The following is a 45752-nucleotide window of genomic DNA, read 5'->3' as shown; positions in this document are numbered from 1 at the left end:
CACAAAGCCCACGTGGTGCAGGCCTGCCACAAACAGTGGGCAGCGGCAGGCCTGAGCCTGTTGTTTTTGCCCCCTTACAGTCCCGAACTCAACCACATCGAATTGCTCTGGCACCGCTGCAAGCATTACTGGATAAGGCCACAAGACTATGCCACCGACCAAACACTGCTCCAACGACTCGAAGACGTCTTAACCAACGTCGGCAAACAATACACGATTACTTTTGCATGACTACTTAACCCCTGACAATTGGTTTACCGCTGCAACGAAGCGGGCGAGATGCTTCGCTCTGCTCTGCATGACGTGCATGTATTCATCCCAACCTATTCTTTCTCCACCGGAAACTCAAACTCGCCTTCCAGCGTGAAGCGCCGGGCGCCGCGGCCGACCTCGCACACCTGGCAGCGGTAGGTGCCGCGCAGCCAGTGTCGCTCGGCATTGACACCCGTAATCACCACCTGGCCGGGGTTGTCGGCGCACGATTTGGAGTAGGCCGATATGGCGCCGTAGCGGTAGGAGGCGTCGCGGTTGCGGCCACTCAGAATTTCCTGGAATTTATAGGCGCCTACTTTAATCGGAAACCGGTCGATGATGATGTTGAGCCCCTGCCCGTCGGGGTCGTCGGCGCGCACGATGTTGAGGCGCAACGCCCGGTCTTCACTGAGAAAAAAGCGCGAGCTAAGCGTATCGGCGGGTACATTTTTGCCGTCGATGCGCAGCGTGAGGTGCCGGACGGGCGTGGCCGCCGGTGCGGGAGGCATAGCGGGTGCGGCTCCCAGCAACGGCAGCAGCAACAGGGGAAGAAGGCGTTTCATGGCAGCGGGCAAAACAAGAATCAGCCCAGAAACTACGCAAAAACTGGTTGCGTCGCATTGTTGCTGATGCTGGCCAAGCGGGCAACTGTAACGCGAAGCTATGCTTCGCGCTTGCGAGAACAGCACGTAGCGGTAGGCCAGTTTTGTCCATTTAGCACGCTCGGTCGCGAAGCAGAGCTTCGCGTTACAGCGGCACGCCGAACTTCTGGCCCAGGCTTTCCAGGTCGCGGAGCACCGGCTCCAGCAGCGGAATGCCCTCTAGCAGGCGTACGGCGGCGGTTTCGCGCTCCGGGTCGCCGGGGATGAGCACGCGCTGGCCCTCCGTGGCGCGGGCGGCGCGGAAGGTGGCAATCCAGTTATCCATATCGGCCTTGAACTCGGCGGCGGGGCGGAAGGCATCGACCCGCATGGTCCCGAAAAAGTGGCCCAGGCCCTGCCCCACGGGGTTGGCGGCCGGCTGCAGAAAGGCCACGAACGGCGGCACCCAGGGCCCGTAGTTGGCCCCGCTCAGCACGGCCGAAAATATATCGACCACCGCGCCCAGCCCGTAGCCTTTGTGCGAGCCGGTAGCCCCGCCCAGCGGCAGCAGGGCGCCACCGTTTTTCACGGCGTTGGGGTCGGTCGAGCCCGTGCCGGCCGCGTCCTGGGCCCAGCCTTCGGGGATGGGTTGCTGCTTGCGTTGGGCAATTTCGAGCTTGCCGTTGGCAGCGGTGGTGGTGGCCATGTCGAGCACGAAATCGGGCTGCTCGGCGGCGGGCACGGCCACGGCAATCGGGTTGGTGCCCAGCAGCCGTTCCAGCGAGTGGGTGGGCGCCACCAGGGGCGAGGCGTTGGTCATGGCCACCCCAATCATGTCGTGGGCCAGCGGTAGCATGGCGTGGTAGCCGGCAATACCGAAGTGGTTGGAGTTTTTTACTGACACCCAGCCCGTGCCTACTTGCCGGGCCTTGTCCATGGCTACGCGCATAGCCTTGGGGCCCACCACCAGCCCCAGGCCCCCGTCGCCATCGACTACGGCCGTGCTGGGCGTTTCGTACGTGACGCCCACCCGGGGCGTGGCGTTGATGCGGCCGGCTTCCCAGAGGCGCACGTAGCCAATCAGTCGGGCCACGCCGTGCGAATCAACGCCCCGCAAATCGGCCGAAAGCAGCGTTTCGGTGGCCAGCGTGGCGTCTTCCTCGGGGCAGCCCATGGCGCGGAATACGGACTCGGCAAAGGTGAAAAGCTGGGCGTAGGGAAGCGTGGTGGTCATGGATAGGAAGGGGAATGGCAACAAAAGAACAACCAATGAAGAGGCTGTAGCGCGAGATGGCAGAACAGCTGTAGTGCGAAGCTTCTGCTTCGCGTATCGTTACTGACTGCCAACGATTCCGTTCAACTACAGCATTTCGGCCAAAAGCCCTTCTTTCAGCGCATAAGCCGAGGTGCGGATGCGGGTCAGGCCGGTCAACTGCAGCACGTAGTCAATCAGCACTGAAGCCACGACCAGCATATCGGCGCGCATGGGTAGAATGCCGGGAAGGGCCTTTCGTTGTTCGTGGTTGAGGCTGAGCAGCTGGTTGTAGCTGTGCCGGAAGCTGCCCAGAGCCAGTTCGGTGCTCGGTGGCAGCTCGGCCTCGGTGCGCAGCTGGCCCAACTGCATATCGGCTAAGCTGTCGAAGCTGCCCGAAGCGCCAATCAGGCTAACCGGCGGAAACTCGGCCAGGGCGGCGGCCAGCGGGGCCAGAGTTTCGGCCAGATACTGCTGCTCGGCCACAATGGCTTCGGCGGGCATGATGCCGCTGGGCTCCGGGAAAAACTTGTCGAGTAGGCGCTGGGCGCCTATTTCGAAGCTGCGCTTCCAGAAAATGGTGGTGTCGTTGGCCAGGATGAATTCCACCGAGCCGCCGCCAATATCCATGATGAGGTGGCACTCGGGCCCCAGCGGTACGGCCTGCCGGACGCCCGCGCAAATCAGCTCGGCCTCCCGGTCGCCGCCAATAACTTCCACCCGAATACCCGTCTGCTCGAAAATATCCTTGACCAGCGCGGGGCCGTTTTCGGTGACGCGCATGGCGCTGGTGGCCGTGGCACGCACGTCGTTCACCTGATGCAACTCAATTTCCTCGCGAAAACCCAGCAGCGCGTGCAGGGCCCGCTCGTAGGCCGGCTCGGCAATGCGGCCCGCGCTGATGCCGCCTTCGCCCAGCCGCACGCCTACTTTGGTGCGCAACAGCGTGCGCGGCGCCGTCCGGCCGTCGTCAGCCAGCTCCACAATCAGCAGGTGAAACGTGTTGGTGCCCATGTCGATAAGGGCCAGGCGGCGGTGCAGCATAATCGTTATTTTTTTGGTAGGCTAACAGTTCGTCATTCAGAGCGGAGCGAAGAATCTCGCATGCTGACGTTGGATTATTCGTTGCAACGTCAGCACCCGAGATTCTTCGCTCCGCTCTGAATGACGTGCGGTTTATTCCACTGAAACCAATCAGGTGGCGAACCGGCAGAAGGTGCCCAGCGGGAGCTTGCGGGCCCCGGCGTCGTGCAGGTAAATCTCCCCGATTTCCCGCTTGTCGCGCATCGTGGGGAAGATTTCACTGACCAGGTTGTCGAGAATCAGGGCCGAGAAACCGAGCGAATACAGGTTGACGAGAAAGAAATGGTCTTCGGGGTCGAGCAGCTGCTGGCAGAGCTTGAGCATTTCGTTGAGCTCATCTTCGAGCTGCCACTTTTCGCCGTTGGGCCCGCGGCCGTAGGCGGGCGGGTCGAGGATGAGGCCCTGGTACTTGCTGCCGCGCTTCACCTCGCGCTTCACGTACTTCATGGCGTCTTCCACCAGCCAGCGCACCCCATCGAGGCCCGAGGCTTCCATGTTGTCGCGGGCCCAGAAGTTGACCTGCTTCACCGAATCGAGGTGCGTTACGTCGGCGCCGGCGGCGCGGGCGGCCAGCGTAGCGGCGCCAGTGTAGGCAAACAGGTTGAGCACCCGCGGCTGGGCCGCCTTGCGCCGGCGCGTTTCGTTGTAGATAAACTGCCAATTAGGGTCCTGCTCCGGGAACAGGCCCACGTGCTTGAACGACGACATGCCCAGCCGGAACCGCAGCTTCAGGCCATCGGGCCGCTCGTAGCCTATGTGCCACTGCTCGGGCGTGCCGGGCTTTATTTTCCACTGGCCGCGCTCCTGGCTGCCCTTTTCGCGGGTGAAAATGGCGTTGGCGCGCTGCCACTCCGAGGCCGGCAGGTGCGGGTCCCAGATGGCCTGCGGCTCGGGCCGGGCCAGAATGTGCTGGCCGAAACGCTCCAGCTTCTCGAAGTTGCCCGCGTCGAGCAGCTCGTAATCGGCCCAGGGGCTCGTGGTAAGGAAAGTATACATGCTGAGGCAAAGGTAGGGGGTTAGGAATTTGGGTGATGGGGTGGATGCAGGTACAACCCGTTTGTCATCCTGAGCGGAGCGAAGGACCTTCTTACGGCAGCACAACGTAACAACGATTGGTGCTACCGTAAGAAGGTCCTTCGCTCCGCTCAGGATGACAAACGGGTTGCACAATCCTACCTTTGGCCTATGGAAACCACGCTGCACTTCTATAAATACCAGGGCACCGGCAACGACTTCGTAATGGTCGATGACCGCACCAGCCAGTTCGATGCCACCGACCATGAGTTGGTGCGCCGGCTTTGTGACCGGCGCCGCGGTATTGGGGCCGATGGACTGATTCTGCTGCGCCAGCACCCGGAGTACGATTTCGAGATGGTGTACTTTAATGCCGATGGCTATCTGGGCTCGATGTGCGGCAACGGCGGCCGCTGCACGGTGGCCTTCGCCCGGCAGCTGGGCGTCATCGAAACCGATACCCACTTCTTGGCCATCGACGGCCCCCACGAGGCCCGCGTGGCGGCCGATGGTACCGTACACCTGCGCATGCAGGACGTGCGCGGCCAGCAGGAAATCGACGAGTACGGCGTGTTCCTCGACACCGGCTCGCCCCACCTTGTGTGCTTTCAGCCGGCCGGCAGCCTAAGCGGGCTGGATGTGGTAACCGCAGGCCGAACCCTGCGCAACGGCGACTTATTCCGCGAAAAAGGCACCAACGTCAACTTCGTGGAGGTGCCCGCCACGCCCGACCAGCCCTGGCCGGTGCGCACCTACGAGCGCGGCGTAGAAGACGAAACCCAGAGCTGCGGCACCGGCGTAACGGCCGTAGCGCTAGCCGCCTCACGCCACGGCGCGGCCAGCCCCGTGCAACTCCGCACGCCCGGCGGCGAGCTGCAGGTAGCCTTCGAAACCCAACCCAACGGCTCATTTACCAACATCTACCTCAGCGGCCCCGCCACCTACATCGTTCTTTGCAACTTTAGGTACATCTATTCTAGCGCTTGGTAGCTGGCGCTCAGAATGACGTTCGTTTCCACGTACTACCTACCATGCGCTATTTGCTATGCCCGAAACCGAGTTTCTTACCGTTCACGCTGTCAGCCTCGAAGAGCACGGCCAGCCGGTACTCAGCGGCATCAGCTTCAATCAGGCGGCCGGCCGTAAGCTGGCGCTGGCGGGCGAATCGGGGGCGGGGAAGAGCACGTTGTTGCAGGTAATTGCCGGGCTGGTGCAGCCCACGGCGGGGGAGGTGCGCTTCGCCGGTCGCCGCGTACGTGGTCCCCAGGAGGTGCTGGTGCCGGGGCATCCGGGCATTGTGTATCTGTCGCAGAAACCCAGCTTGCCCAAGTCGTTGCGCGTTGAGCAGGTGCTGCGCTACGCCAGCAAGCGCCCTGCCCCCGAGGCCCGGGCCGTGTATGAAGTTTGCCGCATTACGGGCCTCATGGCCCGGCGCACCGACCAGCTTTCGGGCGGCGAGCAGCAGCGGGTGGCGCTGGCGCGGCTGCTGCTCTCGGCGCCGCGCCTGCTGCTGCTCGACGAGCCCTTCTCCAACCTCGACCGCACCCACAAGCAGCAGCTTCAGCAGGTCATTCGCGAGGTGGGGGAGGAGCTAAGCATCACCTGTCTGCTCGTTTCGCACGATCCGCTCGACACGCTGCCCTGGGCCGATGAGTTGCTGGTGCTGGAGCGCGGGCAGCTGGTGCAGCAGGGCCCGCCCGAGCAGGTGTACCGCCAGCCCGTGAGCGAATACGCCGCCGCCCTGCTGGGCGACTACAACCGCCTCGAAGGCCCCGACCTGCGCGCCCTGCTGGCCGCGCCGCGCCGCCGCCTGCCCGGCCCGGTACTGCTCGTGCGCCCCGAGCACCTGCAACTGGCCCCCGCCGGCAGCCCCGGTGTGGCCGGCACCGTGCGCGCCGTGCGGTTTATGGGCAGCTACTACGAAGCCGAAATCCAGCTGCCTGCCACGCTGCTGTGCGTGCGCCTGCCCGCCGCTACGGTGGTGGCCGGCGAGGCGGTGGCGGTACAGCTGGCGAACGGTACTTTTGGCAGGTAGAAAAGAACGTCATTCAGAGTACAACAAAGAATCTCGTTTGGGGTCGTTGAATTACTTTGGCAACATCAGCACGCGAGGTCCTTCGCTTCACTCTGAATGACGTTCATCCCCGATCCATACAATGCTGCAATCCGACCTCATCCGCCTGCGCCCTTTGGAAGCCGACGACCTCGATTTCCTTTACCAGCTGGAAAACGACCCGGCCGTGTGGGGCGTGTCGGATACGCTGGCGCCCGTGTCGCGGCACGTGCTGCGGCAGTACTTGAATAGCGCAGCGGCCGATTTTTTTGAGGTCCGGCAATTGCGGCTGGTGCTTGAAGAGGTGGCCAGTGGGGCGGCGGTGGGTACGCTGGATTTGTTTGGTTTCGAGCCCCTGCACCAGCGGGCGGGCGTGGGCATTACGGTGCTGGCCAGCCACCGACGCCGCGGCTACGCCCGGGCCGCGTTGGCGCTGGTGCTGCCCTACGCCCGGCAGGTACTGCGCCTGCACCAGCTGCACTGCACCATCGGGGCCGATAATGAGGCCAGCTTGGCGCTATTTGCAGCGGCAGGATTCTCGCGGGTGGGCGTGTGGCGCGAGTGGCTGCGCACCACCGAAAGCTGGCAGGATGCCGTGCAAATGCAGTGTTTGCTATAGCGGGCAACGCGCTGCCAAAACGCGGTGTTCCAGGCGCCGCGCTTAACCGGCTTCCTCACGTATAAGTTTGCACGATGGGTGGGGGCTACAGGTGGCTTTCAGCAGGCAATGAAAATAGTGGCAGCTCGACAATATCCTTTTAAAAAGGCGGGCGTATAGGCGAAGTAGGCTGGGAAGAAAGGCTTGTGTAGCTCCCCGGCCTGCCTCATTCTTTTATACAGCTTTCTATGCCATCTGCCCCGCTGGCGGAGGCGCCTGCGCGCTCCGTTGCCGCCAACTCCGTTGGTCAAACTACACCCTATACTTTGCCCGATGTGGTGTGTTTTGCACACTTACACTGGGATTTCGTGTGGCAGCGGCCTCAGCATCTGATGTCGCGTTTTGCTAAGCAGGGCCGCGTATTTTATGTAGAGGATGCCTTCTACCACGATAACGATGAGGTGCAGCCTCACCTCGAAATAAAAGAGCGCCCCCAAGGCCTGAAAGTAGTGGTGTCCCACCTGCCCGACCGCCTGCGCCATGATGCCCCGGCGGCCGATGCGGCCCAGCAGCAACTATTGCAGGGGTATTTTCAGGAGCAGAACCTCACCAACTACCTGTTCTGGTACTATACGCCCATGGCCCTCGGCAAATCGGGTGGCTTTGCGCCGGCCCTCACGGTGTACGACTGCATGGATGAGCTGGCCAACTTCAAGTTTGCGCCGCCCGAGCTGCGCGAGCGGGAGCAGGAACTGTTCGGTAAGGCCGACCTCGTGTTTACCGGCGGCCACACGCTCTACGAAGCTAAGCGCCAGCAACACCCCGATGCGCACCCCTTCCCCAGCAGCATCGACAAAGACCACTTTGGCCAGGCCCGCCAGCCGCTGCCCGAGCCCGCCGATCAGGTTGGCATTGCGCACCCGCGCATCGGCTTTTTTGGCGTGGTAGATGAGCGGCTGGACATTGAGCTGCTGGGCCAGTTGGCCGAAGCGCACTCCGAGTGGCAGTTCGTCATCATCGGGCCGGTTGTCAAAATCGACCCGGCCACGCTGCCGCAGTCGGCCAACATCCACTACCTCGGCGGCAAGGATTATCAGGAGCTACCTACCTACCTGGCGGGCTGGGATGTGGCGACGCTGCTGTTTGCCGACAACGAGAGTACCAAGTTCATTTCGCCCACCAAAACCCCCGAGTACCTGGCCGCCGGCCGCCCGGTCGTCAGCACGCCCATCCGCGACGTGGTGCGGCCCTACGGCGAGCTGAACCTAGTGCAGATTGCCGCTACCGCCGAAGAGTTCGGCCAAGCCATTGAAATGGCCCTCACCCAAGCCCAGGATACTGACTGGCGCCAACGTACCGACAACTACTTAGCCACCATCAGCTGGGACCAGACCTGGCAGCAGATGGTTGACCTGATGCAGCAGAAGCTTGGGAAAAAGTGGCTGGCAACCCGAGAGTTACAGGAATAGTTTCATTGAAATAGCCAATTATTTTGGCTGAATTTACTAAAAATAGCATCAAAACACTGGTTGCTTTGTTCAAGTAAACAGAGCCCGCTTCTGCGGTAACGAATGCCCCGTACGCACGCCTGTCGGTTAAGCGGGAGGCTATCCAATCCATTTTCCAAACACCGATTTATGTTCGATTATCTGATAGTAGGGGCCGGGTTTGCCGGCAGCGTGCTGGCCGAGCGGCTGGCTACCCGCTCCAACAAAAAAGTATTGGTCGTGGACAAGCGCAACCACATTGCCGGCAATGCCTACGACCACTACAATGAGGAGGGCATTCTGGTACACAAATACGGCCCGCACATCTTCCACACCAACTCCAAAGACGTATTCGAGTACTTGTCGAACTTCACCGACTGGCGCCCCTACGAGCATCGGGTGCTGGCGTCCGTGGACGGTCAAATGGTGCCGATGCCCATCAACCTCGATACTATCAACAAGCTTTATGGCCTGAAGCTGAATAGCTTTGAGGTGGAAGAGTTTTTCGAGTCGGTGGCCGAGAAAGTACCTGTCATTAAAACGTCGGAAGATGTGGTGGTGAGCAAGGTGGGCCGGGAGCTGTACGAGAAGTTCTTCCGCAACTATACCCGCAAGCAGTGGGGCATGGACCCATCCGAACTCGATAAGTCGGTGACCAGCCGCGTGCCCACCCGCACCAACCGCGACGACCGTTACTTCACCGATACTTACCAGGCCATGCCTCTGCACGGCTACACGCGCATGTTCGAGCGCCTGCTCGACCACCCGAACATCAAGGTGATGCTGAACACCGACTACCACGATATCATCGATTTTATTCCTTTCAAGGAGATGATTTTCACGGGTCCGGTCGATGAGTTCTTCGATTTCAAGTACGGTAAGCTGCCCTACCGTTCACTCGAATTCAAGCATGAAACGCTGAACACTGAGAACTACCTGGCCGCGCCGGTCGTCAACTATCCCAACGACAACCTCTACACGCGCATCACCGAGTTCAAGGCCCTTACCGGCCAGCAACACCCCAAAACGGCCATTGTGTACGAGTACCCCAAGGCCGAGGGCGACCCATACTACCCCGTGCCGCGCCTCGAAAACGCCGAGCTGTATAACCAGTATAAGAAACTGGCCGACAACACTCCCAACGTGCATTTTGTAGGCCGCCTGGCCACGTATAAATACTACAACATGGACCAGGTAGTAGCCCAGGCCCTCACGTTGTATAAGAAGCTCACCGAAAAGTCCGACGAGAAGCCGCGTACGCCCGCTATTGCCGGCTCTACCGAGCTAGTCGACAAGCTGGTTTCGCGCGACCCGGCCAAGCCTTAACCGGCAGTAGCGGTCAGCCGGAAGACGGTGGCCCGAACGCAACAAAGGACCTNNAGGTCCTTTGTTGCGTTCGGGCTACTGTTTTCCGGCTGACAGGTATCTACCCTGACAAGCCGGCTGACCCAACCGAATGTGCACAATGTTTGAGGATGGGCCACTTGTCGTTTCGGAACCGGAGCGGCGTGGCGGCTTGAAAATAGCCGGGTGATTCCCGAAAAACGCCGTAAATTTGAACTGCGCCCCGGCGTTTCAATTAAGGTAACCGCAACATGCTTGATTTTTTAGGGAAGACCGTCGCCAAATTATTCGGGTCGAAAGCCGACAAGGACCTGAAGGAGATTGTCCCGTACGTGGCGCTTATTAACGCCGAATATGCCAAACTGGCACCCATCAGCGACGACGAGCTCCGCGCCCGCACCGACGAGGTCCGCGCCCGCATCAATGCCCACCTGAAATCGACCGATGACCAGATTGCAGCCCTGCACGAGCGGGTAAATGCCGACGGCCTCGACGCGGTGCAGAAGGAAGAGCTGTTCGACCAGATTGATACGCTCGAAAAGCAGCGCAACAAGGAGCTGGAAGTGGTGCTCATGGAAGTGCTGCCCGTCTCGTTCGCCATCACCAAGGAAACCGCCCGCCGCTACGCCCAAAACGGCCAGCTGACGGTAACGGCCACCGACTACGACCGGGAGTACGCCAGCCGCAAGGGCAACGTAACGATTGTAGGCGACCAGGCCATCTGGAGCAACAAATGGCTGGCGGCCGGCGCCGAAATCGTCTGGGACATGGTGCACTACGATGTGCAGCTAATTGGCGGCGTCGTGCTGCACCAGGGCAAGATTTCGGAAATGGCCACTGGCGAAGGCAAAACACTGGTTTCGACCCTGCCTTCGTTCCTGAATGCGCTGGCCAAGCGCGGCGTGCACCTAGTAACGGTGAACGATTACCTGGCCAAGCGCGACTCGGAGTGGAATGCGCCGCTGTTCGAGTTCCACGGCATTACGGTGGACTGCATCGACAAGCACCAGCCCAACACCGACGCTCGCCGCAAGGCCTACCTGGCCGACATCACCTACGGCACCAACAACGAGTTCGGCTTCGACTACCTGCGCGACAACATGGCCCGCGACCCGCAGGAGCTGGTGCAGCGCAAGCACCACTACGCCATGATTGACGAAGTGGACTCGGTGCTGATTGACGATGCCCGGACCCCGCTTATCATCTCCGGCCCCATTCCGCGCGGCGACGTGCACGAGTTTCACCAGCTCAAGCCCCGGATTCAGAAAGTAGTGGAAGCCCAGAAGAAACTGGTGCAGAACTATCTGGTGGAGGCCCGCAAAGCCATTAAAGAAGGTGACTTCGGCCCCAAGGAAGGTGAGGGTGGCCTAGCTCTGTTCCGTGCCTACCGGGGTCTGCCCAAGAGCAAGCCGCTCATCAAGTTCCTGAGCGAAACCGGCATGCGCGCCGCCCTGCAGAAGGTGGAGAACTTCTACTTGCAGGACAACTCGCGCCAGATGCCCCAGGCCGATTCGCCGCTGTATTTCACCATTGATGAGAAGAACAACCAGATTGAGCTGACCGAAAAAGGCCTCGACCTGATTACCGGCGAAGGCGAAGATCCGCGCCTGTTCATCATGCCCGACATTGGCTCGGAGCTGGCCGACATTGAGAAAAACGCGACGCTGAGCGGTGAAGAAAAGCTGCATGCCAAGGAGCAGCTCATGGACCGTTTTCAGCAGCAGTCGGAGCGCGTACACACCATCAGCCAGCTGCTGAAGGCCTACACGCTGTTCGAGCGCGACGACCAGTACATCCTCACCGAGGATGGCAAGGTGAAGATTGTGGATGAGCAGACCGGCCGCGTAATGGAAGGCCGCCGCTACTCCGACGGCCTGCACCAGGCCCTGGAGGCCAAGGAAAACGTGCGCGTCGAGGAGCTGACCCAGACCTATGCTACCGTAACGCTCCAGAACTTCTTCCGCATGTACCACAAGCTGGGCGGCATGACGGGTACGGCCGAAACCGAGGCCGGCGAGTTCTGGGAAATCTATAAGCTCGATGTAGTCGTGATTCCGACCAACCGCGGCATTGCCCGCAAGGACGAGCACGACAAGGTGTACAAAACGGTGCGCGAGAAATACAACGCCGTAGCCGACGAAATCCAGGAGCTGGTGCAGGCCGGCCGGCCGGTGCTGGTAGGTACCACCAGCGTCGAAATTTCGGAGCTGGTGAGCCGGATGCTCAAGTTCAAAGGCATCCCGCACCAGGTGCTCAACGCCAAGCAAAACCAGCGTGAGGCCGAAATTGTGGCCGGCGCCGGCTACCCCGGCACCGTGACCATTGCCACCAACATGGCTGGCCGCGGTACCGATATCAAGCTGCGCGAAACCTCCAAGGAGTCGGGCGGTCTGGCCATCATCGGCACCGAGCGCCACGAGTCGCGCCGCGTCGACCGGCAGCTGCGGGGCCGCGCCGGCCGCCAGGGCGACCCGGGCTCCAGCCAGTTCTTCGTGAGCCTAGAAGACAACCTGATGCGTTTGTTCGGCTCCGACCGCATTGCCAAGCTCATGGACCGTATGGGTCTGGAGGAAGGCGAAGTAATTCAGCACTCGATGATTACGTCTTCGATTGAGCGGGCGCAGAAGAAGGTGGAGGAAAACAACTTCGGCATTCGGAAGCGCCTGCTGGAGTACGACGACGTGATGAACGCCCAGCGCGAAGTGGTGTACAAGCGCCGCCGCAACGCCCTGCATGGCGAACGGCTGGAGCTGGACATCTGGAACATGATTTACGACGTCTGCGAAGACATCGTGGTGGGCCACAAAGGCAGCAACGACTTCGAAGACTTCAAGCTGGCCATCATCCGCATCTTCGGTTACGACACGCACCTGACGGCCCAGCAGCTGACGGGCATGACGGCCGGACAGCTCACCCAGCAGCTCTACGACGAGGCGCTGGGTTACTACCACAGCAAAAACGAGTTCATTGGCAGCAACGCCATGCCGCTCATCAACGACCTGCTGAGCCAGAACGCGCCCTACGAAAACATTGCCGTACCGTTCACTGACGGCCGCAAGCAGATTCAGGCCGTGGCCAACCTGCGCCGCGCCCAGGCCACCCAGGGCCAGGAGGTGATTCGGGGCATGGAAAAAGTGGTGGTGCTGTCGGTTATCGACGAAGCCTGGACCAAGCACCTGCGTGCCATGGACGACCTCAAGCAGGTGGTACAGAACGCCGTGTACGAGCAGAAGGACCCGCTGCTGGTGTACAAGTTCGAGTCGTTCGAGCTGTTCAAGCAGATGATCAGCAAGGTGAACGAGGACACCATCCAGTTCCTGTTCCGCGCCGATGTGCCGATGCAGGCCGGCCAGAGCGGCGAAGAGGAGTACGAGTACTTCACCGAAGACGAACTGCCCGTTGCCCCGCCCCAGCCCAAGCTCACGATGGAGAAGGAAACTTCCTCCGTTTCGCTGGGTGCCGGCCCCGAGGACCTGGAGCAGGACGGCGCCATGCCGCAGGTGCTGGAAAAGCAGCAGCCCGTGAAGTCGCAGAAAGTGGCCAACCGCAACGAAAAGGTAAGCGTGCAATACATGGACGGCCGCATCGTGCGCGACGTGAAGTTCAAGCAGGTAGAAGACGACCTGCTGAACGACCGGGCCGTTTTGATTGACTAATTGGGCACCATAAAAGCACTGTCATTGCGAGGAGGCACGACGCAGCAATCCGTCCGTGTACAATGACAAGTCCACTTAAGCAGCAAGCCCCTGACGCCAGCACGGACGTCAGGGGCTTTTCGCTACAGGAAGGGCTTAATTTTGCCCCACAGATTGCTTCACGCTGCTCGCAATGACAGTTTCCCCCACCAAGCCAGCCCTCAACCAATGAACCTCGCGCCCTACATCGACCACACGCTGCTGAAGCCCGACGCCACGCCCGAGCAGATTGCGCGGCTTTGCACCGAGGCCGCCACGCACCACTTTGCCAGCGTGTGCGTGCCGCCCTGTTATGTGCGCCAGGCCGCCGACGCGCTGCAGGGTTCGGGCGTGGCCGTGTGCACGGTTATCGGGTTTCCGCTGGGCTATTCGCTGGCCAAGGTGAAGTTCTTCGAGGGCCATCTGGCCCTGAACGATGGGGCCACCGAGCTGGATATGGTACTCAACATCGGGGCCTTGAAGGCGGGTCGGCATGAGGAAGTGGAGGACGAAATCGGGCAGCTGGCCGAGCTGTGCCGGTTGCGCGGGGCGCTGCTCAAGGTTATCATCGAAACGGCATTGCTTACCGAAGCTGAAATTGTTGAGGCCTGCCGGCTGTGCGCCGAGGCCGGAGCCAACTTCGTGAAAACCAGCACCGGATTTGCCAGTCGCGGTGCCTCGGTGGCCGATATAGAACTGATGCGCGCCTCGCTGCCCACCCATATCCGCCTGAAAGCCTCCGGCGGCATCCGCACCCGCGAAGCTGCCCTGGCCCTGGTAGCCGCGGGCGCCGACCGTCTGGGCGCTTCCGATGGCGTAGCTTTACTGGCCCAAACTACCCCTGAAACTGCTGCTCATGATTCCGACCACAACTCTTCCGCTGCTTCGTAACGTGCTGCTGTTGTGTGGCCTGCTGTCGTTGGGTGCCTGCGCTGCCTCTGGGCCCGCTGCTCCTGTAGCCGATACAACCCGCCGGGCCCCACAGGTGCCGCCCGAAGATCTGAGCCGTTTCCGGCCGGTATTTCCGGCCCCTAAGGCAACTGCTGCGGCAACCGCGCCGCGGGCACGGCCGGTGCCGCCTACCAACCAGGTAAACTCCCAGATTGAGCAACGCCTGCGCGATTTGGCGTACACCAACCGCAATGTGAAGTATGCCCAGGGCTACCGGGTGCTGGCGTATGTGGGATTGGAGAAGGATAAAGCCATGAGCATCCGCCGGGCCATCATCAGCCGCTACCCCGAGGAAACCGACTACCTGACCTATAAGAACCCCATTTTCCGCCTGCAGATAGGCGACTACCTCACCCGTCTGGAAGCCGCGCAGGCTCTGTTGCGCCTACGCCCTCTGGCCCCCCGCGCCGAGCTGGAATCCATGCAGGTAAATATTGCGAAGTAGCTGTTAGCCTTCGTGCAAAGAATGGGTTGTTTGAGTTAAAGTAATCATCAGCTGTTAGCTAATAGCTATCAGCTAACAGCTTAAAAAATGGATCTTCTCTCCCGTGTAAAGCAACTGGCGGCCGAGGCGGCAGCCGATACTGTGGCGCTGCGCCAGCACCTGCACATGCACCCCGAGCTGTCGTTTGAGGAGCACGAAACAGTGGCGTTTGTAACAGAGCAGCTGCAGAAGCTGGGGCTGCAAACGCAGGCCATTGCCGGTACGGGCGTAGTGGCGGTTATCGAAGGGCGCAACCCTTCTGGCAGCCGCACCGTGGCGCTGCGGGCCGATATGGACGCGCTGCCCATTGCCGAGCAGAACGAGGTGCCCTACAAGTCGCGGAAGCCCGGCGTAATGCATGCCTGCGGCCACGACGTGCACACAGCTTCGCTACTGGGCGCGGCCCGGATTCTGGTGGCCCTGAAAGACGAGTTTGAAGGCAGTGTAAAGCTCATGTTTCAGCCCGGCGAAGAGCGGCTGCCCGGTGGTGCGTCGCTGATGATTGCCGAAGGCGTGCTGGAAAATCCGAAACCGGCCAGTGTGCTGGGCCAGCACGTTTTCCCGATGCTGCCGGCCGGCAAAGTGGGCCTGCGCCCCGGCCGCTACATGGCCAGCACCGACGAGCTGTACCTGACCGTACGCGGCAAGGGCGGCCACGGCGCCATGCCCGAACAGAACGTAGACCCAGTGCTGGTAGCCGCTCATATCATTGTGGCAGCTCAGCAGATTGTGAGTCGCCGCGCCAACCCCAAGCTGCCCTCGGTGCTGAGCTTCGGCAAAGTGCTGGCCCAGGGCGCCACCAACGTTATTCCCAACGAGGTGTACATGGAAGGCACGTTCCGGACGCTGAACGAGGAATGGCGCAACGAGGCCCACGCGCACCTGCGCCGCCTTTGCGAAGGGCTGGCCGAGAGCATGGGTGCCAGCTGCGAGCTGGAAATCCGCCGCGGCTACCCTTATCTCGAAAACGAACCTGCCCTCACGGCCCGCACCCAGCAGGCCGCCCAGGAATACCTGGGCCCCGAAAACGTGGTGGAGCTCGACCAGTGGATGGCCGCCGAAGACTTCGCCTACTTCAGCCAGGCCGCCAGCGCCTGCTTCTACCGCCTCGGCACGGCCGCCGCCGACGGCAGCGGCCGGCTCACCTCCTCCGTCCACACGCCCACCTTCGACGTCGACCCGCACGCCCTGGAAGTGGGCCCCGGCCTGCTGGCCTGGCTGACGCTGCGCGAGCTGGCGGAGAAATAACCGGTTACATTTTTTGTGGGCTGAAGGTGTTTCGGCTTTTTCCCATACTATTGAGGCACCGGCTTTAGGCTGTCATCTAGCTTCTTCTTACCTGTACCTATGCGCTTTTCTCTGCTTGCCGCCGGTGCGGCCACCTCGCTGCTGGCACTGGCCACTAAGCCTGCTGCCGCTCAGAGCCGTTATACCAGCAACTGGGCCGTGCTGCCCGAGGTACAGGCCGAACTGGCACTTAGTGGCAACGACTACGTTTTTGCGGGCTTCAACCTATTAAGTCAAGTAAGAAACGGAGGCAGCACCTTTGCCGGGGGGCAACTCCGGTTGGGCTATGAGCACTTCTGGAACAAGCAGTGGAGTTGGGGAACCACGTTACGTATCGGGAGCGATGCGGGTGGAAGCTACGGTGATTTCCTGGGGCTGCCTGGAAATCTTGTGCCGGGTGCCCTGCTGCGGCACACTGGTATGCTGGGTAAATTCGGCTTTACGCAACGACTGGCGGCAGAATACGCTATTGTCACCAATGACTCTTACGGCAACAGCAGCAGTAACAACCGCGCCCACGCCCGCCTGCGCCTGGGCCTCGACCGCGAGTTTGCCGTGGGTTCTACCGTGAAGCTACGGCCGCGCGTTGCCTGCGAGGCCCTGGCTTACCTGCGTTTCCAGCGCGATGAGGACGAGTTGCAGGAACGGTTCGTGGATTTCGGCAACCTGCGTGGGGAGGTAGGCGTGCGCCTTTCGCCCCGTTTCGACTTTACGCCCTGGGTGGCCTGGCAAACCCAGTACATTAACGCCCTACAGCAGTTCGACCAGAATGGCAATCCTGTATCGGGCGGCAAAGTCAACCTGCTGACGCCTACCGTTGGCCTCGACCTGCGCGTAACGCTGGGCAAACATGCCCTCAACGCTGACCGCCTGCCGCTGTCTACCCAGCATTAGCAGCCCGCAGTGTCAATATGGCATTTGCAATAACTTGTTTCGGGTTGCCTGGGTGCGGTTTAATTGATTGAAAAGGAGCGGGTGAATTAAATGTAATGTCAATGTGGCATTGATGCTTGATTGGTACAGATTTTATAAAGTAGAGGTGTCGCTGGTTGATAAACCGGCTGTTCAATTTCAACCTTACTTTTTGTACAACTATGGCAACGCTGCTGTATAATAACCGTCCGGCCCGGCCGTCTTTCCATTCGGCGCTCAATGAAATGCTGCGCGATACGCTGCCGGCCCAGAATCAGCCCACCACCTCGTTCAACCCCGCCGCCGATGTGCTCGAAGGCCCCGAGGGCTTCCAGGTGCAGCTCGTGCTGCCCGGCGTAGCGAAAGAGGATGTGAAAATCGACTTTCAGGAGGGCCGGCTCACTGTAAGTGGCGAGCGGAAGGCCCCGGAAGCCACCGAAGAAGCCCCAAAATTCCGCCGCGTCGAGTCGGGCTACGGCACGTTCTCGCGCACCTTCCGCCTGCCCGAGACTGTGGATGTAACGGCCATCAGCGCCGAACTCACCAACGGAATCCTGCACCTGACGCTACCCTTCGACAGTAAAAAGGTAAGCAAGCGGCAAATCGAAATTCGCTAGCCGCTACCTTAAAAAGGGCGCTCCGGCAGAGCGCCCTTTTTTGTTGCAGGCAGCCGGCTAATTCGCTCAGCGGGTGCTACTCGTTCAAAACAATCTACCAACGGGCTGTTTTATTCCTTGAACACTGGTGCAACCGGACACCATTCGCCCGGCATCTGACGTTAGACAAGCACCAGACAGCTCGGCTATGTATTGGCCAGTTCGTCTTTTCATTGTAAATTCAATTTTCGCTATCTACCCCCTAACTTTTCAATACCCATGCAAGCAAAACAACTGATGCTCGGCCTGCTGGGCTCCGCCATTCTGGGCGGAGGCGTGGCCGTGGGCGGCTATAAAATGCTGGAGCCCGAGCGCGACAACTCGCCCCAGGCCCTGGCTGCCGACCCCAACGTGCGCTATACCAGCGCCCTGAAAAGCAGTACTTACTCTATCCCCGACGGGCTGAATTTCACGGCCGCCGCCGCTACGGTAACGCCGGCCGTTGTTCACGTGATGACGGAGTACTCACCACAGGCCGGCCAGAATGATGCTGCTATGCGCATGGACCCCTTCCTGCGCCAGTTCTTCGGCGACGACTTCGACCAGTACCGCGGCCGGGGCCGGCAGCAGCAGCCTCAGCAGGGCTCGGGCTCAGGCGTTATCATTGCCGCCAACGGCTACATTGTTACCAACAACCACGTTATCGACAAAGCCAGCAAAATTGAGGTGGTGATGGACGATAAGCGCAAGTTCGAGGCCGAGCTGGTGGGCAAAGACCCCAACACCGACCTGGCCCTGCTCAAGGTGAAGGCCGACAACCTGCCTTTTATCCGCTACGGCAACTCCGACGATGTGAAAGTAGGCGAGTGGGTGCTGGCCGTGGGCAACCCCTTCAACCTGAACTCGACGGTGACGGCCGGCATTATTTCAGCTAAGGGGCGTAATATCAATATCCTGCGCCGCGAGGATGGTATGGGCATCGAGTCGTTTCTGCAGACTGATGCTGTAGTAAATCCCGGAAACTCAGGCGGCGCTTTGGTCAACCTCAACGGCGACCTGATTGGCATTAACTCGGCCATTGCCTCGCAAACCGGCTCGTTTGTGGGCTACTCGTTTGCTGTGCCCAGTTCCATCGTGAGCAAGGTGATTGACGATCTGCTCAAATACAAAGTGGTGCAGCGTGCCCTGTTGGGCGTGCAGATCCGGGAAATTGATGCCACACTGGCCGCCGAAAAGAAGCTCAACACGCTTAGCGGCGTGTACGTAATGGGCGCGGGCAAAGAGAGCAGTGCTGCCGAAGCCGGTTTGCGCGAAGGCGACGTTATCACGTCTATCAACGGCGCAAAAGTGAATACGTCTTCGCAGTTGCAGGAGCAGGTAGCCCGTTACCGCCCCGGCGACAAAATCAAGGTGGCCTACCTGCGCGATGGTAACAGCCGTACCGCTACCGCCACGCTGCGCAACTCCACGGGCACCACCGATGTGGTGCGCGAGTCAAGCGGTGCCATCAAGTACGAGGGGGCCAGCCTGAGCCCGGTAACGCGCCAGGAGCAGGGCAAGCTGGGTATTGAGGGTGGCGCTAAAATCAGCAACATCCGCAACTCCAACTTCCGCGAAACCGGTATTGCCGACGGCTTCATCATCACCCGCATCGACAAGAACCGCGTCGAGAAGCCCCAGGATGTGCAGCGCCTGCTCGAAGCCGCCAAAGAAACTGACGGCGCGCTGGTAGAAGGCGTGTACCCCGACGGGCGCAAGGCTTACTACCCGATAGGGCAGGGCCAGTAAATCCTAAGCAACTGCTGATATCAAAGGCCTTCGCTACGAATGTAGCGGAGGCTTTTTGCTGCCTGTGGTATCAGCCTGAACGTAGTACCTTTGGTTACCAGCCACCTGCCCTATGGAAAACGCCATCAACACCCTGCGCATTCAGAATTTCAAGTCCATCAAAGACGTGACAATGAACCCGCGCCGAGTCAACCTGATTATCGGGATGCCTAACGTAGGGAAGTCGAATATTCTGGAGGCAATGAGCTTGTTGGGGGGAAGGTTTCCACAATCAAATTTTGCAAGTCGGCCAGATGAGTCAGGTAGGCATTACGGAGGTATTGTACGTTATCATGAAGTACGTCAACTGTTTCATGATAATATGACTAATAACCCCATTGTTATTCAAACAGATAATGATATTTGTGTAATGGGTAGAGACTATTCAACTGGCAATGGATTCAGGTATGTCCTTGCTGAATTAGATACTTGGAATAGGATGAGGAGTGAATATACTAACAAATATTCTGCTATGCCAGAAGATAAACCTGAAAATAGAATGTTGAATTTTTTTATCGAATGGAAAGATTCAAACGTAAAACCATTTCCTCAATATATTCATTCTCAAATATTGCCTGTAGGCCAAAAAAGTGATGGAGTAAGTTCGCAAGGTAATGGCCCGTATGCAGGAAATAGATACGTGAGGCCATATATTTTTAAACAGCCTAAATCAGTGATGAATGAGAATTACATGCCGTACCTTTTGCCACCCTATGGTGATAATCTGGTTCAAATAGTAGAAGCATATCCTTCGTTGAGGAAAGAAGTATCACAGTTGTTCAGTAAGTATGGGTTGAAGCTTTTAATACGAATTGATGAAAGAAGAATGGAAGTTATAAAAGACCTCGATGGAGTTATATACTCGTATCCCTATTCAAGTATTGCTGATACATTACAGAGGATGATATTTTATATGTCCGTTATAGAAAGCAACAATGAAGCGGTAATTTTACTTGAAGAGCCAGAGGCACATTCATTTCCTGTATATGTTTCTGACTTAGGTAGAAGAATTGCTGAAAGTCGGGATAACCAATTTTTTATTGCTACATATAGCCCATACTTGGTAACGGAAATAATGGAACAGATGCTTCCGGAAGAAGGGCAGGAAGGTGAATTGGTGATTTTCCTGGCTTATTACGAAGAATATCAGACCAAAGTAAAGCAACTTAGCGACGAAGAAATTCGGGAGATTCGCAACGATAGTATTGACGTGTTTTATAATTTGAGCCGCTTTACGCCAGGTAGTAATTCGTATGCCTGAATCTATTCTGTTTCTACCTGAATGCCACGTCGATACTGCTCTGATGCGGGCATTGCTATACGACCGTCAAAAGCTCATCACCCACATTAAAGGCGCGCCCAAAGTAGGCGACGCGCTGCACCAGCAGGCCGAGCGGTATGGCAGTTCGCGGGTGGTCATCGCGATGGTAGATAACGACAAGCACCTGTTCTCGATTCCCAAACTTAAGCCTTTCGACCAGGTGGTGTTGCGGTGTGAAGAGCCGGGTTGCCTGTTTGTGGTATACCGTCACCGGAAGCTGGCGAGCCAGTATCTGATTGTGCTCGACCCCGCCTGCGACGGGTGGCTATATGGTAATCTGCGGGCTGCGGGCCTCCAGCCCCAGGCATATCAGTTGCCGGAGTTGCTGAACGATTTTCTGGGATTTACCAAGAGCATTAGAGCTGAAGAGCAACCGGAAATTGTGAGCCTATTGAAAGCGTTACGAACCAGTGCGCCACCGGCCTACGCCCGGTTGGCGGCCTTCGTAACGGAACGGTTGGGGGAGGCCGGGCAGGCGGGCTGGTAAAACGCCCCTAATCTAAATTGTTAGCTTTGTAAGAGGCTGCTCCGGCTGCCCGTTACTTCTGAAATTCTCATCCCACCCCTATTTCCTTTCCCATGAAGCAAGCACTAGAAGAAGCAGTTGCCACCGGCACCGACGTTCAGGACCACGACCACCACGGCATCCGGCAGGTGCTGCGCGCGCTGGGCGTACAGGCCCACAACGCCGCCTGGAGCACCGGCCTGCAGTGGGGCGGCACCGACAACCAGAACACGCGCACCATCCACTCGCCCGCCGACGGTAAGGTAATAGGCACCGTAGCCATGGCTACCGCCGAAGATTACGAGCAGGTAGTAACAAAAGCCCAGGAGGCCTTTAAAACCTGGCGGCTGGTGCCGGCTCCCAAGCGTGGCGAAATCGTGCGCCAGATTGGCAACAAGCTCCGCGACCACAAGGATGATCTGGGCAAGCTGGTGAGCTACGAGATGGGCAAAATCCTGCAGGAAGGCCTCGGCGAAGTGCAGGAAATGATTGACATTTGCGACTTTGCCGTGGGCCTCTCGCGCCAACTGCACGGCCTGACCATGCACTCGGAGCGGCCCGCCCACCGCATGTACGAGCAGTACCACCCGCTGGGCGTGGTGGGCATCATCTCGGCCTTCAACTTCCCGGTGGCCGTGTGGAGCTGGAACGCCATGCTGGCCGCCGTTTGTGGCGACACCTGCATCTGGAAGCCCTCCGAGAAAACTCCGCTTACCGGCGTGGCTATTCAGCATATCATCAAGAGCGTGCTCGAAGAAAACGAGCTGCCCGAGGGCATTTTCAACCTGATTATTGGCGACGCTGAAATCGGGGCCAAAATGGCCGCCGATGAGCGCGTACCGTTGGTGTCGGCCACCGGCAGCACCCGCATGGGCAAGAAAGTAGGGGAGGCCGTGGGTGCCCGCTTGGGCAAGTCGCTGCTGGAGTTGGGCGGCAACAACGCCATCATCCTCACCGAGCACGCCGACCTGAGCATTGCCCTGCCGGGCATCGTGTTCGGGGCCGTGGGTACCTGCGGGCAGCGCTGCACCAGCACGCGCCGCCTCATCATCCACGATTCGATTTACGACGACGTGAAGGCGCGCCTGCTCAAAATTTACCCCAACCTGCCCATCGGCCACCCACTCCAGGAGGGCACGCTGGTCGGCCCGCTGATTGACAAGGATTCGGTAGTTGGCTTCCAGAAAGCCTTGAAGGCCGTGCAAAGTGAAGGTGGCACGCTGCTCATCGGTGGCGAAGTGCTCGAAGGCGAAGGTTACGAAACCGGCACCTATGTAACGCCCGCCATTGTGGAGGCGAAGAACGAGTACGCCACGGTACAGGACGAGACCTTCGCGCCTATTTTGTACCTGATTAAGTACAGCGGCGAGGTAACCAACGCCATCGACCTGCAGAACGGCGTGCGCCAGGGTTTGTCGTCGAGCATCTTCACGCTGAATATGCGCGAGGCTGAGGCCTTCCTCAGCCAGGCCGGCTCCGACTGCGGCATTGCCAACGTGAACATCGGCACGAGCGGCGCCGAAATTGGCGGCGCGTTCGGGGGCGAGAAAGAAACCGGCGGCGGCCGCGAATCCGGCTCCGACGCCTGGAAGGTGTACATGCGCCGCCAGACCAACACCATCAACTACAGCACCACGTTGCCGCTGGCCCAGGGCATAAAGTTCGACGTGTAACTGCTGCTTTGGTCTTACGCAAACGGCCCGCTCGGTTTTACCGGGCGGGCCGTTTGGCGTTTAATGGTCCAGGAATCCGGCCGAGGCTAGTCGAGCATTTTGATGTCTCCGTGCCCTTTACTGACCAAGTTGGTGCCGGTGTAGAAAACGTAGTACATGCGGTAAGTTTCCCCTTTTTTAAGGGAACTGAAGTCAAATATGTACTCACTGACATTGCCTGAAACGCGTACGTCCTTTACAAAATTCATCACCACCTTGTACTTCCGGTCTACTACAACCCAAGCGAATTGAGTGGCGCTGCCAGTCTGCCCGATGCGAAAGGCAGCTTGAGTTGCTACTGGGTTAGGATACAAAGCAATGTTGCGGACTCCGCCTTGCTGGGTACCGTTCAGGTCGAGGTCCAGGCTTTTGAACAAGTCCAACTCCGGCTTTTTCCAGGTGGCGTCAGAGCCCCAGTCCGACTTATCGACATGGCCGGTGGAACGACCCTGATTGTCAACTTCGGTGATGCCGCCGTCGTCACCGAAGTTGACTTTTTCGCAGGCAGAAAGCAGGGTGGCGCTGAGGAACAGCACGGGCAAAGAGTAAAAGCGCTTCATAGAACAGAATGGACGATAAGGTCTAAAACCATTCGAAGGTAGTGCTTCGGGATGTTGCACGATAACCTGAGTTCAACAAATGAGGCAGTGTCCGACAACTGCTGTTGGTTAGTGAACAATCCGGAATCGGCTGCTGTCTTACTTACTGAGTGCAACTACCGGCCGGGCTGTTGGTCTTTGTGCTACTTAACTGCCGGCGCGTGTCGGTTCGCCCGGAAAGTGGGATATTTACTTTCCCACTCTTTTGTTTCGTTACTGCTGCCACCTCCTATGGAAGCTTTTGCTTACACCGACATCAACGCGCCGCTGGTCGAGCGGTGCCGCTTGGGCGACCGGCGCGCCCAGGCCGAAATCTACAAGCGCTACGCCAAGGCCATGTTCAACGCTTCGTTGCGCATCACCGGCGACTATGCCGAGGCCGAAGATGTGCTGCAGGAAGCGTTTCTGAGCGCGTTTCGGGAGCTGCACAGCTATAAAGGCGACTCGTCGTTTGGCTCCTGGCTGAAGCGTATCGTCATCAATAAAAGCATCAACTGCCTGCGCAACCGGCGCCTGAGTTTGGTGCCGCTGGGCGAGCAGCACGATGCCGCCGCCGAAGCCACCGACTACGGTCCCGAGCCGGAAATAACCAGCTGGCGGGCCGATGTAGTGCGCCGCTGCGTACAGGACCTGCCCGACGGCTACCGCGTAGTGCTCACGCTCTACCTGCTCGAAGGCTACGACCACGCCGAAATTGCCGGTATTCTCAACATCAGCGAATCCACTTCTAAATCACAATACAGCCGGGCCCGTAAGAAGCTCCTCGAACTGGCCCGGCAACACGGACTTTGATAAGCGGAGAAGGGAATTGCTTACTGAAAAGTTGCAAACTGGCCGGTAGCTTCTCCCGATTTTGGTTCGTTGACGGCTACGCAACTAGGCGGCGCGTCTGCGGCACATTGCCCGCCTCTTCATGGATTACTTTATCGCCCACACGCTCAAACATCCAGCACATACAACATCGTGCGGCGCTGGCTCACCCCTCGCCCGACCAGCCGCCCGATTCCGCCACTCAATTCGCCATGCATATCAATAACCCCGGACTGGAAACCTTCGTGGACCAAAATCGCGCTGATTTCGACGCGTTTGAGCCGCGCCTGGACCTATGGGACTCCATTGCCCAGGACCTGGACGCGGCTTCTGCCGCCCCCGAGCCGCAACCTGAAACGGCACCTGCCCGGGTGCTGGCTCTGTTTCCGCATCAAGCTGTTCCTGCCGCAGTAACACCTGCTGCCACGGCTACGGCTACGGCTACGGCTGCTGCTGTGCGCTCGGCCCGGCCCTACGGTATTGCTGCCGCCGTAGCTACCCTGCTCCTGTTGGGTACCTGGGCCTGGCAGCAGCCCCAGGCCAGCCGCTGGACGCGTACGGCCGCTACGGCGGCGCTGCCCGCCGGACCCGAGGCCGAGTTGCCGCCCTATACCGTGCCCCAGCTGTCCTCACCAGCTTCGGTAGGCCCCGAGCAGCGCCTGGCCAGCGCCGTGCAGCGTATGGAAACGTACTATGCCACTCAGCTAACCGAGCGCCAGCAGGAGTTGCGCCTGACCGATGAGGAGTTTGGCGCGGAGGCCCCGCAGGCCGACTGGCAGCAGGAGCTGGGGGCCCTCGATATGGCTTACCAGCAGTTGAAGACAGAGCTTTACCAGAACCCCGAACCCGAAATGGTGCTGGAGGCCATGAACCGCAACATGCAGATCCGGCTCGATTTGTTGGGTCAGCAGCTGCGCACCCGCGAGCAGATGCGCGAGTACCACTCTCAACCCTACATGGTGGCTGATAGCCGCCGTTTACCCTAACGGATGCATTGGTTTCGGATGATTAACGACAGGGCCAGCCAGTTTGGGCTGGCGCTGACGGCATTGCTGAGTCTGGCCCTGAGCACTGCTCAGGCGCAGGTACTGGCTCCGTCCGGCTCCGCCGACGTCCATTTCTGCGAGCCGGCCGCCGCCGCCCTGGCTGGCCAGTCGGGCGCGTTGGTACCGCGCGCGAGCACCGCCCAGGGCTCCGACCAGGGGCCCGCGCAGACCGACGGTGCTGCCGTGCCAGCCGTTGAGAAAGTCCGGACGCTGAGCCGCACGTTTCCGACCAGTCCTACCAAGCTCTACACCCTCGACACCCGCTACGGCCGGGTGGAGGTAAATGTGTGGAACCGACCCGAAATTCGCACCGATGTCACCATCATCACCCGGGCCGAAACCGATGAGAAGGCGCAGGAGCTACAGGCCATGATTGAGGTGGAACTGTTGGCCCGCGACCCCAAAACGGGCGGCATTTCGGCCCGCTCCCGCTTTGGCGAGCTGCCCCGCGGGTGCCGCAGTCAGGTGAAGCTCTATGAGGTGAACTACACCGTGTGGGTGCCCGCCAACAACCCGCTGGCCCTGCACAATGCCTTCGGCGAGATTAGCCTGACCGGCGACCTGACCGGGGCTACAGAGCTGGCCGTGGAGTACGGCCGCCTACGTACAGCCCGCCTCGAAGGACCGCGCAACAGCCTCAAGCTAACCAACGCCCGTGCTGCCGTAGCCTTCGCCCGCCGGGCCGTCATCGATGCCTCGTACGCCAAAGTGCGCCTCACCGAAGGCGGCAGCGTGGAACTGCGCAGCAACTACTCCGATATTGATGTTGGGCTGGTAAGCGACCTGACCATGCACAGCAAATACGGCGACGTAGCCCTGGGCACCGTCCAGAACCTGCGCGGTACCTCGGGCTACTCGCGCTTCAGCGTCGATAAGCTCAACAGTGCGCTCAATATGAAGGTACAGTACAGCCCCAGCTTCGAGGTGCGCAACACCGGCCCCAACTTCCGTCAGATTACCTTAGATGGCGGCTACAGCACCATTCTGCTCAACTTCCCCGACGGCGCCGCCTTTGGATTCGATGTAAATACCGAGCATGGCCAGTTGCTGGTCGATAAGCGCCTGGTAAAAGTAGCCTCGGCCGAATCCGGCCCCACTACCACCGACACGCAGGGCACGTTTGGTACCGCTTCGGCCCGCAGTGCCAGCAACGTGAATATCAAGGTTCGTTACGGCAACGTCAGCTTCAACAGGTGAGCTGGGGAACAGGCAGTGACACTAAGCGACAGCCTTCGCAGGCGACAGCCAGACCAAGGATGACGAATCTGCTGATTACGTTTTCCTCCATGCCCCGTCTGCTGCTCGCGGCGCTGCTGCTGATAACTGCTCCGGCCGCTGCCCAAACCATTCCTGCTATGCCTGCTACCGATGCCGCCATTGCCTCGCCTTTGCGCACGTATGCCTTGCGGCTGAAGCCGGGGCAGGATTTGCGGCGCGAGCTGCTGGCCTTCGCGCAGGCCCATAATCTGCGGGCGGCCTGCATCCTCACCGGCGTAGGTAGCCTGACAACTGCCACGCTCCGGCTGGCCAATCAGGAGGGACCCACGGTGTACCAGGGCCATTTCGAAATCGTGTCGCTGGTTGGTACGCTCTCCGTCAATGGCAGCCACTTGCACCTCTCAGTGGCCGACTCTACGGGCCGCACGCTGGGCGGACACCTGCTCGATGGCAACAGCATCTATACCACCGCCGAATTGGTAATCGGCGAACTGCCGGCCCTGGATTTCCGGCGCGAAACCGACCCCACCTTTGGCTACCAGGAACTGGTGGTGCGGCCCGCCACGGCGGCTCCGGCCGGAGCGCCCGGCCAGCAGCCAGCCCCAGTCAAAAAACGCCGAAAGTAGCTTCTCCAGCTGCCAGAAGCCGCAGCTACTTGGAGGATAGTTGTTTGCCAGCCGCTGTGCGAGCGGGTGGTTATGGCCCATTTACTCGGCATGACGAGCAAATTGCGTTTCTTGTGGAAAACCCGCCCGCTATGCCCAGCCAACCCGCTTCCGTTGCCGCGCCCGATACTGCCCGCCTCGAAAAATTCCGCCGCGACATCAGCAACCCGCTCAAGCTGAAGCTGTTTATGCTGCGCAAGCTGCCAATGGCCTACCTGGCCGGCCTGCGCGTGGCGGAAGTTCGGCCGGAGCAATGCACCATCACGGTGCCCTACAAGTATCTGACCCAGAATCCGTTTCGGAGCATCTACTTCGCCTGCCTGAGCATGGCGGCCGAAATGGCCAGCGGCCTGCTGGCCATGATGCACGTGCAGAGCGGCGCGCCAGTCTCCATGCTGGTAGTGGGCCTGGAGGCCGATTTTACGAAGAAAGCAGTGGGTCTTATCCGCTTCACCTGCCCCGATGGGGCGGCCATCGGCCGGGCCATTGCCGAAAGCCGCGCCACCGGCGAGGGCCGCACCGTGCTGGCCACCAGCACCGGCACCGACGAAGCCGGCGACACGGTAGCGACCTTCCGGATTACGTGGTCGTTTCGGGCGAAGCGGTGATTTTTTTGGCTTAAAAAAGAACGTCATTCAGAGCGTAGCGAGGAATCTCGCGTGAATTGTTGAACAACAACCGTTGTAACGACTCACGCGAGATTCTTCGCTGCGCTCTGAATGACGTTCCCCGCCAAAATCTACTCATCAAGCGTACTGTCCTTGGTAATGACGTCCATCAGGCCATCCTCGCTCACTACAATGGCCAGGCAGGGGTAGGGGCTGCTTTCGACGTAGCGGATGGCCGAGTTGTAGCGGGCGCCGCGGGTGCTGGTGCCGCGGCCGGTGGCCTTGCCATCCAGAATCACGCCGATGGAGTAGCAGTACGCGTCCGGGTCGAGCAGCACGGCCCCATCGATGGCTGTGACGAGGCGGGTGATGAGTGGGGTGAGCGGGACGGGCTCGATGAGGGTGCATTGCAGCTTGAGGCGGTCGGCTTCGGCCAGGGCCTCGGTGGTGATGACGAGTAGCGTGCCGTGTTTCTGGCGGCTGGCTTCGAGCACCACGTCCCAGAGCTTTTCCACTTTAGCCGAGTCGGTGAGCTGGAACGTGCGGCGTAGGTCGCGGCGGAATTTGGTGCGGTTGAGGCGGGCGCGGGGCAGGCTGGGGTGGCCATAGTGGGCGCGCATGAGCACCTGCCCGCCGTGCTGAAATTCCCAGGCGTAGTGGTTGACGAAGCTGATAACGAACAAATCCTCGCGGGCGGCATCGTACTGGCCGATTTGCCGGCCCAGCGCGTACACGTTCTCGCCGTCGGCCAGCAGGCTCACGTCAGACGTCGTCATTTCGAGCAGCTTGCGCACGGCCCGGTAATCGGTGAGCGGAGTGGGGCAGGTGAGGGCGAATACTTCGGCCAAGTTGGGGTGGCCGCGGCGGGCCAGCAGCAGCTTGCCCACGCCCTCGGCCCCCTCATAACGCAACGACGAGATAGTGTTGCAGGTGGCGAACAGCTTGGTGGCCGCGGGGTTCATGCCCATATCCTGGGCCGGCGTATCCATAAATAGCTTGCCCGCCGAGCGGATAATCTCGTCGGTGTCGCGGGGGCGGATGAGCAGGCCGGAGCCAGGTTCCGGCTCGGTCAGCGACTTAATGCAGTCTTCGTTGAAGCGCAGAATGGCCGCCTGAATAAGCGAGTGTGGCAGCTGGCGCCCGTCGGTATAAAAACGGTTGGGCTGCAACGATGGGTAGCTGTTGTACACCTTGCGGTTGAGCCGCAGCACGGGCATTACCGCAAATGAGCCAATCTGGGCGGGCCAGCCGGCAAACGACAGCCGCTTGTCGGCGGCGTCGAGCTCGTCGAGCACCTCCTGCACGGCCAGGCGCACGCCCCGGCCAAACTGCTTGCGGCGCTGCATGTCCTCACTCTCCACGTCGGGGTCGGTGGTAAATTCCCAGTTGTGGGCCAGTTGCAGGGCCTGGCCCCGCTCCAGCACCCGCGCAAAATGGTGGGCCGATACTGCCGAATCGGCGGGCTCGAACTCGGCCGCTGCGTACAGGTCGTTGTGGCTTCGGCCGGCCGCCGTCAGGGGCAGCGCCAGCAGATACACGTACGGGTCGAGGTCTTCGTCGAGGGCATCGAACAGGCCGTTGGCTACCGTTTGGGCCGCCTGCCGGAACCGCGCCTGGTAGGGCCAGATGGGGTGGCTGGTGGGCAGGGGCAGAGGCGTGCCGAAGGCAACAGGCGGGGCAGAAAGCAGCGGCAACGGAGACAGCATGGGGAGTGGATAACTAGTTGTCGGTTGTCAGTTGCCAGTTGCTAGTGGTTGAACAGCCTAGCAACTGGCAACTGACAACCGACAACTCAAGAACGGTTGGGCTTATAAAGAGAATACAACCGGCAATACCATCTTTTGCTTTATCGGCTGGCCCTTGTACAGAGCCGGCTCCCACTTGGGGGCCGCCTTCAGCAGCCGAACGGCCTCCTCGTCGAGCCCCGAGCCCAGGCGTTTGATGGGCTTGATGTCGGTGAGCGAACCGTCCTTTTCAATGATAAATTCCATCAGCACCTTGCCATCAATTTTGCGCTGCAGCGCCAAAGGTGGGTATTTCTGGTTGGTCTGAATCCATTCGAAAAACGCCTCGGTGCCACCCACCGGCCGCGCCGGTCGGTCGGCCGTTACCACTTGGGTGCCGCCGCCGTCGGCCGCGCCGGCCGGAGCCGGGGTAGTAGCCGCCGCGCCTGCTTCGCCCGGAATCTGGAACGTAACGGGCACCGTCTGGCGCTGGCGCACGATACCGCCGCGGTGCCGGGCAGGCGTCCAGCGGGGGGCAGCTTTAATGAGGCGCACGGCCTCGGCGTCGAGCAGGGCGTTGCCGGGTTGGGTAACAGCAACCTCGCCAAGCGAGCCGGTTTTTTCTACCACAAACGTAACCGTAACGGTGCCCTGAGCACCGGCCTGCAGCGCGGCAGTGGGGTACTGCTGGTTGTCGGCCAGGTACTGCGCAAAGGCCGCAACGCCGCCGGCGGGCAGCGCGGGTTTTTCCACGGCGTCGTAAATGGCGTTAGCGGCCGGCGCTTTGGGGTACTTGAGCTTCTGCTGCGCGAAAGCAGGGGCCAGGGCAGCGGCGCTCAGTAGGGCGCTCAGTAAAACTTGACGAAAAGGCTGTTTCATAGAAGTAAAGCGGGGCGAGATGCGGCCGGCCCGGCACAACAACCGTACCCGCCGCCCTTCAAGTTCGGAATTTAGACGAGAAGGAGCCTCAGAAGAGGAGTAGGGCCGGTAGAGCGGGAGGAGCTGCGTACGAGTATGCCTCCTTTCGCACCGTTCGGGATGAGAGTATCTTTGTCGCCGCCCCCACCTTCCAAGCACCCCGCCAACGTGTCCGATTACCGCCCGCTACCTGCCAACCCCACCACCCTTTTTCAAGAGAACCTGACCCGCCATACGGCGCAGGAAACCCATTTTGCCGGCCGGCACCGGGCCGTGGCGCTGGTACGGCTGGCCGTGTTTGGGGCGGCGCTGGCAGGCTTATGGATGCTGCTGAGCGCGGGCCAGACGGCGGCCGCGCTGGGGCTGGGATTTGGTGCCTACCTGGTGTTTATCGGGCTGGTGCGCTGGCACGATGCCGTGGGCTACCGCCGCGAGCATCATCGGCTGCTGGCCCGGCTCAATCAGGACGAGCTGGCCCGGCTGGCCGGCGAGCTGGCCGGTTTCGACCCCGGCCGCCGCTACCTCGATGCCCAGCACCCCTACGCTGCCGACCTCGACGTGTTTGGCGACCACTCGTTGTTTCAGCTGCTCAACCGCAGCACCTCGCGGTTGGGGCAGGACTGGCTGGCGGGCTGGCTGCTGACTCCGGCGCCACCCGAAACCGTACGGGAGCGGCAGCAGGCCGCCGCCGAGCTGGCCCCCGAAGTGGGCTGGCAGCAGGAGTGGCAGGCTCGCGCCCGCCACTATCCGCGCCAGGAAACCGACCCGCGCCAGTTTGCCGGCTGGCTGCGCGAGCCCGACTTTTTTGTGGGCCGTGGCTGGGTGCTGCCGCTGCTGGGGCTGGTGCCGCTGCTTAGCCTGGCGGGCGTGGGGCTGATGCTCGGTGGCTACGGCATGCAGTGGCTGTTGCTGTTGTTGCCGGCCGTGGTACTCAATGGCGCTTTCGGGCAGGTGCGGGCCCGCTACTACGCGCACGCCACCACCATGCGCGACGCGCTGCGTGCCGCCCACGACCAGCTGGCCCATTTCGAGGCCGGCACCTGGCAGAGCCCGGCGCTGCAGCGGCTGCACCGCACCCTGCACGACACCGGCAACACCGCCGCCGCCCGGCTGCTGAAACGCCTGAGCAACATTGCCGGTTGGTTTTCGGCCCGCCAGAACCCGGCCGTAGCCGGTGGGTTGAACACGCTGCTGCTTTGGGACTTATGGGGCATCTGGCAGCTGGAGCGCTGGAAGCGGCGGATTAGTGGGGGCCTGGAGCCGCTGCTCGAAGCGGCTGCCGAGCTGGATGCGCTGGTGAGCCTGGCCGCCTTCCGGGCTGCTAACCCTGCCTTCGCTACCCCCGACCTCTCGGCCCCGGCCCTGACGGTGGAGGCCACCGCGCTGGGCCACCCGCTGCTGTTCGGCGGCGAAGGCGTGCGCAACGACTTCAGCACGGCCGGTACCGGTCAGACGGTGATTGTAACGGGCTCGAATATGGCGGGCAAAAGCACGTTTTTGCGCACCGTGGGCCTGAATCTGGTGCTGGCCCAGGCCGGTGCGGTGGTAGCGGCCGGCGCGTTCCGCTGCGGCCCCGCGCAGGTGTTCACCGCCATGCGCAGCCACGACAATCTGGCCGAAAGCACCTCCTCGTTCTACGCCGAGCTCAAGCGCCTGCGCCTGCTGCTGGATATGACGGAAGGGCAGGAGTTGAAAACGAAAAGGGAAGAAGTAAGAACTGACAACGGGGTGGTGTCGGTGGCTGCGGATACTGGCGAACCTACTGCTGTTACTGCTACTGCATCAGCCAACGACCTGCCAACGGCCAACGCACAACGGTCAACCGAACTTCCCGTTTTCTACCTGCTCGATGAAATTCTGAAGGGAACCAACTCGGCCGACCGGCACCGGGGCGCGCGGGCGCTGGTGTTCCAGCTGCGCGAGCGGGCTGCCAGCGGCCTCATCAGCACCCACGACCTGGAGCTGGCCGCCCTCGAAACCGACCTGCCTGCGCACGTGCGCAACGTCAGCTTCAACTCCTACCTCAACCCCAACGGCACCCTGCGCTTCGACTACCACCTCACGCCCGGCATGTGCCGCTCCTTCAACGCCAGCCAGCTCATGCGCCTAATGGGCATTGAGGTGGGGGAGGACTGACGGAAAGGAAACCTAAGGACAGCGCGGTAGTCTAACTGGCTTAAGGTGCAGAACGGGTGCTGACATGCTGTAGGGGCGAAGCTAAGCCCCGCCCCTACAGCGTGCCGACAGACCTGCTCCGTAACTTGGGTTAACTACCCAGCTGCCGCTGGAAATGCAGCTGCAGCAGATGATCAACTTTTTCCTTTGTGAGGGGCTTGCTGACTAAACCGGCAATCGAGAGTTCGTCGAGGCGGCCCAGATCGTGGGCGTCCATGGTAGTCGTGAGCATCACGATGATGGTGGCACCCCGCTGGTCGGTGGGTAGCTGCTGGTAAGCCTCCAGAAACTGAATGCCGCTCATGCCGGGCATGTTTACATCAAGCAAAATGAGGTCGGGCGCATCGGGGGCGTTATGGGCCAACAGGCTCAGCGCGTCGGTGCCGCTTTCGGCCACGAGCACGCGCTCGGTTACATCCAGCTTTTTAAGTAGCAGCTCGTTGAGAAAGTTGTTGGTCTGGTCATCATCAATCAGCAGAACACTTGGTAGTTTTTGCATACAGTTAGTAATGGGTTTCGTGCTGCTGACTAAAGGTGGATTGTTACGGCTAGTTGTCTGTTCTGTCGGGCGCCGTAGCCCAACGAACGGGTAGAGAAGCTACTCGGTGGCGGGTAAAAACACGGTAAAGGTGGTGCCTACGCCCAGCTCGCTACGCACCTCAATACTGCCGCCGGCATTCTCCACTATCTTATTTATCATGTACAGGCCCACACCCGAGCCCGGTACGTGGTTGTGCAGCCGGCGGAACAGCTGGAACAGTTCCCGGCACTGCGCTTCACTCAGCCCCAAACCATTGTCGTGTACTTCCAGCACCACGTGTTGGCCCACGTGTCGGCAGTGCAGCCGTACATGCGGCGGGCGCTGGGGCGTGCGGTACTTAATGGCATTGCTAAGCAGGTTATACACTACAGAGCGCAGGTTTTTGGCCGAAAACTTGACGGTGGGACAGCCGTCGAGCTCCGTTTCCAGCGTGGCACCGGCGGCTTCCAGCTCGGGGGCCATATCGAGGCGCACGGCTTCTACCAGCGAAGGCAGGTCTACGGCTTCGGGCGGCTGGTTGGTGGTGTTCTGCTGGAGCCGCGACACATCGGTGAGGTGGAGGAGTGTTTGCTGGAAACGGGCTACGGCGTCCTCCATCATGGCCAGCAGCTGCGGTACGTGCTCGTACTTATAGGCTTCTGGCGGCAGGTGTTCGCGCAGGGCCAGCAGCAGCCCCTCTACGTTGGTAATGGGCGATTTAAGGTCGTGCGAGGCAGAATACACGAACGTATCGAGGTCGGCGTTGGTGCGGCTGAGGCGGTGGTTGGTATCGGCCAGCTGCTGGTTGGTAGCCTGCATTTCCTCATTGATGGCGGCCAGCTGGTCATTCAGCTGCTGCACCTGCTGGCGGGCCAGTACCTGGTCGGTTACCTCCGTTCCGATGGCCACCAGGCCGTTGAAGGTGCCGGTTGCATCGCGCAGGGCCTGGAAAGCAAAATTGAAGTACCCCAGGGGCGGCAGACCAGTATGAGCGCGGTCGAGTTGGACGGGCTGCTCATCTATAAAAAAAGTTTCGCCGGTTTGCATTACCCCCGCCAGAATCTCCTCGAATCCCTGGCCCGCAGTGGCGGGTACGGCCTCGAAGTAGGGCCGGCCCAGTACCTGAGCCGGGCTGCGGCCCCACAGTTCGCAAATGGCCCGGTTGGCCAGCTGCACTTCTAGCTGAGGGCCCTGCAGAATGGTGATAGGCACCGGCACCTGCTCAAAAATGGTTTGTAGCTCGCGCTGGCGGGTTTCGCGCTCCGTCCGGGCCAGCACCCGCTCGGTTACATCCATGGCAAACACCTGCACGCCCCGCACCTGCTGCTGCGCGTCGAGCAGGGGCTGAGCCGTAATATCGAAGTAGCGGCTCCGGCCGGGTTCGTGGACCAGTTCGGCGGGCGTTTCGCGGGTAATAAGCGGCTGGCCGGTGTTGTACACCCCATCTGCCATAGCTGCCAGGCCCTGCAATACTGCTTCGGGGATGCATTCGGCCCAGGGCCGGCCCAGTACTGCCCGCCCGCCCGCCAGGGTTTGGTAGTGCTCGTTGAAGAAGGTAAAGCGGTGGTCGGGGCCACTGAACGTGACGATGATGGCCGGCACCTGACCCAGAATCTGGCTCAATAGTTCCTGCTGCAGCCGGGCCTGGCCGCGCTGGTGCTCGGCCTCGGCCAGCGCCTGCTGCACCTCGGCAGTGCGCTGCTGCACCCGGCCCTCCAGCTCGGTATTGAGCTGTTGCAGTTGCTCATTTAGCTCCTGTACCTGCCGGCGTGCCAACACCTGTTCGGTCACGTCTACGGCAATATCCACCACGCCTATCACCTCGTTGGTAGGGCCGTAAAGAGGCTGAAAAGCAAAGTTGAAGTAGCGTGTCTCTACCCGACCATTGGGCTGGCGTAGTTGGGCCGGCATTTCTTCCCCGATGTAGGGCTGCTTGGTGCGGGCTACTTCGCGCACCAGGTCGTCGAAGCCCTGCCCTACCAGTTCGGGCACGGCTTCTAGCAATGGCCGCCCTAACACCTCTCCTTTAGGATAACTCCAGATAGCGCATATCAGGTCGTTGGCGGCAGTTACCGTGCATTCGTCGCCCTGAAACAAGCCAATAGCCACGGTGGCCTGCGTGATGATGGCCTGCAGCAGGTTGCGCTCGGTTTCGGCGGCGGCGCGGGCCTGCTGCTCGGCCTGCTGGCTGCGGCGTAACGCTTCCTGCATGGCCGTGCGCGGGGTGTCATTATCGTCGGCAATGCTCACAACCAGCAGCGGCCCCTGGGCCCGGGCCACCACCCGAAAGTAGCCGTCGATGCCGTCGTACTGGTAGTTGAAGTGCTCCTGCCGGCTGACACCTGACTCAAACGTGTCGCGGTAGAAGGCAAAAACACCCGTAGCGAAGCCCGCGTGCGGGTAAATGCTAAGCAGGGTGTGGGCCGGATGCTCGGGCTGCCCGAGCAGGCGCTGGGCGGCCGGATTGAGGTATTCCAGCTCAAAATCGATGATGCTGCCTCCCGCCTCGTAAATCGGGCGCAGCAGCATCACGCCCGTCTGCGATACTTCCAGCAGCGTATTCAACAATGCATCAGGAGCCGGAGCATCCGCTGGTAGTATCGGCCGCATCTCATCTCGCATAAGTTGGGCTGAAAATCAAACTAAACAAAAGTGGGGCAACGAAGATACCGGCCCGCCACCAGATTACAACCGCCACCGGGGCAGAATATGAGCCGGGCGTTGCAACTTGCACCCAAACGGCCGCGCCGTAGCCCGCTGCCTGCTTTCCAACCCCTGTCTGCCGCCGCGCATGTCCGCTCACTACGTCCGCCAGCTGCGCTACTTTTTTTCGAGCCAGGAGTTCTCCGATGGCCTGCGCACCACGCTGGCCATACTGGTGCCGGGTCTGGTGCTGGGGCTGCTCGGGCGGCTCGAAACCGGGGTGGCCATGTCGGTGGGGGCGTTGTGCGTGAGCCTGACCGATACGCCCGGCCCGCCGCTGCACAAACGCAATGGCGGGCTGGCGGCGGTAGCCCTCACGGGCCTGATGGCCCTACTGACGGGGTTGGTGCAGCCGTATCCGTGGCTGCTAGGGGCGCTGGTGGTGGCCGCCAGCTTCTGGCTTACGATGCTGCTCGTGTATGGCAACCGGGCCGGGGCCGTGGGTACGGCCGGCTTGCTGGTGATGATATTGATGCTCGACAAGCCGCTGCCGCCCAGCCAGGTGCTCAGCAATGCGGGCCTGGTGGTGGCGGGCGGGGTGTGGTACCTGGCATTGGCGCTGGCCCTCAGCCGGCTGCGGCCCTACCGCGAGGCCCAGCAGGCGCTGGGCGAGGCCGTGCTGGCAGTGGCGGGTTTCCTGCGCCTGAAGGCCGGGTTTTACCACAGCGGCACCAACCTGGAGCAGGCCTACCGCCACCTGGTGGCCCAGCAGGTGCGCGTAAGTGAAAAACAGGACGGGGTGCGCGAGCTGCTGTTTAAAACCCGCCAGCTGGTCAGCGAATCGTCCGACACCGGCCGCCGGCTGGTGCTCACGTTCGTGGATCTGGTAGACCTTTACGAGCAGGTAACCATCACGAGCTACGACTACGCCGAGCTCCACCGGCGCTTTGAAGCCAGTGGCCTGCTCGATGCCTTTGCCAGCGAAATTGACGCGCTGGCCGCCGAGCTGGAGCGGGTGGGTTTCGCCATTCAGGGCAACTACACCTACCGCCCCGCCCGCCCCGATCTGCTGGCCGGCCTCAACCAGCTTAAAGCCCGCCTCGATGCCTTCGAAGCCACCCCCGCCCAGACTGGCTCGGTGCTGCCGCTGCGCAAAATTCTGGTAAACCTGCGCAACCTCACAACCCGCCTGCAGAGCATGCAGGGGTACTTTGCCGAAGCCGCCGCGCCTCTGCTCACCCTGCAAGCCAATGGGGCAACCGGCCTGGAGCTCGACCGGTTTGTGGCCCACCAGCAGTTTACGCCCCGCCAGCTTACGGGCCAGCTCACCATGCGCTCGGGTATTTTCCGGCACGCGCTCCGCATGCTCGTGGCCTCCCTCATCGGCTTCATCATCACCGAAATGCTGGCCGGCTACCACGGCTACTGGGTGCTGATGACGATAACCTACATGCTCAAGCCCGCCTTCAGCCTGACCAAGCAGCGCAACGCCCAACGCATACTAGGCACGCTGCTCGGCGGAATACTGGGGGCCCTGATGCTCTGGCTGATTTCGGACCGGCTGGTATTGCTGGCCCTGATGGTGGGCTTCATGATCGTGTCGTTCAGCTTTGCCCGGCTCAACTACCTGATTACCGTTGTTTTCATGACGCCCTTCGTGCTCATTCTGTTCAGCTTTATGGGCGAAGGGTACGTGCGGGTGGTGCAGGAGCGTATTTTCGATACGGTACTGGGCTGCGGCATTGCCTTTGCGGTGGGCTACCTGCTGTTTCCGCGCTGGGAGTCGGAGCAGCTGCAGGGCTTTTTGCGGCCGGTGCTGCGGGCCAACCTGGAGTACCTGCGCACGTTGCAGCAGGCTTTGCAAGGCTCGCCCGTAGCCCTGCTCGACTACAAGCTGGCCCGCAAGGAAGTGTACGTGACGTCGGCCAACCTGGGCGCGGCCTTTCAGCGCATGCTTTCTGAACCCCGCACCAAGCAGCGCCATCCGGCCGAGGTGCACGAGTTCGTAGTGCTCAACCACATTCTGGCGGCCAACGTGGCGGCCATTACCTCGGCCCTGCTGGCCGGCGAAATCCGGCCCACGCTATCGGCCGCCGACCTCAAGGCCCTGCGCCAGGCGCAGCAGCAGCTGCGGCGCGGCCTGCTCCGTCTCGGCGAGGCCAACCTACCCGAAGAGCCCCAGGCCCTCACGCCGCCGCCCGCCCCCACGCCCGACACCGAAGATGCCCAGCTCGGCGAGCAGCTGGAGTTTATCCAGAAGCTCAGCGGCGACATCAATCGGGTAACCGAAACCGTGGCGGGGGGATTGAATGCGAAAAAATGAACGTCATTCTGAGCATGTGGCGCATAGAGCCAGAGACGAAGAATCTCGCGTGCATCAGTAACCCCTGACAGTCGGATTACTTTGGCATGCGAGATTCTTCGTCTCTGGCTCTATGCGCCACATGCTCAGAATGACGTTCTCTTTTATTCCCTCATTGGCCGCTACTGCTACTACCGCTCCAGTCGGAAGCCCGGCTCGCGGGCGGGCGGCGCCGGGCGGTTGGCCACGGCCCAGCCAGTGAGGTACAGCCACTGCGTCATGCGCCGCAGCTTGCCGTAGTCGATGGTAGCCGGCTCATCGTCGGGCGTGTGGTAGTCGGCGTGCAGCAGCGAGGTGAACATAACGGCCGGAATGCCCAGGCGGGCGTAGGGCAGGTGGTCGGAGCGGAAATACCAGCCCTCGGGGTGCGTGGCCTTGTCCCACTCGGTGTCCAGCTTGAACCTGGGGCCGGTTTGGTTGGCAGTGAGGGCGGTTTTTACGAGGTCCGAGGAATTCAGGTGCGGCGCGATGGAACCCAGCAGCGCGGCCGAGTCGGGGGCGTTGCGGCCCATCATTTCGGCGTTGAGCACGGCCACGATACTCTCGCGGGGCACGGTGGGCTTGTTGGAGAAATAGCGCGAGCCCAGCAGGCCGCGCTCTTCGGCCCCGTGGTACACAAACAGCGCCGACCGCTTGCCCGGCTGCTGCTTGAAGGCCCGCATAACGGCCAGCAGGGCCGCGCAGCCGGTGGCATTGTCGTCGGCGCCGTTGTAAATCGAGTCGCCTGCCACCGGGGCGCGCACGCCGTCGTGGTCCTGGTGGGTGCTGAAAAGAACGTGCTGGCTTCTGAGCTGCGCATCGGTGCCGGGCTGCTTAGCCACGATGTTCACCGACGGATACAGGAACGTTTCGGCCCGTAAATCGGCCACCAGCTCCTGGCCCGACTTGCTGAGGGCCTCGGCCTCCGACATCGGCAGCCATACTACCGGCAGCTGGTCGCCCACAATTTTCAACGACTCGTCGGCGGGCAGGCCGTAGCGGCCGCGCTCAAAAATGTGGCTCCAGTGCTCGTAAATCGCCTGGGCCTTATCGTCGGACACGAATACCACGGCCACGGCCCCGGCCCGGGCCAGTTCGGCGGCCTGCTCGCGCAGCTTGCCAAACAGGTAGCGGCGGTAGCTGATGCCGTTGGTGGGCTCGCCCGAGAGCTGTACGGCTACCGCTTTGCCTTTTATTTTGGCCTTGGCCACTTCTGCCGGCGTGCCTGTGCCCACGAACACCAGTTTAGCCTTCAGTTGGGCATTTACGGGGGCTACCACCACAGCTTCGTGGCCCGGCCGTAGCGTTCGGCTCCCGATACGCAGGATGCTGGCGGGCGTGAGGCGGGTGCGCCGCAGGTTAAACCACTGAAAATACGTGCCATCGTCGCCGGCGGGCTGCATACCAATGGCCCGCATCTGCTCAGCCAGCCAGCTGGAGGCCCGTAGCTCATCGAGCGTACCCCCTTCGCGGCCCCGGTATTTGTCGCCGGCCAACGCAAACAGGTCGCGCCTGAGGTCGGCCTCTTTTATAGCCGAATCGGCGTTTCTGGCTGAGCTGGCCGGGGCCGGCCGGGCCTTCTGGGCCGATGTGGCGGTGGCCGTCAGTAGCAGACCAGTGAGTAGCAAAATGGGTAAGCGTGGGGCCATGGATGCGCAGGTGTGATGGGACTTAGAAGCGGGTATCAGGTTTGGTATACGTGCAGGATGTATGGGCGCAAAATTGGGACAACTAATTGGGGCTGTCGACTATTCGGCTACTAAGTGCAATAAAATTATTTAAACATTATATCCTATGTCCCGCTTTGTACACCTTATAAACCAAAACCTTAGCCCCTTTCACATGAAAATGACACCCCTCAACTTCCCGGCCCGCACCCTGGCCACCGTATTCGTTGCCTCGGCCCTGGCATTCAGCAGCGCCAGCTGTTCCAACACCGCCGATACTGCCGCTACCGATACCACTAGCACGGACATGGCAACGACGGATATGGCCACGGCTCCAGCCGCAACGGATGGGACAGATATGGCCATGGACGACACGAGCGGAAAAAACCTGGCCGAAAATGCCATGGCCGTGCCGCAGATGAGCACCCTGGCCGCTGCCCTGAAAGCTTCCGGCCTCGCCGATAAAGCCACCAGTGGTGGTCCGTTCACAGTATTTGCTCCTACCAACGAAGCATTTGATGCGTTGCCCGCCGGCGCGCTCGACGACCTGCTGAAGCCTGAGAACAAGGAGAAGCTGGCCGGCATCCTGACGTACCACGTGGTACCCGGCAGCGTAATGGCCGCCGACTTGACTGATGGTCAGGAAATTACTACGGTTGATGGCAAGAAGCTGAAAGTAAGCGTTAGCGGTGGTACTGTGATGATTAACGGTGCTACGGTGGTGAAAGCCGATGTAAAATCGAGCAATGGCGTAACGCACGTAATCAATCAGGTATTGATGCCCCAGTAAGTTTCCACGCTCACTAAACTGCTGACTTATGTTGCCAGCTTGCATAGGTAGCATAGTAATTGGTGCGGGAACGTTTACAGTCGTTTCCTGAGCCATACAGCAACAATAAAGCGCCACCCTGTGATGAGTCACAGGGTGGCGCTTTGATTTTATTCAGTAGTGGTTGTTATGTTTTCAGCATGGAAAATGGGCGTTGCGTTTAGCCCTAAACTGGCCCTCAGCAGGCCGCCTGCCTACGGCACCACTACCAGCCGCTGCACCGTGGTGCGCTTGCCCGACTGCACCCGCACCAGGTAGGTGCCGGCGGGCCAGGAGCTGGTGTCGAGCTGGTAGCGGGGGCCGCTGAAGGTGGCCTGCTGGCGGAGCTGGCCGCGCAGGTCGAACACGGTAACGGTGCTGCGGCCGGCCGGGTCGGCTACTACCACCTGGGCCTGCTGGCGGGCCGGGTTGGGGTAAAGCTGGGCCGAAAGCTGTTGAGCCGCCTGGGTGCTGGTAACGGTTTGGGGCGTCAGGTGCAACAGCCAGGTTTCGTTGGCCCCCAGCGTGGTGCTGGGTTGCCAGTTGCTGAAACCGCCCTGGGCATCGAGGACGAGCGTACCCACGGCCTGGCCCGAGTAAAGCTCCGTAACCCGGTAGCTACCCGCCGGCAACGACGAGAGCGGGAGCATGAACTTCGGCTGACTGATGGCGCTGCCGCCCAGGTTGGCGGCTACTACAACGGCCTCCGTGCCGTACACCCGGGCGTAGCTCAGCAGGCTGGTACCGGTGGTGGTTACGGGCAGTAAATAGCCTTTGCGCAACGTTTCGTGGGTGGTGCGCAGGGCAATCAGCTTCTTGTAATGGTTGAGCAGCGAAGCCGGGTCGGCAGCCTGGGTTGCCACGTTGAACTGGGCGTAGTTGGGGTTGAGGCTGCGCCAGGGCGTGCCGGTGCTGAAACCGGCATTGGTTCCGGCCGTCCACTGCATGGGCTTGCGCTTTTCCTCATCCACTCCGCTGCCGAGCAGGCCCACTTCCTCGCCGTAGTACAGGAACGGTACGCCGGGCATGGAAAGGTAGAGGGCTGCCGCCTGCTTCATGCGGGCCAGGTTGCCGCCGAGCTGGCCCAGCACCCGGTTCTGGTCGTGGTTGGTGAGGAAGGTGGCGTACTGGAGCTTGGGATAAGTAGCATCTACCAGCTGCAGCTGACTGCGCAACCCGGCCGCGTTGCCCGAATTGACCCCGTTCACAATGGCGTCGGCCAGATCAAATTCAAAGCATACGTCGAGCCGGTTGTTGGTCACGTAGGGCAGCACGGCCGGAGTCCTCGACCAGGCCTCGCCCACAGTGAAGGCATTGGCGTTGGCCTGCTTCACTACGCCGTTGAACTCGTGGAGCAGGTCGAGGGTGGCGGGCGTATCTTCCAGGATCGGGCCGTTTTCGTCGAGGTACTTCACGGCGTCGAGGCGGTACCCGTCCACACCTTTGTTCAGCCAGAAACGGGTGGCGTCCCACATGGCTGTTTTCAGACTGGGGTTGTTCCAGTTCAGGTCGGGCATACCGCTCCAGAAAATACCGTAGTAGTAACTGCCATTGCGCGGGTGCCATACCGTTTGCTGGCCCCAAGGCCCCGAGTAGCCCGGGTTGGTGGCCGACCACCGGTACCAGTCGCGGTAGGGGCTGGCGGGGCTGCTGGCCGACTGCGTAAACCAGGGGTGCTGTTCAGAGGAATGATTCAGCACCAGGTCGATAATCACTTTGATGCCGCGGGCGTGGGCAGCGGCCATGAATTCCTCAAACTCGGCCATGGTGCCGTAATCGGGCTCGGTGGCCTGGTAGTTGGTCACGTCGTAGCCGTGGTAGCTCGGCGACTCCATCATGGGCATCAGCCACAGGGCCGTTACGCCTAGGTCGGTGGTGGTGGCCGGGTCGCCGTCGTTGAGGTAGTCGAGCTTCTGCATCAGGCCCTTAAAGTCGCCTTTGCCGTCGCCGTTGCTGTCGTAGAAGCTGCGCACGAATACCTCGTAAAACACGGCGTCGTTCCACCAGTGCGTGGCATAGTTGGTGGGCGAAGCCCCGCAGCTGGCGCAGCTGCTGAAGCACACCGGCCCGACCACGTTGCTGTCCTGGAGGGCCTCGGCGGTGCGGTTGCGGTTGCCGCTGCCATCATCCTGGCCGCAGTCAGCCGGCACGATTTCGGCTCCGGCCCAGGTGTCGCCATTGATGAACTTGTATTGGAAGCGGCCGGGAGCGGGCAGCTGCACTTCGGCCTCGTACACGCCGTCGGCGTTGTCGTCGGTGAGCGTGGTGGCGGCCGGGTCCCAGTCGGTGCCATAGCCGGCCAGGGCCTGGAAGTTGCCGGCCACATGCACTCCGGCGGCCGAAACCGTCTGGCCCTGCATGTTCACTACAAAACGCAGGCGAGTGGCGCAGCCGTTGAAGGCAATGGCCGGCAGGCGCAGGGCTACGGCGCCCACCGTTACCATGCGGTTGTAGTTGCCGCCGCCATCGTCCTGGCCGCAGGTGGCCGGCACGGGCTCCGCGCCGCCCCAGCCGTTGCCGTTGATGAACTTATAGCGGTAGGTGCCGGCCGGTACGTTCACCGTCAGCTCGTACACCTTGTCCCCGTCGGGGTCGGTGAGGGCGGTGCTGGCCGGGTTCCAGTCGGCGGCGTAGCCGGCTGCTTTCTGAAACGTGCCCGCCACATGCACCCCAGTGGCCGGAACGGTCTGCTGGCGCATATCGACCCGAAACGTAAGCGGAGTGGCGCGGAGGCCCAAGGACCCGGTCAGCAGGGCCAGAAGAAGTACAAGTTGTTTCATGCAGCAGAAATAATACGGAAAACCAGGGACTAAGATACGGCCCCGGGGTTGCCTTGCCCAACGCTGCCAACTGCTACCAGTGCCCGTTCCTCTCCGAATCAGCCGAAAAAAAGCCCGCCGACACATAACCGTCGGCAGGCTTTCTGTTCATATTGGTATCGGGCAACCTACCGCTGCGCCTGCCCCTCAGGCTTCAGCGTGCGGCCCAGCCACTCAAAAAACACCCGGTTCCAAAGCACCGCGTTCTGGGGCTTCTGAATCCAGTGGCCCTCGTTGGGGAAGTACAGGAAGCGGCTCGGGATACCGCGCAGCTGGGCCGTGCCGAAGGCCTCCATACCCTGGCCCTCGGGCACCCGGAAATCTTTGGCCCCGTGGATGACGAGGATGGGCGTGTCCCAGTTCTGGGCGAACTGCTGGGGGTTGAAGGCGGTGTAGCTCTTGTGGAGCGGCGTTTCCCAAGGGGCGGCGCCGATGTCGTGCTTGGCGAAGAACATTTCCTCGGTGCTGGGGTACCAGCTGGTGAGGTTGTAGAGGCCGGCGTGGGCAATAAACGTCTTGAAGCGGCCCTCGTGCTTGCCGGCTAGCTGGTACACCGAATAGCCGCCGTAGCTGGCGCCCACGCAGCCGCGCCGGTCCTTGTCTACGTAGGGCTCCTGGCTCACCGCATCAATGGCCGAGAGGTAGTCGCGGATGGGCTGGCCGCCCCAGTCGCCCGAGATGCTGTTGTTCCACTCGGTGCCGAAGCCAGGCAGGCCGCGCCGGTTGGGGGCCACCACAATGTAGCCCTGGGCCGCCATCAGCTGGAAATTCCAGCGGTACGAAAAGCTCTGCGAAATCGGGCTCTGAGGGCCGCCCTGGCAGTAGAGCAGGGTCGGGTACTTCTTACTGGGGTCGAAATCGGGCGGAAAGGTTACGTACACCTGCATCTGCTTGCCGTCGGTGGTCGTCACCATCCGCGACTCCAGCTTACCGGTTTTCACGCCCGCCAGCTCGGCTTGGTTGATGTTGGTGAGCACCGTTTCGCGGCCCGATTTCAGGTCCACCCGCACGAGGTCGGCGGGGCTGGCCTGGGTGGTTTTGTTCACGATAACCGCGTCCTTGCCCGCCAGCTCGAAGCCGTTGTAGTTGAAAGCGCCCTTGGTGAGTTGCCTCACCTTGCCACCTTTGGCGGGCACCGAGAAAATCTGCTGGGTGCCGGCCAGCGCGCTGGCGAAATACAGCGTTTTGCCGTCAGGGCTCCAGCGCACGTTGCCCGCCGCCTGCTCCGAGCCGGTCGTTACGTCCTGGCGCTTTTTGGTCTTGAAATCATACACCACAATGCTGTTGCGGTCCGACTCGAAGCCGGGCGTGGCCATGCTTAGCCAGGCCACCTGGTTGCCATCGGGCGAGAAAACCGGCTCGGTATCGTAGCCGCCCAGGCCCTCGCTCAGGTTCGTGGTCTGGCCCGTGCGGATGTCGTAGAGGTAGATGTCGGAGTTGGTGCTTTCGGCCTCGGCCTTGCCCGTGAGTTTGCGCGAGGTGTAGGCCAGCTGGTAGCCGTCGGGCGAAAAGGCCAGCTGCTCAGAGCCGCCGAAGGGCTGTAGCGGCGCGTCGAACTTCTCGCCGGCCATGATGTCCTTGGCCAGACTGGTGGGCTTGTAGTCACGGCCCAAAGGCTGGAAGAAAACGTGCGACACCTTATAGTCGTCCCAGCTGCTCCAGTGGCGGTAGTTGAGGTCGTCGATGATTTTGGCGTCGGCCTTGGGCAAGTCGGGGTACCAGTCCTGCACCGATTTGCCCGTCTTTACATCCTGGGTGTAAAGCGCAAAATTTCCTTTGGGAGAGAATTTCAAATTGCTGAAATCTTCGTCCTCCGAAAACTGATTGCGCAACGGCTCAGCGCCCGTACCATTGGCATACATCACCATCAGGCGGTCGGTGCCGCTTTCGTTTCCCAAATAGGACAAGCGGCCATCAGGTAGCCAGTTGAGCGAATTTTCCGAAGAGGCTGGCGTATTGGTAAGCTGCCGGGCCGCGCCGCCGGCAGTAGGCACCACCCAGATATCCGACTGGCCTTTGTTATCCGTCAGTGAGTAGCGCGTAACGGTGTAGGCCACCGTTTTCTGGTCCGGCGACACCTGCATTTCGCCCAGGCGGCCAAGTTTTAGCAGCAGTTCGGGTGTGTAGGTAGTCTGGGCCGCGGCCGCCAGGGGTAGCAGGAGCAGGGCAGTTATGAGTGGTTTGTGCATCATCAGGGTAACGGGTGGAACTTCAGGCAAGATAACCAAGACTTGGGTACGGGTAGGGGCGGGGGGTGT

General features: G+C 60.9%; 36 protein-coding genes. 24 read left to right on the top strand and 12 right to left on the bottom strand.

The window, feature by feature from the left end:
* A partial coding sequence (locus tag J7E24_RS00580; RefSeq protein WP_215134046.1) for a transposase occupies window positions 1-231 on the top strand: 231 nt, incomplete at its 5' end.
* 92 nt (window positions 232-323) lie between these two features.
* On the opposite strand, the gene J7E24_RS00575 is transcribed toward J7E24_RS00580, so the two are convergent.
* The 4 genes from J7E24_RS00575 to J7E24_RS00560 form a co-directional block, all read right to left on the bottom strand.
* Window positions 324-815, bottom strand: coding sequence for a hypothetical protein (locus J7E24_RS00575; RefSeq protein WP_215134044.1), 492 nt, complete (start codon window positions 813-815; stop codon window positions 324-326).
* Window positions 816-999: 184 nt separating this feature from the next.
* The gene (locus tag J7E24_RS00570; RefSeq protein WP_215134042.1) at window positions 1000-2067 is read right to left on the bottom strand and encodes an Ldh family oxidoreductase; all 1068 of its coding nucleotides are present in this window, start codon (window positions 2065-2067) and stop codon (window positions 1000-1002) included.
* A 126-nt stretch (window positions 2068-2193) separates the two neighbouring features.
* Window positions 2194-3129 (bottom strand): phosphatase, encoded by a 936-nt coding sequence (locus tag J7E24_RS00565; protein ID WP_251046947.1) that lies wholly within the window; start codon window positions 3127-3129, stop codon window positions 2194-2196.
* A gap of 150 nt (window positions 3130-3279) precedes the next feature.
* Window positions 3280-4164, bottom strand: coding sequence for a class I SAM-dependent methyltransferase (locus J7E24_RS00560; RefSeq protein ID WP_215134040.1), 885 nt, complete (start codon window positions 4162-4164; stop codon window positions 3280-3282).
* Between the two features lie 189 nt (window positions 4165-4353).
* Between J7E24_RS00560 and dapF the strand changes: the two genes are divergently transcribed.
* The 15 genes from dapF (at window position 4354) to J7E24_RS00485 (ending at window position 22894) form a co-directional block, all read left to right on the top strand.
* Window positions 4354-5172: a diaminopimelate epimerase gene (gene dapF, locus J7E24_RS00555; protein WP_215134038.1), complete on the top strand. Its 819-nt coding sequence runs from the start codon at window positions 4354-4356 to the stop codon at window positions 5170-5172.
* A gap of 55 nt (window positions 5173-5227) precedes the next feature.
* A complete protein-coding gene (locus J7E24_RS00550) occupies window positions 5228-6217 on the top strand; it encodes an ABC transporter ATP-binding protein (protein ID WP_215134036.1) in 990 nt (329 codons plus the stop codon).
* 121 nt (window positions 6218-6338) lie between these two features.
* Window positions 6339-6854, top strand: a complete 516-nt coding sequence (locus J7E24_RS00545; protein ID WP_215134034.1) for a GNAT family N-acetyltransferase — start codon at window positions 6339-6341, stop codon at window positions 6852-6854.
* Window positions 6855-7225: 371 nt separating this feature from the next.
* Window positions 7226-8302 (top strand): glycosyltransferase, encoded by a 1077-nt coding sequence (locus J7E24_RS00540; RefSeq protein ID WP_251046946.1) that lies wholly within the window; start codon window positions 7226-7228, stop codon window positions 8300-8302.
* Window positions 8303-8470: 168 nt separating this feature from the next.
* Window positions 8471-9646, top strand: coding sequence for a UDP-galactopyranose mutase (gene glf / locus J7E24_RS00535; RefSeq protein ID WP_215134030.1), 1176 nt, complete (start codon window positions 8471-8473; stop codon window positions 9644-9646).
* A gap of 269 nt (window positions 9647-9915) precedes the next feature.
* On the top strand, window positions 9916-13320 hold the full coding sequence (gene secA / locus J7E24_RS00530) for a preprotein translocase subunit SecA (protein WP_215134028.1): 3405 nt from the start codon (window positions 9916-9918) through the stop codon (window positions 13318-13320).
* Between the two features lie 207 nt (window positions 13321-13527).
* Window positions 13528-14229 (top strand): deoxyribose-phosphate aldolase, encoded by a 702-nt coding sequence (gene deoC / locus J7E24_RS00525; protein WP_215134026.1) that lies wholly within the window; start codon window positions 13528-13530, stop codon window positions 14227-14229.
* Window positions 14195-14734 carry a sporulation protein gene (locus J7E24_RS00520; RefSeq protein WP_215134024.1) on the top strand — a complete coding sequence of 180 codons (540 nt, stop codon included), beginning with the start codon at window positions 14195-14197 and terminating at the stop codon, window positions 14732-14734. The genes deoC and J7E24_RS00520 overlap by 35 nt, the downstream gene beginning before the upstream one ends.
* 87 nt (window positions 14735-14821) lie before the next feature.
* Window positions 14822-16021, top strand: a complete 1200-nt coding sequence (locus tag J7E24_RS00515) for a M20 family metallopeptidase (RefSeq protein ID WP_215134022.1) — start codon at window positions 14822-14824, stop codon at window positions 16019-16021.
* A 99-nt stretch (window positions 16022-16120) separates the two neighbouring features.
* Window positions 16121-16954 carry a hypothetical protein gene (locus J7E24_RS00510; RefSeq protein ID WP_215134020.1) on the top strand — a complete coding sequence of 278 codons (834 nt, stop codon included), beginning with the start codon at window positions 16121-16123 and terminating at the stop codon, window positions 16952-16954.
* Between the two features lie 200 nt (window positions 16955-17154).
* On the top strand, window positions 17155-17589 hold the full coding sequence (locus J7E24_RS00505; protein WP_215134018.1) for an Hsp20/alpha crystallin family protein: 435 nt from the start codon (window positions 17155-17157) through the stop codon (window positions 17587-17589).
* Between the two features lie 258 nt (window positions 17590-17847).
* A complete protein-coding gene (locus J7E24_RS00500) occupies window positions 17848-19356 on the top strand; it encodes a Do family serine endopeptidase (RefSeq protein WP_251046945.1) in 1509 nt (502 codons plus the stop codon).
* 112 nt (window positions 19357-19468) lie between these two features.
* Window positions 19469-20656 (top strand): AAA family ATPase, encoded by a 1188-nt coding sequence (locus J7E24_RS00495; protein WP_215134017.1) that lies wholly within the window; start codon window positions 19469-19471, stop codon window positions 20654-20656.
* Complete coding sequence (locus J7E24_RS00490; RefSeq protein ID WP_215134015.1) at window positions 20649-21203, top strand: hypothetical protein; 555 nt, start codon at window positions 20649-20651, stop codon at window positions 21201-21203. Before J7E24_RS00495 ends, J7E24_RS00490 begins: the two co-directional genes overlap by 8 nt.
* Window positions 21204-21295: 92 nt before the next feature.
* Window positions 21296-22894 carry an aldehyde dehydrogenase family protein gene (locus J7E24_RS00485; RefSeq protein ID WP_251046944.1) on the top strand — a complete coding sequence of 533 codons (1599 nt, stop codon included), beginning with the start codon at window positions 21296-21298 and terminating at the stop codon, window positions 22892-22894.
* Window positions 22895-22980: 86 nt separating this feature from the next.
* On the opposite strand, the gene J7E24_RS00480 is transcribed toward J7E24_RS00485, so the two are convergent.
* The gene (locus J7E24_RS00480) at window positions 22981-23493 is read right to left on the bottom strand and encodes a hypothetical protein (RefSeq protein WP_215134013.1); all 513 of its coding nucleotides are present in this window, start codon (window positions 23491-23493) and stop codon (window positions 22981-22983) included.
* 270 nt (window positions 23494-23763) lie between these two features.
* Between J7E24_RS00480 and J7E24_RS00475 the strand changes: the two genes are divergently transcribed.
* The 5 genes from J7E24_RS00475 (at window position 23764) to J7E24_RS00455 (ending at window position 27879) form a co-directional block, all read left to right on the top strand.
* Complete coding sequence (locus tag J7E24_RS00475) at window positions 23764-24324, top strand: RNA polymerase sigma factor (RefSeq protein WP_176897051.1); 561 nt, start codon at window positions 23764-23766, stop codon at window positions 24322-24324.
* 230 nt (window positions 24325-24554) lie between these two features.
* Complete coding sequence (locus J7E24_RS00470) at window positions 24555-25328, top strand: hypothetical protein (protein ID WP_215134011.1); 774 nt, start codon at window positions 24555-24557, stop codon at window positions 25326-25328.
* Window positions 25329-25331: 3 nt separating this feature from the next.
* The gene (locus tag J7E24_RS00465; RefSeq protein WP_215134009.1) at window positions 25332-26585 is read left to right on the top strand and encodes a hypothetical protein; all 1254 of its coding nucleotides are present in this window, start codon (window positions 25332-25334) and stop codon (window positions 26583-26585) included.
* 89 nt (window positions 26586-26674) lie between these two features.
* On the top strand, window positions 26675-27232 hold the full coding sequence (locus tag J7E24_RS00460; protein WP_215134007.1) for a PPC domain-containing DNA-binding protein: 558 nt from the start codon (window positions 26675-26677) through the stop codon (window positions 27230-27232).
* 131 nt (window positions 27233-27363) lie between these two features.
* On the top strand, window positions 27364-27879 hold the full coding sequence (locus J7E24_RS00455) for a DUF4442 domain-containing protein (protein WP_215134005.1): 516 nt from the start codon (window positions 27364-27366) through the stop codon (window positions 27877-27879).
* A gap of 131 nt (window positions 27880-28010) precedes the next feature.
* On the opposite strand, the gene J7E24_RS00450 is transcribed toward J7E24_RS00455, so the two are convergent.
* Window positions 28011-29585, bottom strand: a complete 1575-nt coding sequence (locus J7E24_RS00450; RefSeq protein ID WP_215134003.1) for a DNA integrity scanning protein DisA nucleotide-binding domain protein — start codon at window positions 29583-29585, stop codon at window positions 28011-28013.
* 102 nt (window positions 29586-29687) lie between these two features.
* Window positions 29688-30482 carry an energy transducer TonB gene (locus J7E24_RS00445; RefSeq protein ID WP_215134001.1) on the bottom strand — a complete coding sequence of 265 codons (795 nt, stop codon included), beginning with the start codon at window positions 30480-30482 and terminating at the stop codon, window positions 29688-29690.
* A gap of 159 nt (window positions 30483-30641) precedes the next feature.
* Here J7E24_RS00445 and J7E24_RS00440 point away from each other — a divergent pair, with 159 nt between their 5' ends.
* On the top strand, window positions 30642-32657 hold the full coding sequence (locus tag J7E24_RS00440) for a MutS-related protein (RefSeq protein WP_215133999.1): 2016 nt from the start codon (window positions 30642-30644) through the stop codon (window positions 32655-32657).
* Window positions 32658-32787: 130 nt separating this feature from the next.
* Here the strand turns inward: J7E24_RS00440 and J7E24_RS00435 are convergent, their stop codons facing one another.
* Together J7E24_RS00435 and J7E24_RS00430 are read right to left on the bottom strand one after the other, a co-directional pair.
* Window positions 32788-33195, bottom strand: coding sequence for a response regulator (locus J7E24_RS00435; RefSeq protein WP_215133997.1), 408 nt, complete (start codon window positions 33193-33195; stop codon window positions 32788-32790).
* 99 nt (window positions 33196-33294) lie between these two features.
* Entirely contained in the window at window positions 33295-35826 is a 2532-nt protein-coding gene (locus J7E24_RS00430) for a PAS domain-containing protein (RefSeq protein ID WP_215133995.1), read from the bottom strand.
* Window positions 35827-36007: 181 nt separating this feature from the next.
* Between J7E24_RS00430 and J7E24_RS00425 the strand changes: the two genes are divergently transcribed.
* Window positions 36008-38182 carry an FUSC family membrane protein gene (locus J7E24_RS00425; protein ID WP_215133993.1) on the top strand — a complete coding sequence of 725 codons (2175 nt, stop codon included), beginning with the start codon at window positions 36008-36010 and terminating at the stop codon, window positions 38180-38182.
* A 170-nt stretch (window positions 38183-38352) separates the two neighbouring features.
* On the opposite strand, the gene J7E24_RS00420 is transcribed toward J7E24_RS00425, so the two are convergent.
* Window positions 38353-39849, bottom strand: a complete 1497-nt coding sequence (locus J7E24_RS00420; RefSeq protein ID WP_215133991.1) for a M28 family peptidase — start codon at window positions 39847-39849, stop codon at window positions 38353-38355.
* Between the two features lie 193 nt (window positions 39850-40042).
* Here J7E24_RS00420 and J7E24_RS00415 point away from each other — a divergent pair, with 193 nt between their 5' ends.
* On the top strand, window positions 40043-40657 hold the full coding sequence (locus J7E24_RS00415) for a fasciclin domain-containing protein (RefSeq protein WP_251046943.1): 615 nt from the start codon (window positions 40043-40045) through the stop codon (window positions 40655-40657).
* A 233-nt stretch (window positions 40658-40890) separates the two neighbouring features.
* Here the strand turns inward: J7E24_RS00415 and J7E24_RS00410 are convergent, their stop codons facing one another.
* Entirely contained in the window at window positions 40891-43455 is a 2565-nt protein-coding gene (locus J7E24_RS00410; RefSeq protein ID WP_215133988.1) for an alpha-amylase family glycosyl hydrolase, read from the bottom strand.
* A gap of 167 nt (window positions 43456-43622) precedes the next feature.
* On the bottom strand, window positions 43623-45683 hold the full coding sequence (locus J7E24_RS00405; protein ID WP_251046942.1) for a S9 family peptidase: 2061 nt from the start codon (window positions 45681-45683) through the stop codon (window positions 43623-43625).
* Window positions 45684-45752: the final 69 nt, after the last annotated feature.

The sequence above is a fragment of the Hymenobacter sp. ISL-91 genome, from assembly GCF_018613725.1.
Classification (GTDB): Bacteria; Bacteroidota; Bacteroidia; order Cytophagales; family Hymenobacteraceae; genus Hymenobacter.
Note: the sequence above shows the minus strand (reverse complement) of the source record. Positions and strands in the feature narration are given on the sequence as shown.

Excerpts from the sequence above, each read along its gene's own strand:
- J7E24_RS00505 (WP_215134018.1), top strand. The coding sequence starts at position 17,155 with ATGGCAACGCTGCTGTATAATAACCGTCCGGCCCGGCCGTCTTTCCAT.
- J7E24_RS00470 (WP_215134011.1), top strand. The coding sequence starts at position 24,555 with ATGCATATCAATAACCCCGGACTGGAAACCTTCGTGGACCAAAATCGC.
- J7E24_RS00435 (WP_215133997.1), bottom strand. The coding sequence starts at position 33,195 with ATGCAAAAACTACCAAGTGTTCTGCTGATTGATGATGACCAGACCAAC.
- J7E24_RS00440 (WP_215133999.1), top strand. The coding sequence starts at position 30,642 with ATGAGAGTATCTTTGTCGCCGCCCCCACCTTCCAAGCACCCCGCCAAC.
- J7E24_RS00495 (WP_215134017.1), top strand. The coding sequence starts at position 19,469 with ATGGAAAACGCCATCAACACCCTGCGCATTCAGAATTTCAAGTCCATC.
- J7E24_RS00410 (WP_215133988.1), bottom strand. The coding sequence starts at position 43,455 with ATGAAACAACTTGTACTTCTTCTGGCCCTGCTGACCGGGTCCTTGGGC.
- J7E24_RS00475 (WP_176897051.1), top strand. The coding sequence starts at position 23,764 with ATGGAAGCTTTTGCTTACACCGACATCAACGCGCCGCTGGTCGAGCGG.
- J7E24_RS00510 (WP_215134020.1), top strand. The coding sequence starts at position 16,121 with ATGCGCTTTTCTCTGCTTGCCGCCGGTGCGGCCACCTCGCTGCTGGCA.
- J7E24_RS00540 (WP_251046946.1), top strand. The coding sequence starts at position 7,226 with ATGTCGCGTTTTGCTAAGCAGGGCCGCGTATTTTATGTAGAGGATGCC.
- J7E24_RS00500 (WP_251046945.1), top strand. The coding sequence starts at position 17,848 with ATGCAAGCAAAACAACTGATGCTCGGCCTGCTGGGCTCCGCCATTCTG.
- J7E24_RS00575 (WP_215134044.1), bottom strand. The coding sequence starts at position 815 with ATGAAACGCCTTCTTCCCCTGTTGCTGCTGCCGTTGCTGGGAGCCGCA.
- J7E24_RS00450 (WP_215134003.1), bottom strand. The coding sequence starts at position 29,585 with ATGCTGTCTCCGTTGCCGCTGCTTTCTGCCCCGCCTGTTGCCTTCGGC.
- J7E24_RS00425 (WP_215133993.1), top strand. The coding sequence starts at position 36,008 with ATGTCCGCTCACTACGTCCGCCAGCTGCGCTACTTTTTTTCGAGCCAG.
- J7E24_RS00550 (WP_215134036.1), top strand. The coding sequence starts at position 5,228 with ATGCCCGAAACCGAGTTTCTTACCGTTCACGCTGTCAGCCTCGAAGAG.
- J7E24_RS00420 (WP_215133991.1), bottom strand. The coding sequence starts at position 39,849 with ATGGCCCCACGCTTACCCATTTTGCTACTCACTGGTCTGCTACTGACG.
- J7E24_RS00460 (WP_215134007.1), top strand. The coding sequence starts at position 26,675 with ATGCCCCGTCTGCTGCTCGCGGCGCTGCTGCTGATAACTGCTCCGGCC.
- deoC (WP_215134026.1), top strand. The coding sequence starts at position 13,528 with ATGAACCTCGCGCCCTACATCGACCACACGCTGCTGAAGCCCGACGCC.
- dapF (WP_215134038.1), top strand. The coding sequence starts at position 4,354 with ATGGAAACCACGCTGCACTTCTATAAATACCAGGGCACCGGCAACGAC.
- J7E24_RS00490 (WP_215134015.1), top strand. The coding sequence starts at position 20,649 with ATGCCTGAATCTATTCTGTTTCTACCTGAATGCCACGTCGATACTGCT.
- J7E24_RS00570 (WP_215134042.1), bottom strand. The coding sequence starts at position 2,067 with ATGACCACCACGCTTCCCTACGCCCAGCTTTTCACCTTTGCCGAGTCC.
- J7E24_RS00415 (WP_251046943.1), top strand. The coding sequence starts at position 40,043 with ATGAAAATGACACCCCTCAACTTCCCGGCCCGCACCCTGGCCACCGTA.
- J7E24_RS00465 (WP_215134009.1), top strand. The coding sequence starts at position 25,332 with ATGCATTGGTTTCGGATGATTAACGACAGGGCCAGCCAGTTTGGGCTG.
- J7E24_RS00405 (WP_251046942.1), bottom strand. The coding sequence starts at position 45,683 with ATGCACAAACCACTCATAACTGCCCTGCTCCTGCTACCCCTGGCGGCC.
- J7E24_RS00445 (WP_215134001.1), bottom strand. The coding sequence starts at position 30,482 with ATGAAACAGCCTTTTCGTCAAGTTTTACTGAGCGCCCTACTGAGCGCC.
- J7E24_RS00485 (WP_251046944.1), top strand. The coding sequence starts at position 21,296 with ATGAAGCAAGCACTAGAAGAAGCAGTTGCCACCGGCACCGACGTTCAG.
- J7E24_RS00455 (WP_215134005.1), top strand. The coding sequence starts at position 27,364 with ATGCCCAGCCAACCCGCTTCCGTTGCCGCGCCCGATACTGCCCGCCTC.
- glf (WP_215134030.1), top strand. The coding sequence starts at position 8,471 with ATGTTCGATTATCTGATAGTAGGGGCCGGGTTTGCCGGCAGCGTGCTG.
- J7E24_RS00565 (WP_251046947.1), bottom strand. The coding sequence starts at position 3,129 with ATGCTGCACCGCCGCCTGGCCCTTATCGACATGGGCACCAACACGTTT.
- J7E24_RS00515 (WP_215134022.1), top strand. The coding sequence starts at position 14,822 with ATGGATCTTCTCTCCCGTGTAAAGCAACTGGCGGCCGAGGCGGCAGCC.
- secA (WP_215134028.1), top strand. The coding sequence starts at position 9,916 with ATGCTTGATTTTTTAGGGAAGACCGTCGCCAAATTATTCGGGTCGAAA.
- J7E24_RS00560 (WP_215134040.1), bottom strand. The coding sequence starts at position 4,164 with ATGTATACTTTCCTTACCACGAGCCCCTGGGCCGATTACGAGCTGCTC.
- J7E24_RS00480 (WP_215134013.1), bottom strand. The coding sequence starts at position 23,493 with ATGAAGCGCTTTTACTCTTTGCCCGTGCTGTTCCTCAGCGCCACCCTG.
- J7E24_RS00430 (WP_215133995.1), bottom strand. The coding sequence starts at position 35,826 with ATGCGGCCGATACTACCAGCGGATGCTCCGGCTCCTGATGCATTGTTG.
- J7E24_RS00545 (WP_215134034.1), top strand. The coding sequence starts at position 6,339 with ATGCTGCAATCCGACCTCATCCGCCTGCGCCCTTTGGAAGCCGACGAC.
- J7E24_RS00520 (WP_215134024.1), top strand. The coding sequence starts at position 14,195 with ATGATTCCGACCACAACTCTTCCGCTGCTTCGTAACGTGCTGCTGTTG.